62 protein-coding genes, 1 pseudogene, 2 riboswitches and 1 other annotated feature (1 of these 66 running past the window's edge) are annotated in these 55,349 nt (G+C 52.0%); of the genes and pseudogenes, 42 read left to right on the forward strand and 21 right to left on the reverse strand.

Going from position 1 to position 55,349, the window contains the following annotated elements; translation table 11 throughout:
• Window positions 1-209 precede the first annotated feature (209 nt).
• The 3 genes from NK662_RS19990 to NK662_RS20000 all read left to right on the forward strand — a co-directional run bounded on the left by NK662_RS19990 (window position 210) and on the right by NK662_RS20000 (window position 1,437).
• A complete protein-coding gene (locus NK662_RS19990; protein WP_254760730.1) occupies window positions 210-575 on the forward strand; it encodes a hypothetical protein in 366 nt (121 codons plus the stop codon).
• Between the two features lie 107 nt (window positions 576-682).
• Complete coding sequence (locus NK662_RS19995) at window positions 683-1,027, forward strand: hypothetical protein (protein ID WP_254760731.1); 345 nt, start codon at window positions 683-685, stop codon at window positions 1,025-1,027.
• Window positions 1,028-1,080: 53 nt separating this feature from the next.
• Window positions 1,081-1,437 (forward strand): hypothetical protein, encoded by a 357-nt coding sequence (locus NK662_RS20000; RefSeq protein ID WP_254760732.1) that lies wholly within the window; start codon window positions 1,081-1,083, stop codon window positions 1,435-1,437.
• A 43-nt stretch (window positions 1,438-1,480) separates the two neighbouring features.
• Here NK662_RS20000 and NK662_RS20005 read toward each other — a convergent pair whose 3' ends face one another.
• A complete protein-coding gene (locus NK662_RS20005) occupies window positions 1,481-1,729 on the reverse strand; it encodes a hypothetical protein (RefSeq protein ID WP_254760733.1) in 249 nt (82 codons plus the stop codon).
• 70 nt (window positions 1,730-1,799) lie between these two features.
• Window positions 1,800-2,258, reverse strand: coding sequence for an RNA helicase (locus NK662_RS20010; RefSeq protein ID WP_254760734.1), 459 nt, complete (start codon window positions 2,256-2,258; stop codon window positions 1,800-1,802).
• Between the two features lie 86 nt (window positions 2,259-2,344).
• Here NK662_RS20010 and NK662_RS20015 point away from each other — a divergent pair, with 86 nt between their 5' ends.
• The 5 genes from NK662_RS20015 (at window position 2,345) to NK662_RS20035 (ending at window position 7,312) form a co-directional block, all read left to right on the forward strand.
• Window positions 2,345-2,653, forward strand: coding sequence for an aminotransferase yhxA (locus NK662_RS20015; RefSeq protein ID WP_254760735.1), 309 nt, complete (start codon window positions 2,345-2,347; stop codon window positions 2,651-2,653).
• Window positions 2,650-3,840: a glutathionylspermidine synthase family protein gene (locus NK662_RS20020; RefSeq protein WP_254760736.1), complete on the forward strand. Its 1,191-nt coding sequence runs from the start codon at window positions 2,650-2,652 to the stop codon at window positions 3,838-3,840. The genes NK662_RS20015 and NK662_RS20020 overlap by 4 nt, the downstream gene beginning before the upstream one ends.
• A gap of 128 nt (window positions 3,841-3,968) precedes the next feature.
• Window positions 3,969-5,255 carry a diguanylate cyclase domain-containing protein gene (locus tag NK662_RS23805; protein ID WP_254760737.1) on the forward strand — a complete coding sequence of 429 codons (1,287 nt, stop codon included), beginning with the start codon at window positions 3,969-3,971 and terminating at the stop codon, window positions 5,253-5,255.
• 69 nt (window positions 5,256-5,324) lie between these two features.
• Entirely contained in the window at window positions 5,325-6,452 is a 1,128-nt protein-coding gene (locus tag NK662_RS20030; protein ID WP_254760738.1) for a serine hydrolase domain-containing protein, read from the forward strand.
• Complete coding sequence (locus tag NK662_RS20035) at window positions 6,449-7,312, forward strand: NAD(P)-dependent oxidoreductase (RefSeq protein ID WP_438503644.1); 864 nt, start codon at window positions 6,449-6,451, stop codon at window positions 7,310-7,312. The genes NK662_RS20030 and NK662_RS20035 overlap by 4 nt, the downstream gene beginning before the upstream one ends.
• Window positions 7,313-7,389: 77 nt before the next feature.
• On the opposite strand, the gene NK662_RS20040 is transcribed toward NK662_RS20035, so the two are convergent.
• From NK662_RS20040 to NK662_RS20065, 6 genes and pseudogenes are all read right to left on the reverse strand, one after another.
• On the reverse strand, window positions 7,390-7,650 hold the full coding sequence (locus NK662_RS20040; protein WP_254760740.1) for a hypothetical protein: 261 nt from the start codon (window positions 7,648-7,650) through the stop codon (window positions 7,390-7,392).
• A 309-nt stretch (window positions 7,651-7,959) separates the two neighbouring features.
• Window positions 7,960-8,493, reverse strand: coding sequence for a 1,2-dihydroxy-3-keto-5-methylthiopentene dioxygenase (locus NK662_RS20045; RefSeq protein WP_254760741.1), 534 nt, complete (start codon window positions 8,491-8,493; stop codon window positions 7,960-7,962).
• A pseudogene (locus tag NK662_RS20050) lies at window positions 8,453-9,125 on the reverse strand (methylthioribulose 1-phosphate dehydratase). The gene NK662_RS20045 and the pseudogene NK662_RS20050 overlap by 41 nt, the downstream one beginning before the upstream one ends.
• Window positions 9,122-9,778: a 2-hydroxy-3-keto-5-methylthiopentenyl-1-phosphate phosphatase gene (locus NK662_RS20055; RefSeq protein ID WP_254760742.1), complete on the reverse strand. Its 657-nt coding sequence runs from the start codon at window positions 9,776-9,778 to the stop codon at window positions 9,122-9,124. The pseudogene NK662_RS20050 and the gene NK662_RS20055 overlap by 4 nt, the downstream one beginning before the upstream one ends.
• On the reverse strand, window positions 9,775-11,016 hold the full coding sequence (gene mtnW / locus NK662_RS20060; RefSeq protein ID WP_254760743.1) for a 2,3-diketo-5-methylthiopentyl-1-phosphate enolase: 1,242 nt from the start codon (window positions 11,014-11,016) through the stop codon (window positions 9,775-9,777). Before mtnW ends, NK662_RS20055 begins: the two co-directional genes overlap by 4 nt.
• Window positions 11,017-11,075: 59 nt before the next feature.
• Window positions 11,076-11,178: riboswitch (SAM riboswitch) on the reverse strand.
• Between the two features lie 44 nt (window positions 11,179-11,222).
• Entirely contained in the window at window positions 11,223-12,413 is a 1,191-nt protein-coding gene (locus NK662_RS20065; protein WP_254760744.1) for a pyridoxal phosphate-dependent aminotransferase, read from the reverse strand.
• A gap of 102 nt (window positions 12,414-12,515) precedes the next feature.
• On the opposite strand from NK662_RS20065, the gene NK662_RS20070 reads away from it, so the two are divergent.
• The 9 genes from NK662_RS20070 (at window position 12,516) to NK662_RS20110 (ending at window position 20,969) form a co-directional block, all read left to right on the forward strand.
• Entirely contained in the window at window positions 12,516-13,295 is a 780-nt protein-coding gene (locus NK662_RS20070) for a carbon-nitrogen family hydrolase (protein WP_254760745.1), read from the forward strand.
• 186 nt (window positions 13,296-13,481) lie between these two features.
• Window positions 13,482-13,626: riboswitch (SAM riboswitch) on the forward strand.
• Between the two features lie 84 nt (window positions 13,627-13,710).
• Window positions 13,711-14,889: an S-methyl-5-thioribose kinase gene (gene mtnK / locus NK662_RS20075; protein WP_254760746.1), complete on the forward strand. Its 1,179-nt coding sequence runs from the start codon at window positions 13,711-13,713 to the stop codon at window positions 14,887-14,889.
• The gene (mtnA, locus tag NK662_RS20080) at window positions 14,886-15,932 is read left to right on the forward strand and encodes an S-methyl-5-thioribose-1-phosphate isomerase (RefSeq protein WP_254760747.1); all 1,047 of its coding nucleotides are present in this window, start codon (window positions 14,886-14,888) and stop codon (window positions 15,930-15,932) included. Before mtnK ends, mtnA begins: the two co-directional genes overlap by 4 nt.
• A gap of 255 nt (window positions 15,933-16,187) precedes the next feature.
• Window positions 16,188-16,403: a hypothetical protein gene (locus tag NK662_RS20085; protein ID WP_254760748.1), complete on the forward strand. Its 216-nt coding sequence runs from the start codon at window positions 16,188-16,190 to the stop codon at window positions 16,401-16,403.
• The gene (locus NK662_RS20090; RefSeq protein ID WP_254760749.1) at window positions 16,403-17,524 is read left to right on the forward strand and encodes a GerAB/ArcD/ProY family transporter; all 1,122 of its coding nucleotides are present in this window, start codon (window positions 16,403-16,405) and stop codon (window positions 17,522-17,524) included. Before NK662_RS20085 ends, NK662_RS20090 begins: the two co-directional genes overlap by 1 nt.
• On the forward strand, window positions 17,502-19,040 hold the full coding sequence (locus NK662_RS20095; protein WP_254760750.1) for a spore germination protein: 1,539 nt from the start codon (window positions 17,502-17,504) through the stop codon (window positions 19,038-19,040). The genes NK662_RS20090 and NK662_RS20095 overlap by 23 nt, the downstream gene beginning before the upstream one ends.
• Complete coding sequence (locus NK662_RS20100) at window positions 19,037-20,221, forward strand: Ger(x)C family spore germination protein (RefSeq protein ID WP_254760751.1); 1,185 nt, start codon at window positions 19,037-19,039, stop codon at window positions 20,219-20,221. Before NK662_RS20095 ends, NK662_RS20100 begins: the two co-directional genes overlap by 4 nt.
• A 57-nt stretch (window positions 20,222-20,278) precedes the next feature.
• Window positions 20,279-20,419 carry a YvrJ family protein gene (locus NK662_RS20105; protein ID WP_254760752.1) on the forward strand — a complete coding sequence of 47 codons (141 nt, stop codon included), beginning with the start codon at window positions 20,279-20,281 and terminating at the stop codon, window positions 20,417-20,419.
• A 103-nt stretch (window positions 20,420-20,522) separates the two neighbouring features.
• A complete protein-coding gene (locus NK662_RS20110) occupies window positions 20,523-20,969 on the forward strand; it encodes a DinB family protein (protein WP_254760753.1) in 447 nt (148 codons plus the stop codon).
• Between the two features lie 47 nt (window positions 20,970-21,016).
• On the opposite strand, the gene NK662_RS20115 is transcribed toward NK662_RS20110, so the two are convergent.
• On the reverse strand, window positions 21,017-21,637 hold the full coding sequence (locus NK662_RS20115) for a DUF955 domain-containing protein (protein WP_254760754.1): 621 nt from the start codon (window positions 21,635-21,637) through the stop codon (window positions 21,017-21,019).
• 276 nt (window positions 21,638-21,913) lie between these two features.
• Between NK662_RS20115 and NK662_RS20120 the strand changes: the two genes are divergently transcribed.
• Window positions 21,914-22,084: a hypothetical protein gene (locus NK662_RS20120; RefSeq protein WP_254760755.1), complete on the forward strand. Its 171-nt coding sequence runs from the start codon at window positions 21,914-21,916 to the stop codon at window positions 22,082-22,084.
• Between the two features lie 76 nt (window positions 22,085-22,160).
• Window positions 22,161-22,454, forward strand: a complete 294-nt coding sequence (locus tag NK662_RS20125; protein ID WP_254760756.1) for a DUF3928 family protein — start codon at window positions 22,161-22,163, stop codon at window positions 22,452-22,454.
• A gap of 208 nt (window positions 22,455-22,662) precedes the next feature.
• Here NK662_RS20125 and brfA read toward each other — a convergent pair whose 3' ends face one another.
• On the reverse strand, window positions 22,663-22,947 hold the full coding sequence (gene brfA, locus NK662_RS20130; RefSeq protein WP_254760757.1) for a ribosome rescue factor BrfA: 285 nt from the start codon (window positions 22,945-22,947) through the stop codon (window positions 22,663-22,665).
• 140 nt (window positions 22,948-23,087) lie between these two features.
• On the opposite strand from brfA, the gene NK662_RS20135 reads away from it, so the two are divergent.
• The 4 genes from NK662_RS20135 to NK662_RS20150 all read left to right on the forward strand — a co-directional run bounded on the left by NK662_RS20135 (window position 23,088) and on the right by NK662_RS20150 (window position 26,214).
• Window positions 23,088-23,537 (forward strand): NUDIX hydrolase, encoded by a 450-nt coding sequence (locus NK662_RS20135; RefSeq protein ID WP_254760758.1) that lies wholly within the window; start codon window positions 23,088-23,090, stop codon window positions 23,535-23,537.
• 4 nt (window positions 23,538-23,541) lie between these two features.
• The gene (coaW, locus tag NK662_RS20140; RefSeq protein ID WP_254760759.1) at window positions 23,542-24,354 is read left to right on the forward strand and encodes a type II pantothenate kinase; all 813 of its coding nucleotides are present in this window, start codon (window positions 23,542-23,544) and stop codon (window positions 24,352-24,354) included.
• Window positions 24,351-24,746 (forward strand): GNAT family N-acetyltransferase, encoded by a 396-nt coding sequence (locus tag NK662_RS20145; protein WP_254760760.1) that lies wholly within the window; start codon window positions 24,351-24,353, stop codon window positions 24,744-24,746. The genes coaW and NK662_RS20145 overlap by 4 nt, the downstream gene beginning before the upstream one ends.
• A gap of 292 nt (window positions 24,747-25,038) precedes the next feature.
• Complete coding sequence (locus tag NK662_RS20150; protein ID WP_254760761.1) at window positions 25,039-26,214, forward strand: acetyl-CoA C-acetyltransferase; 1,176 nt, start codon at window positions 25,039-25,041, stop codon at window positions 26,212-26,214.
• A gap of 44 nt (window positions 26,215-26,258) precedes the next feature.
• On the opposite strand, the gene NK662_RS20155 is transcribed toward NK662_RS20150, so the two are convergent.
• Together NK662_RS20155 and NK662_RS20160 are read right to left on the reverse strand one after the other, a co-directional pair.
• On the reverse strand, window positions 26,259-26,411 hold the full coding sequence (locus tag NK662_RS20155; RefSeq protein ID WP_254760762.1) for a hypothetical protein: 153 nt from the start codon (window positions 26,409-26,411) through the stop codon (window positions 26,259-26,261).
• A gap of 569 nt (window positions 26,412-26,980) precedes the next feature.
• Complete coding sequence (locus NK662_RS20160) at window positions 26,981-27,298, reverse strand: hypothetical protein (protein ID WP_254760763.1); 318 nt, start codon at window positions 27,296-27,298, stop codon at window positions 26,981-26,983.
• 104 nt (window positions 27,299-27,402) lie between these two features.
• Here NK662_RS20160 and NK662_RS20165 point away from each other — a divergent pair, with 104 nt between their 5' ends.
• Together NK662_RS20165 and asnA are read left to right on the forward strand one after the other, a co-directional pair.
• Window positions 27,403-27,834: an NUDIX hydrolase gene (locus tag NK662_RS20165; protein ID WP_254760764.1), complete on the forward strand. Its 432-nt coding sequence runs from the start codon at window positions 27,403-27,405 to the stop codon at window positions 27,832-27,834.
• A gap of 206 nt (window positions 27,835-28,040) precedes the next feature.
• The gene (gene asnA, locus NK662_RS20170) at window positions 28,041-29,054 is read left to right on the forward strand and encodes an aspartate--ammonia ligase (RefSeq protein WP_254760765.1); all 1,014 of its coding nucleotides are present in this window, start codon (window positions 28,041-28,043) and stop codon (window positions 29,052-29,054) included.
• Window positions 29,055-29,125: 71 nt separating this feature from the next.
• Here the strand turns inward: asnA and NK662_RS20175 are convergent, their stop codons facing one another.
• From NK662_RS20175 to NK662_RS20190, 4 genes are all read right to left on the reverse strand, one after another.
• Window positions 29,126-30,490 carry an amino acid permease gene (locus NK662_RS20175; RefSeq protein ID WP_254760766.1) on the reverse strand — a complete coding sequence of 455 codons (1,365 nt, stop codon included), beginning with the start codon at window positions 30,488-30,490 and terminating at the stop codon, window positions 29,126-29,128.
• 139 nt (window positions 30,491-30,629) lie between these two features.
• Window positions 30,630-31,265, reverse strand: a complete 636-nt coding sequence (locus tag NK662_RS20180; RefSeq protein WP_254760767.1) for an SdpI family protein — start codon at window positions 31,263-31,265, stop codon at window positions 30,630-30,632.
• Window positions 31,262-31,543: an autorepressor SdpR family transcription factor gene (locus tag NK662_RS20185; protein ID WP_254760768.1), complete on the reverse strand. Its 282-nt coding sequence runs from the start codon at window positions 31,541-31,543 to the stop codon at window positions 31,262-31,264. The genes NK662_RS20180 and NK662_RS20185 overlap by 4 nt, the downstream gene beginning before the upstream one ends.
• Before the next feature lie 356 nt (window positions 31,544-31,899).
• A complete protein-coding gene (locus NK662_RS20190) occupies window positions 31,900-33,822 on the reverse strand; it encodes a diguanylate cyclase domain-containing protein (RefSeq protein WP_254760769.1) in 1,923 nt (640 codons plus the stop codon).
• A gap of 351 nt (window positions 33,823-34,173) precedes the next feature.
• On the opposite strand from NK662_RS20190, the gene NK662_RS20195 reads away from it, so the two are divergent.
• The 7 genes from NK662_RS20195 to NK662_RS20225 all read left to right on the forward strand — a co-directional run bounded on the left by NK662_RS20195 (window position 34,174) and on the right by NK662_RS20225 (window position 43,615).
• The gene (locus tag NK662_RS20195; RefSeq protein ID WP_254760770.1) at window positions 34,174-34,500 is read left to right on the forward strand and encodes a nucleoside triphosphate pyrophosphohydrolase; all 327 of its coding nucleotides are present in this window, start codon (window positions 34,174-34,176) and stop codon (window positions 34,498-34,500) included.
• Window positions 34,493-36,913, forward strand: a complete 2,421-nt coding sequence (locus NK662_RS20200; RefSeq protein WP_254760771.1) for a DEAD/DEAH box helicase family protein — start codon at window positions 34,493-34,495, stop codon at window positions 36,911-36,913. The genes NK662_RS20195 and NK662_RS20200 overlap by 8 nt, the downstream gene beginning before the upstream one ends.
• 66 nt (window positions 36,914-36,979) lie before the next feature.
• Window positions 36,980-39,472 carry an AAA family ATPase gene (locus tag NK662_RS20205; protein WP_254760772.1) on the forward strand — a complete coding sequence of 831 codons (2,493 nt, stop codon included), beginning with the start codon at window positions 36,980-36,982 and terminating at the stop codon, window positions 39,470-39,472.
• A gap of 1 nt (window position 39,473) precedes the next feature.
• Complete coding sequence (locus NK662_RS20210) at window positions 39,474-40,502, forward strand: McrC family protein (protein ID WP_254760773.1); 1,029 nt, start codon at window positions 39,474-39,476, stop codon at window positions 40,500-40,502.
• A 151-nt stretch (window positions 40,503-40,653) separates the two neighbouring features.
• A complete protein-coding gene (locus NK662_RS20215) occupies window positions 40,654-41,109 on the forward strand; it encodes a DUF6884 domain-containing protein (protein ID WP_254760774.1) in 456 nt (151 codons plus the stop codon).
• A gap of 92 nt (window positions 41,110-41,201) precedes the next feature.
• Complete coding sequence (locus tag NK662_RS20220; RefSeq protein ID WP_254760775.1) at window positions 41,202-42,131, forward strand: tetratricopeptide repeat protein; 930 nt, start codon at window positions 41,202-41,204, stop codon at window positions 42,129-42,131.
• A 92-nt stretch (window positions 42,132-42,223) separates the two neighbouring features.
• Window positions 42,224-43,615 (forward strand): M20/M25/M40 family metallo-hydrolase, encoded by a 1,392-nt coding sequence (locus NK662_RS20225; protein ID WP_254760776.1) that lies wholly within the window; start codon window positions 42,224-42,226, stop codon window positions 43,613-43,615.
• Between the two features lie 40 nt (window positions 43,616-43,655).
• Here the strand turns inward: NK662_RS20225 and NK662_RS20230 are convergent, their stop codons facing one another.
• Window positions 43,656-44,642, reverse strand: a complete 987-nt coding sequence (locus tag NK662_RS20230; protein ID WP_254760777.1) for an aldo/keto reductase — start codon at window positions 44,640-44,642, stop codon at window positions 43,656-43,658.
• A gap of 263 nt (window positions 44,643-44,905) precedes the next feature.
• Here NK662_RS20230 and NK662_RS20235 point away from each other — a divergent pair, with 263 nt between their 5' ends.
• Complete coding sequence (locus tag NK662_RS20235) at window positions 44,906-45,463, forward strand: hypothetical protein (protein WP_254760778.1); 558 nt, start codon at window positions 44,906-44,908, stop codon at window positions 45,461-45,463.
• A gap of 413 nt (window positions 45,464-45,876) precedes the next feature.
• A complete protein-coding gene (locus NK662_RS20240) occupies window positions 45,877-46,170 on the forward strand; it encodes an ArsR/SmtB family transcription factor (protein WP_254760779.1) in 294 nt (97 codons plus the stop codon).
• Window positions 46,171-46,221: 51 nt separating this feature from the next.
• On the opposite strand, the gene NK662_RS20245 is transcribed toward NK662_RS20240, so the two are convergent.
• Both NK662_RS20245 and NK662_RS20250 read right to left on the reverse strand, forming a co-directional pair.
• Window positions 46,222-47,052: a phosphotransferase family protein gene (locus NK662_RS20245; protein ID WP_254760780.1), complete on the reverse strand. Its 831-nt coding sequence runs from the start codon at window positions 47,050-47,052 to the stop codon at window positions 46,222-46,224.
• A 5-nt stretch (window positions 47,053-47,057) separates the two neighbouring features.
• On the reverse strand, window positions 47,058-47,429 hold the full coding sequence (locus NK662_RS20250) for a DUF2251 domain-containing protein (RefSeq protein ID WP_254760781.1): 372 nt from the start codon (window positions 47,427-47,429) through the stop codon (window positions 47,058-47,060).
• A gap of 116 nt (window positions 47,430-47,545) precedes the next feature.
• Here NK662_RS20250 and NK662_RS20255 point away from each other — a divergent pair, with 116 nt between their 5' ends.
• From NK662_RS20255 to NK662_RS20275, 5 genes are all read left to right on the forward strand, one after another.
• Window positions 47,546-48,133, forward strand: coding sequence for an NUDIX hydrolase (locus NK662_RS20255; protein WP_254760782.1), 588 nt, complete (start codon window positions 47,546-47,548; stop codon window positions 48,131-48,133).
• A gap of 18 nt (window positions 48,134-48,151) precedes the next feature.
• A complete protein-coding gene (locus NK662_RS20260; protein WP_254760783.1) occupies window positions 48,152-49,126 on the forward strand; it encodes a phosphotransferase enzyme family protein in 975 nt (324 codons plus the stop codon).
• Window positions 49,127-49,343: 217 nt separating this feature from the next.
• Window positions 49,344-50,099, forward strand: a complete 756-nt coding sequence (locus NK662_RS20265) for a class I SAM-dependent methyltransferase (protein WP_254760784.1) — start codon at window positions 49,344-49,346, stop codon at window positions 50,097-50,099.
• Between the two features lie 72 nt (window positions 50,100-50,171).
• Complete coding sequence (locus tag NK662_RS20270; protein WP_254760785.1) at window positions 50,172-50,522, forward strand: hypothetical protein; 351 nt, start codon at window positions 50,172-50,174, stop codon at window positions 50,520-50,522.
• Between the two features lie 73 nt (window positions 50,523-50,595).
• On the forward strand, window positions 50,596-50,862 hold the full coding sequence (locus tag NK662_RS20275; protein ID WP_254760786.1) for a hypothetical protein: 267 nt from the start codon (window positions 50,596-50,598) through the stop codon (window positions 50,860-50,862).
• 10 nt (window positions 50,863-50,872) lie between these two features.
• On the opposite strand, the gene NK662_RS20280 is transcribed toward NK662_RS20275, so the two are convergent.
• Window positions 50,873-51,274, reverse strand: a complete 402-nt coding sequence (locus NK662_RS20280; RefSeq protein ID WP_254760787.1) for a DUF3997 domain-containing protein — start codon at window positions 51,272-51,274, stop codon at window positions 50,873-50,875.
• A 144-nt stretch (window positions 51,275-51,418) separates the two neighbouring features.
• Between NK662_RS20280 and NK662_RS20285 the strand changes: the two genes are divergently transcribed.
• From NK662_RS20285 to brnQ, 3 genes are all read left to right on the forward strand, one after another.
• Window positions 51,419-51,874 (forward strand): RDD family protein, encoded by a 456-nt coding sequence (locus NK662_RS20285; RefSeq protein WP_254760788.1) that lies wholly within the window; start codon window positions 51,419-51,421, stop codon window positions 51,872-51,874.
• 374 nt (window positions 51,875-52,248) lie between these two features.
• The gene (locus NK662_RS20290) at window positions 52,249-52,482 is read left to right on the forward strand and encodes a hypothetical protein (protein ID WP_254760789.1); all 234 of its coding nucleotides are present in this window, start codon (window positions 52,249-52,251) and stop codon (window positions 52,480-52,482) included.
• A gap of 119 nt (window positions 52,483-52,601) precedes the next feature.
• Window positions 52,602-52,835: a binding site (T-box leader), on the forward strand.
• 36 nt (window positions 52,836-52,871) lie between these two features.
• Window positions 52,872-54,197: a branched-chain amino acid transport system II carrier protein gene (brnQ, locus tag NK662_RS20295; protein WP_438503645.1), complete on the forward strand. Its 1,326-nt coding sequence runs from the start codon at window positions 52,872-52,874 to the stop codon at window positions 54,195-54,197.
• Between the two features lie 46 nt (window positions 54,198-54,243).
• On the opposite strand, the gene NK662_RS20300 is transcribed toward brnQ, so the two are convergent.
• A protein-coding gene (locus NK662_RS20300; RefSeq protein ID WP_254760791.1) for an aminotransferase A crosses the window boundary here: on the reverse strand, window positions 54,244-55,349 show its 3' portion. The gene runs 49 nt beyond the window's last position; 1,106 of the gene's 1,155 nt are visible here — the last part of the coding sequence; its start codon lies beyond the right edge, outside the window — the gene reads right to left on this strand; the stop codon is at window positions 54,244-54,246.

Genomic DNA, 55,349 nt, shown 5'->3' on the forward strand with positions numbered 1-55,349 from the left:
ATTTTTAATAAAAAACGGAGCGGCAAGCCTCTGCACTTTTCGCTGCAATTCTCTGCACTTTCTGCTTGCAAAAAACAGGTCTGGGGCTGAAGCTGCTGCAGCCGGCTTCGCTTTTCTTAATAAAATCCGCAAATGCCTTGTCCGTTGCCCTGCACCTTGTCCGGCATTCTTCATAGTATGATAGCAAGAGTACAAGGAGGTGAACAGAGATGGGTTATTATGGCAATGGCAACGGTAATGGCAACGTTGCGGGAGCTTCCGGCAATGGATACCGCCGCCAGTTCGGCTGGTGCGGATGCGGCCACCCTCAAAAACAAAATGTGGCGCCTGCAAACACTTGTGACAACAATGACAGCATTGTAAACTTCCTGAGATCCTTGAGCCCAGGCACTTGCGTGGTTCTGCAATATGACCACCAAAGACCGGCAAAAGGCATCTTCCAAGGCTTCCAAAACGGCAACTTGATTCTGTCTGATTACAACGGCTTCCCTGGATTGGTGCGAATCAATCCTTGCGAGGTGAATGCAGTGTCCCCTTTCACAGCGGGATGCAAGGACTGCTATGATTACGAGTAATCAGGAATCGGGATTGAAAAATCCACAGATGTCTGATCTTCTCAGATGCACCTTGTCCAATTGAGCAGCATAGAATACAGTGAACAAGCAGAGGAGGTGAACAACTGATGGGTTACTATGGCAATAACGGCAATGTGGCCGGCGCTAACAACTACAACTGCAACAAGAACAACGTGGCTGGTGCCAACACTTATAATTGCAACAACAATGACAACATTGTAAACTTCCTGCGTTCCTTGAGCCCAGGCACTTGTGTGGTTCTGCAATACGATCACCAAAAACCGGCGAAAGGTATTTTCCAAGGCTTCCAAAACGGAAACGTAATTCTGTCCGACTACAATGGTTTTCCTGGACTGGTGCGTTTGAATCCTTGCGAAATCAACGCGGTGTCTCCTTTCAGCAACTGCTTTAATGACCATGATGATCATCATGGACATTCCGGCCGTTACTAAACCGGACTGAGCAGCAGAGAATACACTAAACAAGCAGAGGAGGTGAACAACTGATGGGTTACTACGGCAATAACGGCAATGTGGCCGGCGCTAACAACTACAACAACAACTACAATAACAACAATGTGGCTGGTGCTAACAGCTACAACTGCAACAACAATGACAACATTGTAAACTTCCTGCGTTCCTTGAGCCCAGGCACTTGTGTAGTTCTGCAATACGATCACCAAAGACCAGCGAAAGGCATTTTCCAAGGCTTCCAAAACGGAAACGTAATCCTGTCCAACTACAATGGTTTTCCTGGACTGGTGCGCTTGAATCCTTGCGAAATCAACGCGGTGTCTCCTTTCAGCAACTGCTTTGATGATTGTGATGATCATCACGGGCATTCCGGCTCCGGCCGTTACTGAACAGACCGGAAGCAAGAGAGTTCACGCTCTCTTGCCTACATAGCTACAAAATGACAATGGCTTGAATGGCGCTGAGCCGGATGCGCGTCACCTTGCCCTTTACAAGAAAGATCGCATAGCCCCGGTTTTTCCCTTCATATTGTGCGCGCATAAAACCGGAGTTGTCGAACCAGACCGAGACCCGGGTGCCGGGCGTCAGGTCGTGCAGCAAATCCTCATCCTCCTGGAGCCGCGGTTCAAAGTCCCAGTCGGGACGGTGCCGTCCACGGCGCGGGTAGTCAAAATCCCACATGCTTGTAATCCCCCCTTAGTCCACCATATTCGGCCTGTTCAAGAAGGGTGCTCCGGCAGATGTCTAACTTTCAGCAGGAAGCTGGCTCCACATAGATGACATAGCAGCGGCGGTCTTCATCGATTTCCGCAGAATCCCGCTTGCGCAGGCCGACTGCGGGAATGTCGACGTAATCCTTAAGAAGGTAGCGGACTGCTTCCCAGTGCGGCCGCTTGTAGGGGTTGCATACAAGCGCGTACAGAAGCGGAGTTTGGGAAGGCGCCTGATATTCGCGGAATTCAATGTGCACACCATCCTTGTAAAATGGTTCTGCGTCGGTTCGGACAGCCGGACCGAGGTCCTCTACGACCAACACTTCCTCCTGCTTCTCCATCTCATTGGATACCAGCTGATACTGTCTGTCCTGAATCACAAGGTAGTCACATAGCTGCCGGGCGTATATTTCGTCCGGATCAATGCTTCCTGCTGGGTATGTATAAATAGGCTGATAGGAAGCATCCGCGCGCAGTACATAATACGTAAGTTCCATTGTTTGGAAGACCCCTTCCTTCTTTTTTGCTTTCATATTATCATATAATATATGACAGAGACAGAAGTACATGAGGGGGCTTGTTGATGAAGCGGACAACAAAGGTTATGCTGGGCGTAATGGCCGCAGTCGGTGGAGCCGGCTGCAGCAGCGACGACGCATCGCTGCCGCCCAAGCCAACTGATCCGGAGTGCGGGCGTTACGAATTCGATTATGATGACGGGGTATGGGAATGTGAGGATACAAGCTCCAGCCATTACGGCCATTCCTACCATGGCGGCAAGTATTACTCGAGCAAGAGCAAGCTGTACAGCGATTCGGGCTATCAGTCGTATCGGAACAGCGCGGCCTTTAAAAGCGGCTTTGGCTCAGGCTCCAAAAGCAGCGGCTCATGAAGCGGGAAGCCTTCTACCAAACGGTCCCTGATTTCTGGCCGGATTTGTACGGAGAGCCTTATGCACTCTACGACCTTTCTTATATAGGAAACCAGCAAAAGCAGGAGATGCGGGAGGCAACGGAGCGCGCCGGCCGCATCTTTTTCAAAATAGCGGCACTGCTGCGCCGGCTGGATGAGAACACCTTGCGGGATATGCTGTATCCACAGGAGGCAATTCCCTTTTTGCGCCTTGCCTCCCGCCTGCCGGAGAGTGTGATTGCCCGGTTTGACCTGGTGCGTGTGCAAAACACATGGAAGGTGCTGGAGTTAAATGCGGATACCCCCACCTTTATCAAAGAGTTATATACAGTAAATGGGCAGGTCTGCCGGCACTTTGGTGCGCATGATGTGAATGAGGGGGAGGAAGTGCGGCTGCGGGCTGCTGTGAGACAGGCTGTTGCTGCTGTGCTTCCTCCTGATGGATATGTAGTATTTACAGCGCATGATGACCATGTGGAGGATAAGCTGACTGTACAGTACCTGCAGTCTCTGTATCATGCGCCCTCGCGCTTTGTGCCGCTGCACCAGCTGCAAATTGTGGAGGGGCAGGGGTTGTATGACGAAGCAGGCCGGCGCATTGATGTTCTATATCGGCAAACCTTTCCAATTGAGAGTCTATTGCTCGATGGAGAAATTGGTCTGATGCTGCTGGACCTTGTCTGTAAGGAGAAGCTGCAGCTGATCAATCCGCCCGCGGCCTTTTTGCTGCAAAATAAAGCGGTGCTGGCCGTCATTTGGGGACTCCATCAAGAAGGAAGCGCCTTTTTTACAGAAGAGGAGCATGGCTGGATTGCGCAATATTTTCTGCCAACCTATTTTGAACCCGATCCATTTTTGCAAAATTCCCCCTTCGTAAAGAAGCCGGTATTCGGCCGTGAAGGAGATACGGTGGAGCTGTATGATTTTCTGGGAAATAAGGTGGAGGAAGAGAAGGAAAAATCCTACGGACAGTACGGGTTCATTTACCAGCAGTATGTGGAGCTGCCGATGATACAGGCAGCGGGGAAGGAATGGCGGCAGGTGTTTGGCAGTTTTCTGATTGCCGGCCGTCCGGGGGCAATCGGCTGCCGGGCCGGCGGCTTCATCACAAATAATTTGTCCTGCTACTTGCCGGTGGGGCTCGAAAGTGGGCCTGTCTTGAAATAAAAAACAGACCGGTGAATTCTTTTCTGGCAGCTTCTCTCTTATCAGGTGAAAAAGGGACATTGACACAAACCTTTTTTCGACAAGAGTCATATGATAGAAAGATGAAACGAGAAGCGAGTGATAGGCGTGTGGTTAAACTATTGCATTTCCTGCTGGAAAACACCGTTTTTCAAAATTTGCTGCAAGATCTTGACATAACAGTTTTATATGTCGAGGAAGAGACTGGGCAGACGGACGTGACAGAGGAGCTGCAGCCAAAATGCTTATTTGTGGCACACAGTGCGGAGGAAGGACAGCGGCTGGCGGCTGAAGTACAGCCGGATGTCATTCTTCTGAATCTCCCCGTCTCACGCGCCGAGCTTTTTATGAACCTGGTGCAGTCTGCACGTGTTATTGTGATTTGCCAGGAGGAACAGGCAGCTGTTTGGAGACTGCTGCAGAAGGGTGCCCGGCATTTCATACTGCCGCCGGTAACACCAAACCGTGTCCTGGAGGCTGTACAGGAAAGCCTGTATGACCTTTCTCTGAAGCGGGAAGTAACCCGCCAACGGGATATGGTCAGGGCTGTTTTAGAATTTCAGACTGACCTGCTGTTCATTTTAGAGGATGACCAGGTTATTGATTGCAATACCACATTTTTGCAATTTTTCGGCTATGAGGATTTGCTGTCCTTTCAAGAAGAAGTGCTGAGTGTAGCCGATTTCTTTCTGGAGGAGAAAGGATATTATTGTCCGTTGAATAAAACGATGTGGGTGGATGATTGTGCAGTGGAGCCAAAAAGAGTCAGGATGAAGAATGTGGAGGGGAAACCGCGTGTCTTCTATGTGAGAGCCTCCCAGCTCCCTGATGATGTGACGCGGTTCATTGTGCTTTGCACAGACATTACAGAATTGGAGCAGGACTATAAGGAAAATGAACGCCTTGCTGTAACAGATTCTTTAACGGGCTTGTATAACCGCTTCAAGTACCAAGCGCTGCTGGCGGAGCAATGGGAGAAGGCCTACTACGGCTACGATACCTTTTCCGTTGTACTCATGGATGTTGACCATTTTCAAAGCATCAATGATACGTACGGGCATGATTATGGAGATTTGGCACTGGTTCAGCTGAGCGATTTGCTGCGCAAGCATATGCGCCCGCAGGATACATTGGCGCGCTGGGAAGGCGGAACCTTTGCGTTGCTGCTGCCGCATGCCACAGGCAGGCAGGCTTTTCAGTTTGCTGAGTCCCTGCGCTTCTTTGTGGAAACAAAGAAGTTCACGGGCCTGCCGAAGCTGACTGTGAGCTTTGGGGCAGCCCAGCATGAAATGGGCATTGGCCGGGAGAAAGTGCTGCAGCGTGCGGAAGCGGCGCTGCAGCAGGCGAAGCGCAATGGCAGGAATCAGGGATGGCTGTTTCGAAAGGAAAAGAAATAAGAAGAAATCGCAGCAAAAAGTTGCGATTTCTTTTTATTTCCGGATAATAAAACTAGGAGGTGCGGAAGATTGCGCATAAGGAAAATGATCATATTGGCATGCTTGGTCGCCGCCGCACTTGGGGTAAAGTACTATGAGCATTTGCAGGATCCGCATGTTCCGCTTGGCACGGGACCGGGCGGGGGGATTTCCTCCGGAGGCATTCCTACAGGCAACAAGGCCGATGAGAAGCTTGCTGTCCGGTTGGATGAATATATGAGGCAGCAAGGCTTTAACGGGACCTTGCTGGTACAGCGGCAGGGCAGAACTGTGATAAGCAAGGGGTACGGCTACGCGGATGCGCATGAAAAAAGGCTGAATACGCCGGATACGAAGTTCATCATCGGTTCGATTACAAAGTCATTCATAGCGGCATCCATTCTGCAGCTGGCGGAGCAAGGGAAGCTTCATATAGATGACAACGTGCATCACTACATCCCTTCCTTCCCGGAAAGCAAAGGTATAACCCTGCGCAATCTCTTGCAGCACACCTCCGGTCTGCCCAACCGGAGGTATGAGCATGGGAGAGAAGCCGTGAACGCTGAGGACCATGCGAAGCTGGTGCAATGGATTGGCAAACAGAAGCTGCAATTTCAGCCTGGAACCGGCTGGATGTACAGCGACCGGAATTACATGGTTCTCGGCTATGTGGTGGAACGGGTATCCGGCCAACACGCAGAGGATTACGTCCGCGAGCATATGATCCGAAAGGCCGGGCTGCAGCATACGGCAATCGGCCGGCCCGCGCAGGCTGACCCGATGCTCTCGACAGGCTACAAATCCGAAAACGGAAAATGGCAAGTCGATGCAGGCTTGAATTGGCCATGGCTGTACTCCTGCGGAAATGTATACATGACAGCAGGGGACTTGGTGCGCTTTGATCAGGCGCTGATGGACGGCACCTTGGTTTCCACCGAAAGCGCCAGACTCATGCTTATACCCAGTGCTGTCAAAAACTACGGCATGAGCTTTTATCAGACAGATCTATGTGAGTTTAACCATGGGGTCATTTCCGGATGGGATGTGTACAATAATTTTAATTTGCGGGATCATACATTTGTTATTGTCATGTCCAATGCAGTTGATTATTTGCCCAAGGATTTCAATAAGACCGTGCAGAAAATGGTATGGGGTCAGGATGGAGGAGAGAATTTATGAACATTGGTTTTATCGGTACCGGAGTAATGGGAAAGAGCATGGTGCGCCATTTGCTGAAGGGCGGCCATACTGTGTACGTGTATAACCGGACAAAGGAAAAGACGGACGAGCTTGTGCAGGAAGGCGCCATTTGGGCAGAAGCACCGAAGCTTGTTGCGCATCAGGCGGACGTGGTCATGACTATGGTCGGTTATCCGTACGATGTGGAGGAAGTGTATTTTGGCAGCGAAGGGCTGTTGGAGCATGCCAAGCCGGGCACAGTCTTTATTGATTTTACGACCTCCACGCCGACGCTGGCGAAACGCATCTACGAGGCGGCAGCCGCAAAAGGGATGTCAGCGTTGGACGCGCCTGTATCCGGCGGCGATATCGGAGCGCGGGAAGCGCGTCTGGCCATTATGATGGGCGGAGATGAAGAGGCTTTCGGGCAGGTGCAGCCGCTGCTGCAGCTGTTGGGAACAAATATTGTGCTGCAAGGGCCGGCGGGAAGCGGCCAGCATACGAAGATGTGCAACCAGATTGCCATTGCTTCCAATATGATTGGGGTATGCGAGGCCATCGCTTATGCAAAAACAGCTGGCTTGGACCCGGAGCAAGTGCTGCAAAGTATCGCCACAGGAGCAGCAGGCAGCTGGTCGCTCAGCAATCTGGCGCCGCGCATGCTGCAAGGCAACTTTGAGCCTGGCTTCTATATTAAGCATTTCATTAAGGACATGAAGATTGCTTTGGATGAAGCGGAACGGATGAAGCTGGAGCTCCCGGGCCTTTCGCTGGCAAAACAGATGTACGAAGAGCTGGCTGCACGCGGTGAAGAAAGCAGCGGAACGCAGGCGCTGTATAAGCGATACATACAGGAATAACAGGGCATAATCACTGTGCTCTGTCCATGCAACAACAGCATTTGAGTTCTTACAAATGATAGCAATGAAAAAAGCCCTCACGCGCGAGGGCTTTCTTCGTCTGCCACAGTGAACGGAATCACCTGTGCCAGCACCGGCTTTTTGTATGTACGCTTGTAGATGAAGAGAATGCACAATGCCGCGACCGGAACCGTTGCATAATACGTGAAAATGATACCGCTTACAAGAGTCAGTACAAAGCTGTAAATCCCAAGCTCAAATTCTTCTTTTAAGAGGCCGACAACTGCGGGCACCAGTCCGCATACCATGGCGATCATGATCGTTTCGATTAAGTACATATCACTTCATCCCCCTATATATAGTTTGAACTCTCTCCTTGATTAGATTATAACACATCGTACACAAAATTTTCAGATTTTATTCAAAAAATGTTCAAAATTTTGTAAATTTTTGTTCACAAAGAGAAAAAAAGGAATACCTTCGGATATGGCTGCCCATAAGAGAAAGGGAGTTGAGCAGCTTCTCACAAAAAAAGAGCCGCGCAGATTATGGCCGCGCGGCTTTCAAAGGAGGATGTAAATATATGTAGAGCCGGCGGGGAAGGAAGGGTGGGGCCCCTCGTAGTCCGCCGGACATGCTACCCAGACTTAAGCTTCTTGTGCTGCCTCTTCGTAGATTGGCACCCAGCCTTCAGTTGTGATGAAGATGCGAACCGCTACAACTTTGCGGTCGGACATCAGTGTGAAGTAGTGGCGTGTGTTCTCCGGAACGGAAATCAGGTCGCCAGGGTTCAATTCTACATCGAAGAAGCCGCCATCTTGGCTCTGAATCACGAAGATGCCGTGGCCGCTTACGATGAAGCGCACCTCGTCATCTGTATGATGATGCTCGCGCTGGAAGTTTGTCAGCAGCGTATCCAGGTTTGGCGTTGTATCAGACAGGGAAATGACGTCAGCTGTCTGGTAGCCGCGGCGCTCTGAAATATCCTTAATTTCCGCAGCGAATGCCGCCAGAATTTCCTGCTTGTTCTCATCTGTCAAAGCATAGTTTTCCACCAGGTGGGCAGGCAGCTTTGTGATATCCCAATGCTCATACAGAACAGTCTGCTGCTCCAGGAATGCAGCTACCTCTTCCTGATTTTCAATGCGTACATTTGTGTCGTGAATGCGAATTTGCGCCATTATAATTGGCCTCCTTTTATAGGTTGAAGTGATAATAATGCAAGGTGAAAACGGAAGAGAAACTCATAAGCTTCCAATCTCCGTTTTGCATCAAAGGTATCCTTGCCCCACACGGTAATGCCGTGATTGCGAATGAGTACAGCTCCGGTGTCTCCCTTTACATGCGGCAGGAACGCCTCGCCCAGTGTGGGGATGTGGGCATAATTTTCAATGACCGGGATGGAGATGCTTGCGCCTTCCTCCCAAATGTCCAAAGCCTTGATAATTTCCTGGTCCTGCAGAACAACGTGGCCCTCTTGTGCGTACAGGCTGGAGATGACATTGTTCTCCACTGTATGGACGTGGAGAACACAGCCGGCACTCGTATTGTTATAGACATGGACATGCAAAATGGTCTCGGCGGACGGACGCTGATGCGTCTCCATTGCCGGGCGCCCGTCGCGGTCCACCAGCAGGAAGTCATCCGGCGTCGTTTTTGTTTTATCCTTGCCGCTGGCGGAAACAAGGAAGGTGAGCGGCTCATCGCTTACCTTAACGGAAATGTTGCCGCTTGTAGCCGGGAACCAGTCCTTGGCCGCCAGCTCCTTTTTCACATCGCTCAGCTCCTGCCAGCGTCGAAACAGCTCCTTCATCTTGCCACCTCCAGCAGCTTTGCCAGTTCTTGCTGTACATCCGCGAAGGTTTCAAACGGCGTGTAAGGAATGCCGAGTTCTTCGCATTTTGTAATCAGGAAGTCACGGGCAAACACTTTGTCTGCAAGCTTGGCTGCCTGCAAATCTGTGATGGAATCACCAATCAGAATTTTCATGGCGCCTGGTTTTCCGAGCTTGCGGATCAAGGATGGCTTGCATAAGCCGCAAGCGTTGCCGCAATGCCCATCGCACGGATGAATCCAGTCCACATGGATATGTGTGCCGGAAAAGTCGGTTGCGTTGCAGTAGACATGGTCCCGTTCCACCAAGCCATCCAGCATGGGATGGACAAAGAAGTCCATCCCGCCGGAGATTACGTAGAAATCAAGGCATTGTTCCTTGGTGAACTGGACGAATTCCGGGAAGCCCGGGCGGATGATGCCGGTTTCTTTCACGAAGTTCACGATATCCTCCTTCAGGGAAGAAGGGAGGAGGGCGAACATACGGCTGACGCCCTCACGGATGGAAATCTCCTGAGCCAGCACCTGATCTTTAATCACATTCGTTTCAGGCGGGCCGAATTGCTTCATGATGGCAATAATGTTATCGCTCTTGGTGATGGTGCCGTCAAAGTCGCAAAAAATCTGAATCATGCCTTCACCTCAGTCGGGTTGCCCCAGAGGCGAAGGGCAATTTGCAGATCTTCATCCTCATACTGGCTGAGCGGAGTGCCGGACAGCACCGCATCGATGGCAGCGCGGAACGCTTTGCCGCCGCCGGCCGCGCCATTTGGATGGCCATGCACGCCGCCGCCCGCATTGATGATGGAATCCTTGCCAAAGTCGCTGATTAACAGCGGCACCAGACCTGGGTGAATGCCGGCGCTTGGCACAGGAATGGTGCGCTTGAACGGCTCCTTTTCATCCAGGCAATCTGCCGCGATGCCCAGTGCCTGGCCGCGGTCGAGCGCCACGCTGCCGTACGGAGACGGGAAGAGCGAGAAGTCTGCGCCTGTGAGGCGAAGCAGCTTGCCGAGCAGGAGCGGATTTGCAAAGCCATAGAATTCGGATGGTGTCAGCGCGCCGCTCACAGATGGATGCGCCATGATTGGGATGTTAATTTCTTCATCCTCCGCCAGTGCCTGCAGGACGTCGAGGCCGTAGGCAAAGACGTTAAACAGCAGGACATCGGCGCCAAGCTTGGCCGCCAATTTTGCTTTCTCCTTCAGCTCGAAGGTGCGGCCGGACAGATTCACCGCGTACAGTGTACGGTGGCCGGTTTCCGCGTATACCTGCTCCAGCACCTCCTTGCCGGCTTGAATGCGCTCCGCAAACGGCGTCAGCGGGTTGTCGAACAAAATTTCATCGTCCTTTACCAAATCCACGCCGCCAAGCGCCTGCTGGCGAAGCTGATCCTTTAAGTAAGTAAGGTCGCGGCCGATGACGCCTTTGAAAATACTCATTAAGAGCGGGCGGTCATAGACACCGAGCTTTTCGCGGATGCCTTCCAAACCAAACTTCGGGCCCGGGAAGGCCTGCTTCAGGTCATCGGAGAATTCCAAATCCACCAGCTTAATTTCGCCGTCCAAGGACAGCTTGCCAAATGCTGTAACAAGAGCTGCCGGAAGGTCATGGCTGAAGTTTGCTGCCGGGTAGTGAATCTTCAATAAACCGCGTGTTACCTGTTTGCCAAGATACTCGTTTGCTTTCGGGTCTTCCGGCAGCTCTTCAATGCTGATGATGGAGCCTTTATGCTTTTTCAGCTGCTGCTGCTCCAATAGCGGCAGGTCTGTCCAAGATCCGATGGTGAGACCGAGGGCGATGCCTTCCGCTTTTTTTACTAGATTATGGGAACTATCATGTATGAGATACGTAGCTGTAATGCCGCTCATGGAAAAACCTCCTTAGTCAATAAAAAAAACCTCTCGACAAGGAGAGGTTATATACCTGATCCTTATCTATCAGCTCGCGCGCTGTGAGAATTAGCACCGTGCCCCTTAGGGTCGGTTGCCGGGCTTCGTAGGGCTCATCCCTCCACCTGCTCTTGATAAGTAGAAATGTTATGAAATTTCGCTAATTGGATTCTGACAGAAACGTATCAGGTTGTCAATGGTTTTTGGAAAATTTCCAACCTTGCGATGCGGGAAACCGCTTCGCGGATGCGTTCTTCTGTATGCAGCAGACCAACGCGGACATAGCCCTCGCCGTGCTCGCCGAAGCCGATGCCGGGCGCAACTGCAACATGGGCGTGCTCGAGCAGCAGATCGGCGAAGGTTTGGGATGTATAGCCTTCTGGAACCGGCAGCCACGCAAAGAATGAGCCTGCCGGCGCCTTCACATGCCAGCCGATTTCATGGCAGGCAGCCACAAGCGCCGCACGGCGGGATTCATACATGGCGACAAGCTCGTCCACACAATCCTGCGGCTGCAAAAGCGCTTGGCGCGCTGCTTCTTGTACCGCGCCGAACATACTGACATACATATGATCCTGCAGCAGATTGATTGCTTCAATCACACTCGGATTGCCGACAGCGAAGCCAATGCGCCAGCCAGCCATATTGTACGTTTTGGAGAAGGTATAAATTTCAATGCCAGTTTCCTTTGCGCCCTCTGCCTCCAGATAACTCACCGGCTTTTTCCCATCAAAGCCGATGGCGCCGTAGGCAAAGTCATGGACGACCAGGATGTCATGCTGATTGGCAAATGCAACTGTTTCCTCAAAGAATTCCTTCGTGGCAACAGCGCCGGTCGGGTTGTTCGGATAGTTGAGGAACATGAGCTTTGCCAGATCCGCTGTTTCCGGCGCGATGCTGCTGTAATCCGGCAGGAAGTCGTTCTCTGCCAAAAGCGGCATCATCTCCATCTTGGCCTGCGCCAGCGCCACACCGGACCAATAATCCGGATAGCCGGGATCCGGAACAAGGATGGTGTCGCCAGGATTGGTGAAGCAAATCGGCATTTCAATCAGGCCGGCTTTGCCGCCGAAAATAATGGCAACTTCTGTTTCTGGATCAATTTTCACGCCATATTCACGTTCGTAGAATACAGCCACAGCTTCTTTTAAATCAGGGCGGCCGCGGAACGGCGGATATTTATGATGGATGGGCTCTGCAGCCGCTTCCTGTAGTGCTTGTACAATATGAGAAGGAGTCGGCTGGTCTGGGTTGCCTTGTCCGAGATTGATAACGTCATGTCCGGCAGAGATGACTTTGTTTACCTTTTGCACGAGTGACGCGAAAAACTGCGTTGGCAGCTCTGTCAGCACGCGGGCCGGCTGAAATTGTTTCACGTGTTTCACCTCTTGTAAAAAATGGTTGCAATACTAGTGACCAATCATATATCGTATTGGTAAGTTTGTAAAGACCAAATTTTCAGAGAGTGAGGGTTTGCGATGAAGGTGGCTTGCCTGCAAATAGATATTGCATTTGGAGATATAGAGACGAATATAGAAACTGCTTCCCGCGCATTGGCGGAAGCCATGAAGGAGCAGCCGGATGTGGTGGTGCTGCCGGAATTATGGACAACAGGGTATGATCTGACACGGCTGGACGTGCTGGCAGATGAGAACGGTGAGAAATCCCGCGCGCTGCTGAGCGGCTGGGCGAAGGGATATGCGGTGAACCTTGTCGGCGGGTCCATCGCCAAGCGTACCGAAACAGGCGTGACGAATACGATGTACGTATATAACAGAGCAGGGGAGCTCGTAAGCGAGTACAGCAAAGCTCACTTGTTCCAATTGATGGATGAGCATAAGTATTTGGAGGCAGGCAGCAGCGAGCACAGCTTTGAGCTGGAGAATGTTCCATGCGCCGGCTTCATCTGCTATGATATCCGTTTTCCGGAATGGCTGCGTGCGCATACCTCCAAGGGGGCGCAAGTATTGTTCGTAGTGGCGGAATGGCCGCAGCCGCGCCTGGCGCATTGGCGTACCCTGCTGCAGGCCCGGGCAATTGAAAATCAGTGCTTCGTGGTGGCGTGCAACCGTGCCGGCAATGACCCGGCAAATGTATTCGCCGGACATTCCCTTGTCCTTGATCCGTGGGGCGAGGTGGTGGCAGAGGCGGGCGAAGCGCCGGAGCTTCTGGTGGCGGAACTGGACTTTGCCAAGGTTCCGGAGGTGCGGCGCGGCATTCCGGTCTTTGCGGACCGCCGCCCGGATTTGTATCAGTAATTGAGATGCGGACAGCTGATGGGCTGTCCGCATTTGTATATCGGTCGATTTGGCCGCCGTTTCAGCAAAAACAGGGAATTTCACAGAAAGCCGCCGTTTTTGCTGTAAAAAAGTTGTTGACATTGCGATTTCGCAACTGTATAGTCTTGTTCAGAAACTCGAAACTTTCTGAACAACCACATAATTCTCTTATCAAGAGCAGGCGGAGGGATTTGGCCCGATGAAGCCCAGCAACCGGCCGTAATACCATTGTGAAATGGGGCGCGCGTCATGCGCCTAGTAAGGCACGGTGCTAATTCCAGCAGAAAGTATACTTTCTGGCAGATAAGAGGGGAGAAGACTACTTCAAACCTCTTTCGTCATGGAAAGGGGTTTTTCTTATGAAGAGCCCCAATAATTACTAGGGGGAAAAGACATGGCATATCAACCACTTACAGAAGAAACAGCCATTGCGCTGGCAAAAGAGATTGGCTATTTTTCACAGGAAGCAGCAGTAACGTGCAGCGAAATCGGCGATGGAAACCTGAATCTTGTCTTCCATATCCGTTCCGGCGAAAAAGGAATCATCATTAAGCAGGCGCTGCCGTACGCGAAGGTTGTCGGCGAAAGCTGGCCGCTGTCCCTGCGCCGCGCGACCATTGAAAGCAACGCACTGACAACCTTTGCGAAATATGTGCCGGAGCTTGTGCCGGAAGTATATTACCATAATGAGGAGTTAGCGGTCACCGTGATGGAAGACCTATCACACATGACCATTTCCCGCAAAGGCTTAATTGAGGGCGAGGATTATCCGCTCCTGTCACAGCATATCGGCACATTCTCGGCAAAAACGTTGTTCTATACTTCCGACTTCGGCTTAGAAGCACAAGAAAAACGCAAATTAGACGGAACATTCGTGAATCCCGACCTTTGTAAAATTACTGAAGATTTGGTATTTACAGATCCGTTTGGCAATTATGAAACGAACAGTTATGAGCCGGAGCTGCAGGAAGCGGTAGAAGAGCTTTGGAGCGACGAAGCCTTGAAGCTGCGTGCGGCGCAGTTCAAATATAAGTTCCTGACGCGAAAGGAAGCACTGATGCATGGCGACCTGCATACAGGCAGCATCTTTGCGACACCAACAGAAACGAAGGTCATTGATCCGGAGTTTGCGACATTTGGCCCAATTGGCTTTGACCTTGGCCATTTTCTTGCCAACTTGGCGATGAATGCCATTGCCCGCCCGGCAGATAAGCGTGAAATTCTATTCTATCATATTGAAAACACCTGGAAGGTATTTGCTGAGACCTTCACCACATTGTGGGAAACAGCAGAGACAGAAGCATATACGAAGCAGACTGGCTGGCTGCCGCTTGTGCTGGAGGATATTTTCGCGGATATTGTGGGCTTTGCCGGCTGTGAAATCATCCGCCGCACCATCGGCTTGGCGCATGTGGCTGACTTGGATGGCATCGCTGATACAGAGGCGAAGCTGGCAGCGAAACGCCATGCGCTGCGGTTGGGCCGCGCCCTGCTGCTGGCACGCGGCGCTGACATCAGCATCTTCCGCAAGGAGTTTGCGGCAACACAGGAAAGAAAGGAAGTACAAGCGTGAGCACACTCGTAAACGTACCGCGTTCCGTCATTTGGAACGGCAACTCTATTACTCTATTAAATCAAACAAAGCTGCCGACTGAGGTAGAATATAAAGAATTGACAACCATTGAAAGTGTATGGGACAGCATCGTCGCGCTGGAGGTGCGCGGCGCCCCGGCGATCGGCATTACGGCAGCCTTCGGTTTGGCGCAGGCGGCAAGACGCTATGAAACTGCCGATATCACGAAATTTTTGGCGCAGCTGAAGCGCGACCGCGACTACCTCGCAAGCTCCCGCCCAACGGCAGTCAACCTGTTCTGGGCACTGGACCGGGTTGTCCGCAGTGTGGACGATTCGCTGACAGTGGAGGAAGCGAAGGAGCGCCTGGAGCGCGAAGCTTTGGACATCCAGCAAGAGGATGAAGAGGTGTGCCGCACGATTGGCGAAAACGCGCTGACATTGTTCCGGGATGGGGACAAGGTGCTGACCATCTGCAACGCCGGCAGTATCGCAACGGCCCGCTACGGCACAGCATTGGCGCCGTTCTACCTGGCAAAGGAGCAGGGCATCAGCCTGCAGGTGTTCGCCAGTGAAACACGTCCTGTCCTGCAGGGGGCTCGCTTGACCGCTTGGGAGCTGCAGCAGGCCGGCGTGGATGTTACGCTGATTACGGACAATATGGCGGCCAACACCATTGCCGCAAAAGGCATTTCCGCCATTATTGTAGGAGCGGACCGCATCGTGGCAAACGGCGATACAGCCAACAAGATCGGAACATTTAACCTCGCTGTATTGGCAAAATACTTCAATATCCCATTCTACGTGGCCGCGCCGCTGTCCACATTCGACCCGGCGCTGGAAACAGGCGCGGAAATTGTAATTGAAGAGCGCAAAGACGAAGAGGTGACGCATGTGTTCGGCACACGTGTGGCGCCGGAGGGTGTGGCGGTATACAACCCGGCTTTTGATGTGACGCCGAACGAGCTTATCACAGGCATCGTCACAGAAAAGGGCATTCTGCGCGGGAACTATAAGGAAGCAATTGCAAAGCTATTTCTATAAGAAAAGCCAGCTCCCGGGGGGCTGGCTTTTCTTGCATTAAAAAAAGAGAAGCGAACCGCTCAAACGCAGGAGGCGGCTGCTTCTGTCCATAGGGTCACTGTGCTGTAGAAGCTATGTAATAGCTTTGTTTCATTATAGTTATATATTGCGATTTTTTCAAGACTTTTCAGGAAGAAAGAGGCATGTCTGGAAGATCTCACATACATTCCCCTGGAATCATCCATAATAAGGAAGACATAGAAAGGGGAGATTGCGATGACAGTGCTTGTGTTCGGGTTATATGCAGCTGTGCTTGTTGCAGTCATGGCGATATTTGATGCTATTTTGTTCCAGCAGCCCTATCTGACTTCCCTGCAGCACCTTGTTTTTTGCCGGGAGAATCGAATGACCGTCTACTTTACGCTGGCAGTCGGCGGCTTGTGGAGTGCTGTCAGCATGTACAGCAGCAAAAAGCGGGCGGGGCAAGTGTGATGAAGGAGAGAGAAAATATCACAATCTGGCAGTTTCTGATTCTGATGCTCAACTTTGAAATTGGCAGTGCTGTTGTTGTCGGCATCGGCACAGAGGCGAAGCAGGATGCCTGGATTGCCTGCTTGGCGGCAACAGGCTTGGGCATGCTTCTCATCAGTCTGTATTACAAGCTTTCCCAGTTGTCAGACAGGAAGCATCTCTATGGTATTTTCGGGCTGGCTTTTGGAAAATGGGCCGGGCTGGCGCTTTCTTTTTTGTACACTGTCTATTTCATATATATTGCAGCAAGGGTAACGCGTGATTTCAGTGAACTCATCAACACGGCCATTTTGCCCTATACACCTATGGAGGTAATCATCTTTACGCTGACCTTTCTGGTGGCTTACATGGTGTATAAAGGGATTGAGGTGACAGGCCGGACAGCAGAGGTGTTTTCACCGACAGTCTTCATCTTCATTTTTGCCATTATTATGATGCTCTGGGCCAGTAAGGGCATCCACTTCAACAGCTTCCGCCCAGTGCTTGGCGATGGCCCCATGCCGGTTCTGCGGGCTGTCTTTCCGGGTCTCCTTACCTTTCCATTCGGCGAGCTAGTCACATTTTCGATGGTGCTGCCGCTCGTGTCGGATGTAAAACAGATCAAGAAATACAGTCTGATTGGAGTGGGAATCAGCGGCATGCTGGTGACGCTGGCCGTAGCGGTACAAATTGCCGCGCTTGGCTCCGAAACGCGGGGACGGGCAAGCTTTCCGCTGTTGGGGACCGCCAAGAATATTTCCATTGGCGAGTTCGTGGAGCGGGTGGACGCGCTGATTGTGTTTGTGATGATGCTGGGCATTATCGTGAAATCGGGTATTTTTCTATTTTGCGCCTTACAGGGAATTGAGCACTTGACAAGCAGGCCGTACCGGCAATTTGTATTTCCTGTCTCGATGATTGTCGGCATGAGTGCTGTGCTCGTATCCTACAACTATGCCGAGCATTTGCAGGAGGGTGTGGAATTTGTCACCCGGTACGTCCATGTGCCGCTGCAGATCGGCATTCCGGGCCTTGCCTTGCTCGTGCTGTGGATCAAGCAGCGAAAGGAGGGGGGCGGCCGTGCCGCAGCAAGCAAAACCTAAGGGCAGTACGCCGCTTGCACCACATGCAACGGCAAACCAAAAGAGGATTACGGAAGAGTTCGGCCAGACGGATGATTTTAAGAAAATCCCCGTCAGCATAGCGGGAACGGAGGGTGTGCTGCTGTACTTCAGCACGCTGGTGGACAGCAAAGAAGTGAGCAAGCAGGTTGCGGAGGCCTTGACGCAAACCGATTTGTCCGGACAGCCACACTTGAGAGGAACGGAGCAACTGGAGGCTTTGCGCCGGACATTTTTAAACGGTGTGCCCTACCAATACATTCAAGACCTGGAACAGGCGGTGCAGGCTCTGCTGCGCGGAAATGTTCTGCTGCTTGTGGAGGGGCTGACAACTGCGCTGGGCCTGCAGATGTCTGCTGTGCAAAAGCGGTCAGTCGTGGAAGCCAGCACGCAAACCGTGGTGCGCGGACCGAAGGACAGCTTTGTTGAGGCGCTTGCCGTCAATAAGGCCTTGGTGCGGCAGCGGCTGCGCAATCCCAAGCTTAGGTTTGAATCCTCCAACATCGGAGACGACACGAAGACGCGGGTCAGCATCGCTTATATAGAAGGCAAGGTGCCTGAGCATATCGTGAAAGAAGTCCGGCACCGCATCGGGCAAATCTACGGTGATGCCATTTTGGATTCAGGACAAGTGGAGGAATTTATTACAGATAAGGCATTTACCTTGTTTCCAACCACTTATAGTACAGAACGGCCTGACACAGCCTGCCTCCATCTCATACAGGGAAAGGTGGCTGTTTTGGTGGACGGCAGTCCGTTTGTGCTGACCGTTCCCACCGTTTTTAATGATTTCTTTCAGGTATCAGAGGACTATTATCAGCCGTTTCTTATGTCCTCCTTCCTGCGGATCATCCGTTATTTGGCTTACTTCATCTCCCTCTTGCTGCCCGGCTTGTATGTGGCGTTGACAACCTACCATTATGAACTGGTGCCGACGCCGCTGCTTGTCAGCATTATCAGCCAACGGGAGAATGTTCCGTTTCCGGCAGTGGTGGAGCTGTTCATCATGGAAATCACGTTTGAAATTCTCCGGGAAGCCGGCGTCAGGATGCCGCGGGCTGTCGGCCAGACTGTTTCAATTGTCGGGGCTCTTGTCATTGGCCAAGCTGCAGTGGAAGCCGGGGTTGTTTCGACAGTCATGGTAATTGTGGTTTCCTTAACTGCCATTGCCAGCTTTGTGTCGCCCATCTACAGCTTTTCCAGCTCATCCCGGTTGCTTCGGTTTCTTGTGGCCCTTGGAGCGGGTGTGCTCGGGCTGTACGGCATCCTGCTTGTGACAGCTGCCATGATTATTCACCTCGTATCGCTGCGCTCCTTCGGGGTGCCGTACTTTGCCCCGATTGCCCCGCTGATTGAACAAGACCAAAAGGATGTATTTCTCCGTATGCCGGCGTGGGCGCTGACAAAGGGCTATCGGACATTCCGGCTCCCCTTTCATGTCAATCGCAGCCACACCTCCACGCCAATCTCGGACCATCAGCCGGAGGAGGAGTCATGAGGAAGCTGCTGCCGTTGTTTCTGTTGTTGTGCTGTCTTACGGGCTGCTGGGACCAAGCGGAGCTGAACCAGATTTCGCTTGTGACCGGAATGGGACTGGACGCCGGGAAGAAGCACCGTTATCGGCTGAGTGTGGAAGCGCTGAATGCCACTGAATATTCCAAGGGGCAAAGTGAAGGCGGCTCTTCTCAATCTGTCGTTGTTTCCATTGAAGGAAACTCCATGCATGAGATTTTGGAACGCATTCATACGAAAATTGCCCGTGAGCTTGTCTTTTCGCATATGCAGCTGTTTGCGGTCAGTGAGGAGGTGGCCCGGCGGGGGTTTGTGGATGTGCTCGACTGGCTCGAACGCAGCCGGCAGGCCCGAAACCGGCTGCAGCTTGTGGTTGCCAAGGATGCCACCGCACAGGAACTGCTGCGCACGACATATCCGATTCAAAAGGTCAGTACCTTTAAGCTCCGCAAGCAAATTCATTCCGCCAGCCTCAATTGGGCCATCAGTCCAGAAACCCATCTGCGGGAATTCGTGCAAATGCTTGTGGAACCGGGCAAGGAAGGGGTGCTGCCGGCTTTGACGTTGAAGGGAGATAGAACCAAAACAGGCCGGATGGAACAGGAAACACTGCCTGAACCAGTGGTGACCATTTCTAACTTGGCTGTATTTAACAAAGAAAAGCTGGTTGGATTTCTGGAACTGCAGGATACGAAAAGCTACATGTGGGTCACGAATCAGATGAACCGGGATCAGGTATCTGTCTTGTGTAAGCCGGGGAGCAAAAGGTCCGTGATGGCCCGGCTGTATGACACTCATGCGGAAGTAAAGGCCTCCTACCGGAATGGCCGGCCGTATTTCCATATCTATATTACCCAGGAAGGGCGCATCGATAATACGGAATGCCTGCAGCCGCTCGCGGAACAGAAATCCTATGCGTATTTCAACAAGCTGCTGTCCAGGCATGTGGAACAGCAGATCCTGTCCACGATTTCGCTTGTCCAGCGGACATATAAGAGTGACATTTTTGGATTTGGCGAGCATATGTACCGGCAGCAGTATAAGCAATTTAAGGAAATTAAGGATTGGGATGAAGCGTTTGCCCGGGCAAAAGTGACGGTGCAGGTGGATACGAATCTAGTCCGGTCCGGCATCCGTACGAACACATTTATTCAGGATATCGAGTAAATTTGCCGCTTTTTTGCCCTCAGCTTTATATATAGGGCAGAAGGGAGGGGAGAGTACATGGAAGAATGGGTTTCAAACATCGGCAACGTCGGATTTCCCATTGTTGTAACGCTGTACCTGCTGCACCGTGTGGAAAGCAAGCTCGAAGGCGTTATTTTGGCAATTGAGAAGCTGCCGCAGCAGATGCGGGAATCATAATGGGAAAGAAGGGGCCCGAGGCTCCTTCTTCTTTTACATTTGTGCCGGCATCGCTTATAGTAGTGCATGAGCGTCATATTTTACATAAAAGGAGCGGGTTCTAATGTCCAAGCAATTTGATTTGGTGCGCGGAGGACTGCTGAAGTTTCTCGGTGAGGTGACGGAGGAGACGGCAAACAAGCAGCCGCAAGGGTTCAACAACAATATTCTGTGGCATGCCGGCCACGTGCTGGTCGCAGGTGAAAAGTTCATGTTCGGCTATCCGGAGAAAACACAGCATCTGCCGTTGGAATATGGCAAGCTGTTCAGCCCTGGCACAAAGCCAGCCGATTGGAGCGGGGATGTGCCGGCTTTATCCGAGCTGAAGGCACAGCTGGAAGCGCAGGCTGCGCGTATTCGGGAGCTGCCGGAGGACTTGTTTGCACAAAAGCTGCCATTCCAATTTCCGTTCGGCAATCTGGAGACATTTGGCGACTTGTACGGTCTGATGATTGTTCATGAGGCAGACCACGCCGGCCAAATGAAGGCCATGAAACGCATTCTTGGTTAAAGCCAAAGGGTAATCTGCTGTGTTGCAGATTACCCTTTTTTTGTATATTACAGTCGGGGAGGGTTCGGACGCAGAATGGGACTGTCGTAAGCAGTCCGCCGCTGCGAGGCTGTGAGGAGATCCGCTGCGCGCCGGAAACGACGCGGGACAGGCAGCACCTCATGCATCAGGTTGCGCGGGTTTGGATGATGGACAAGTCCGTCCGGCGAATCAGGATCGGCATTGGTGAGGCGCCCCTGCTCAGAACGGGTAAGCAATACATGGCCGATTTCATGTGCGAGCGTATACATATTTGCCGGATGGGCAGCCCCATTTGCCATGAGAATGAAGCCCTTCAGCTTGCCGTGGATCAGGCGGGAGTGGGCGCAGGCAATAACGCCTGTCTCGTAAAAGTAGTAGCCGCCGACATAGCATACATATATATCGGCATCGGGCGCAAGCGATAAACAATGCATCAGCAGCTTGTGCACCTTTTCCTGCTGATGAAAGGGCGTCCGGTAGCTGATTTCTTGATCTGCAAATGTGTAGGAGGCGCCAAGCTTCACCATCTTGGCAGCTTGAAAGGAGATAGGATGCCAAATATGCCGGGCAGCCGCAAAATCACGGGCAATACGGCCATTGCCGGTTTCGGCGCCTGGCGCGATGCAAACACAAACATTGACATACACGTGCAACACCTCGAATGTGTGATACAACAGTGTATGCGGCCCCGCCCGTCTCCGCTTGTACCCTTGCCCAAGTGCGTCATTCCTGCATGTTGTACGGTACAAACATATTCATGAATAGACGAAAATCGACATATATACATGCCCTCCTGCCGGTGAGGACAGGAAAGCAGTGCGAAGACTATCGAAAAATGAAGGACGAAACCACGGGGGGGATTTTCTTTTTGTGATATAATAAAACCACATGTACGTGTGTTGAAATACAGGAGGATGGTGCAGATGAAGGAACGGGGAAAAGCAGGTCTATTTTGCGGGCTCGCGGCAGTCTGCTTCAGCGGCGCGGTCGCGTTGTATGATGTGGCGGATAATGCAGCTACAATTGGAGCGTCTCTGGGAACAGTCAGTATTTTGGCTGCAGCCTTTTTTACCGGAAGAAAGGAAGCTAAGTAAAATTCAGGAAATATCCATATCTGTTTGCCGGATGGCCTTATCTTCTTGTGTATCATAAGGATAAGGGGGGAGAGAGATGTATACGTTTAAGATCATCTCAGGACGGGAAGCTGTATATCAATTTGCGAGTTATATCCGTTGCATACCGGGGGTGGAGGATGTACGGGTAGAGGATGCTCACACATCCTATGAACGCGGTTGGAAGAAATTTTTTGTCCGGATTGCCCTGCAGGCGGCAGGTGAGGAGAAAGAGGCATTGCGGGAAATTGCCCGCTTGCTGGAGCTCAGCCGATTTACCTACGTCCATTATAATGATGCTGCAATCGAGCAGGCGTTTGAAGATGTCAAATATGAGAGCTTTGCCCATTAGACGGAGAAGAAATTCTTCGTCTTTTTATGTTTGTTTAACAGGAATGCTGCCGATGGTTGGCGAAACAAGGGGAGAGGGGGGAGAAAGATGCACCTTGGCTGGATTTTGGCATGCACCGCCCCAATTACAGCATTCATTGTATTCCATCTGTGCATCGCCACGATGCGGCAGTATAAACAGGAAGAGGCAGTTGAGACAAGCGGTGTATTCATATTGTTTTCATTTTTATATATAATTGGCGCCGTAGCGCTTCTCTTTCACGGCAATACATAAAAAAGCCGTCATCCGCGCGGGCGGATGTACGGCCCTTCCATTGCTTCTGCAGCTGGAGCAGTTCTTGCTTGTGCCGGTGCGTTTTGCGCTCAGCGGCGGTTTTTGTCCTGCGTTCATGCAGGGATAAGGCGGTATGCTGTCCGCCTCTGGCAGCGGTGCAATCCGGCCGGCCTTCCCGCAGCCGTTTTTCCCGCAGCTTGCGTGCAGTTGACTTTGCCATATGCCACACTCCTTTTCATACAGGAATTTCCTGTTTCTGCTATTATAGTAGAAGCAGAGGATTTGTCAACAAGAAAGTGGAAATGCTGGAAGCGGACATGCATACATAACAATAGGGTGAATGAGAGGGGCGGAGAGCAAATGGCTTATATGGAAGAGATACGGGAGCTGGTGGGGACAAGGCCGCTGATTATGGTCGGTTCCGCAGTTCTGGTGACAAACGAACAGCATGAGATTTTATTGCAGCTGCGAAGCGATACAGGTGATTGGGGTGTGCCCGGCGGAGCAATGGAGCCGGGGGAGACAATCGAAGAGACGGCGGCTAGAGAGCTGTTGGAGGAGACGGGGCTGTCCAGCCGGAATCTGCGGTTTTTGGGCGTGCTGTCCGGCAAAGAGTTCTATTACCGTTATCCGCATGGAGATGAGGTATACAATGTCATTCACGTATTTCAGACAGACCGGGTGCAGGGAGAGCTGCAGACGGACGATGAGGGAATTGCACTGAAGTATTTTCCCATTGACAGGCTGCCGAAGCTGAATATGACAGCCGAGAATATTTTGCGCAGCTTCTTTGTCACGCTGACGGAGTAAAGAGATGAGAACAAGAGCAGGCATTGATGCTGGCGGCACGTTAATTAAAATCGCCTATGTAGACCGGCAGAAGCTTCTGTATAAGCTCTTTCCGGCATCACAGCCCGCAGCGGCGGCGGATTGGGTGCAACGGCATCTGCCGCACGCACAGGTGTGTGTGACCGGCGGAAAGGCAGCGCTTCTGCGGCCGTATTTTGCAGACAGCCTGGCAATGGGGGAATTTGCGGCTGCAGCCCGGGGCGCCCGTTATCTGGCGGAACAGGAGGGGCTGCCTGCAGGAGAAGCATTCATTCTGGCGCAGGTCGGGACGGGTACATCGCTGCATTTGGCCGGAAAGGACGGCAGCCGCCGCCTCACCGGAACAGGGGTGGGAGGCGGCACGATTCTGGGCCTTGGCAGCCTGCTGACGGGAAAGACATCATTTCGGGACATCGTGGCCTTGGCAGAGCAGGGCCGGCGTGAGGCTGTGGACTTACGGGTCTGCGATATTTATGAGGAGGCGCCGCCGCTTGCGGGAGATCTGACGGCTGCAAATTTCAGCCATCCCGGCCTGCGGCAGGCGGAACCGGAGCACCTGGCTGCCGCCTTAATCGGCATGGTTGGCGAGGTGGTGACCGGCATGAGCCTGCAGGCGGCGGAGCAATACGGTGTTACGCATATTGTCTTTGCCGGATCTGCCTTTCTCCGCAACCGGCCGCTGCGGGAAACAGCCGAGCGGTATGTGCGTCTGCAGGGAAGGGTGCCGCTGGTGCTTCAGAACGGCAGCTGCTGCGGGGCAATTGGCGCGTTATTTTCACTCTGGGAGGAGCATGCATGACAGAACTGGAAATACGTTCGTACAAGGAATCTGATTTTATGGAAATCCGGCAGCTCACGGCTGCGGAAGGCTGGCACAATTTGGCCGCCCGGTCCGAAGAATGGCAAGCCGCATGGCGAAGCTCCCAGATTGCTTTGGTGGCGCTGGCAGAGGGAGAATTGGCAGGGTATGTGCGAGGGCTGACGGATGGAGTGGTGACGCTCTATATATGTGAGCTGCTCGTGCGGCCGGCCTGCCGCGGGCTCGGGGCGGGCAAGGCGCTGCTCCAGCGCGCACATGCCTTATACCCAGAGACGCGGATGGAAATGCTGGCATCCAGCACCTCTCATACATACTACGAGGCGCGTGGCTTCCGGCCATTTTACGGCTTCCGTAAAACGATGAATGAGTAGATAAAAAGAAGGGACGCTGCTTTGCGGGCTGTGTATGCCTGCAAAAACGGGTCCCTTTCCAGCATAAACCTATGGGGAAAATCCTGGTGTTGCATTCTCGTTTCATTCATATGCGTCCCGCAGGGGAGGCAGAACGTCCCGCTGATGAAATAATTCGCCATCATTTGACAAAACTTGCATTTTATTTAAAATATTTTGATTTTTCATGCAGAATCATTGTATGATAGATATGCAGACAACAAGGTTTCTCTATCATGAAGGCATATACATACAATTGAGAGGAGACAATGCAATGCGAAATGTAGTCATCACATCAGCAGTTCGTTCCCCGATCGGAACATTTGGCGGCGCCTTCAAAAACCTGAGCCCGCTTGACCTGGCAGTACCGGTTTTGCAGGAAGCAGTAAAACGGGGCGGCGTAGAGCCTCATGAAGTGAACGAAGTCATTCTCGGCCATTGTATTCAAAGAACGGACATGCCAAACACGGCAAGAACAGCAGCTCTGGCGGCAGGCTTCCCTGACACGGTCACGGGCTATACCATTCAGCGCCAGTGTGCGTCCGGTATGCAGGCCATCATTTCTGCGGCGATGCAGATTCAGCTTGGCGTCAGCGACGTTGTTGTGGCGGGCGGTGTGGAAGCGATGAGCTCCAGCCCGTATGTCATGAAGCAGCATCGTTGGGGCGCGCGCCTGCAGCACAGCGAGGTCCGTGACACGGTGTGGGAAGTTCTTGAAGATCCACTCTTGCACATTATGATGGGTGAAACAGCGGAAAACGTAGTTGAAAAATACGAGATTACAAGAGAAGAGCAGGACGAAGTGGCATTGCAAAGCCATCAGCGCGCCCTGAACGCAATTGAAAATGGGTACTTTGAATCGCAAATCGTACCAATTACAGTGAAGGAGCGCCGCAAGGAAACAGTTGTATCCCGTGACGAGCATGTCCGCGCTGACCTGACACTGGAGAAGCTCGCTGGCTTGAAGCCTGCATTCCGTAAGGGCGGTTCCGTAACAGCGGGCAACGCTTCCGGCATCAATGACGGTGCAGCCGCACTGGTGCTGATGAGCGAAGAGCTGGCCAAGGAGAAGGGCCTGCAGCCGTTGGCGCGCATTGTCGGCTATTCTGTTGCCGGTGTAGATCCAAGCATCATGGGAATCGGTCCGGTTCCTGCCGTGCAAAAGGGTCTGCAAAATGTAGGCTGGAGCATTGAGGATGCTGATCTGGTGGAAATCAACGAAGCATTTGCCGGCCAGTACCTGGCAGTAGAAAAGAACCTTGGCCTGGACCGCGAGAAGACAAATGTGAACGGAAGCGGCGTCGGCCTTGGCCATCCAATCGGCGCAACTGGCGCCCGCATCACAGTCAGCTTGATTCATGAGCTGAAGCGCCGCGGTTTGGAGAAGGGCATCTCTTCCCTCTGCGTCGGCGGCGGCATCGGTGTTGCCCTGTTCGTGGAAGCACTGTAAGAGAACACGAGAAATCCCGCCAGTACGGCGGGATTTTTTTCGTGCTAATCCTCCATGAACAGCCGGGCACAGTACATGGATTCCTCATCCAAATCCTGCTTCTTCTGCAGCTCCTTCAAATCCTCCGCGCGGGATTCACTAGGGTCATGGGCCGTCTGGAAGGTGCCTGATACGTTTGGTGTTTTGTCTTTTTTCATTTTGCAAGCCTCCTCTAGTGACAGTATGTCTCCGTCCTCTATGGGATATGTGCCGAAGCGTACTGATTCTGTTTGCCTGTGACAGGCGCATGAATACCAGAAAAACTATTGTGGGCGAATGCAACATCTGTGGCCGGATCAGGTTCCTTCTTTCGTACTGACGTGCAACAATAGAGACTGTAATGGAACAAAACTAGAATAGGTGAAACAAAACGGAGCTGTCTCCCCGGTTGGATGGCAAGCAACGAAACAAAAAAATCAAAAAGTGGAGCAATCTTCTTCAAAAAATGAAACAAAAAAATCAAAAAATGAAACAATCTCTTCTCAAAATGAAACAATTCCTGTTTGAGCCTCGGCCGCCCTTGTCATTTTGATACTAAAACGCAGGGATTGTCCAAATTTTTTCAGACCGGCAGGGAGCAGCGTGATGGAACCCAAAATCATATGCAACTGAAATACAAATAAACCATAACTGGAACCCTTCCTAATGCAAGGTTTGCAGTTATGGCCTATTGCTTGGTTGCTTTAGGTGGGAACCGTATTGCACGTTTCGGTCTGCCCCTTCCGCTCTAGTATTGTATATGAAATCTGTTCTGTTTTTCATATTGATAGGCATCAGCAAGAATGACAACAGCAGTGACAATGTGCAGCAGCATGCCGACAAATGGAATCCAGCCGAGGCAGGAGGCAATGATGCCCAGAATATTGCCGCGCGCCGGCAGATGATGCTGGCGGGTGATGAGAACAGCAGCGATGTGCAGAACGAGCATTACGAGAAGCGGTGCCCAACCCAGTGAGATGATTAACAGCCCTCCAAGAAACGGTATTCCCAAAACAGCCTCCAGTAGCCCAGTTCCCCATTTCCACAACCGAACTGTGTTGCTCATGATAAGTCATCCCCTATTTCAAAAATTTTCCTCTACTAGTATAATAGCAATCATGCAGACATTTGTCTGTGTCGGAAAACGCAAACTCGATGGGATGTGAATATGTGGGTCTATTTATTGTGAATGTGGAAGCGGCCTTGTACCGGGATGGCAGATGGCTCATCATTCAGCGCGGACTGCAGGAAAAGCATGCGCCCGGTGCCCTGGCACTGGTTGGCGGCAAGGCTGATTATCATGGCAGCGAACCGGATATTTTGGAGAAAACAGTCAGACGTGAAGTGGGAGAAGAGGTGGGCTTGGAAGCCGGGCAAGTGCACTATGTGCATAGCTCGTCTTTTCAAACAGACTATGGTGTGCATGTTATGAACATCGTATTTCTTTGTGAGAACCCGAGGGGAGAAGCATATGCAAAAAGTCCGGAGGAAGTGGGGCAGCTGTTATGGATGACATATGAAGAAACTATGGAGCATCCGGATATGCCGCCGCGGACAAAGGAAAGCCTGCGACGGGCTGAGCAGGTCCGATCCTCGCTGTAAAAACGAGCGGCAGTACAGGGAAAGTCTCTGTTTTTTTTATGGCTGCGCGGGCAGGCATGCATAAATTTTCAGTTTTCATGCGCAGCACCAAGCTCTCCCTTCATACACTGTACGGGAGCAGAGGAGACGATGTCAGGTCTTGTTACATACTTGATGAAAGCACGTTAGCCCAAAGCTTCCAGTACAGCGTTGGAGGATGATGAGAAGTGACAAAAACAACCCTAGTACCGGCCGGCTATCGGTCGAAGCTGAATTTGCTGGAGACAGAACGAGCCATTAAGCAGGTGAAGGACTATTTCGAAAAACGCCTGTCTGAGACATTGAACCTGATGCGCGTGTCGGCGCCGCTGATTGTGCAATCCGGACATGGCGTGAACGATAACCTGAATGGCGTGGAACGGATGGTCTCCTTCGATGCACTCGACGCGCAGGAAGCACCGATTGAGATTGTGCAGTCGCTCGCGAAATGGAAGCGGATGGCGCTGGCGAAGTATGGATTCGGGTTGGGCCAAGGGCTGTACACAGATATGAATGCCATCCGTCGGGATGAGGAGCTTGACAATCTGCACTCGATGTACGTGGATCAATGGGACTGGGAAAAAGTCATCGCCAAGGGGCAGCGCAGCGTTCTGACGCTCCAGGAAGAGGTGCGGAAGATCTATCGTGTCCTGAAGCAGACCGAGCGCTACGTACACCAGCAATACCCGTCTCTGCGGCCGTCCCTGCCGGATGAAATCGTGTTCATCACCTCACAGGAGCTGGAGGATTTGTACCCGGACCTGACACCGAAGCAGCGGGAGGATGAAGCCGCGAAGGAGCACGGCGCCATCTTCGTGATGCAGATCGGCGGCGCGCTGCGCTCCGGCATGAAGCATGATGGCCGCTCCCCGGATTATGATGACTGGACGCTGAATGGGGATATTGTGCTGTGGAATCCCGCGCTTGAAATGGCGTTTGAAGTGTCTTCCATGGGAATCCGCGTCGACGAGGCAGCCCTGCTGCGGCAGCTGCGGCTGACGGGGGATGAGGAACGCAAAGAACTGGAGTATCATCAGGCTGTTTTAAATGGCAAGGTGCCATACACAATCGGCGGCGGCATCGGGCAATCCCGCTTGTGCATGTTCTTCCTGCAGAAGGCACATATCGGCGAAGTGCAGGTATCTGTCTGGAACGACCGGATTATGCAGGAGTGCCGCGAAGGCAATATTCCTTTGCTGTAAGGAATCAATATGTAAATGGAAAGGGGGATGCTTGAAGACCGCTTGCGCGCGCTTCAGGGCATCCCCCTTGTTTACTGAACTGCTGCCTTCTTCCAAATGCGCGTCATAATGAAAGTAACAACCCCGATGACGGCGACAAACGCCAGGCTGATGAAGAAGCCGAGCCGGATGCTTTTTTCAAACAGTGTACCGGTGACAGCGGCGGCAAGCAGCAACAGGCCAACCACGCAGAACAGCTTATCGCGTCCGGATAGCTTCAATACCTTGAAGGCCGACAAAATGATAAAGGCCCAGTTATACATCTGCAAAATCCCGGCGGCTGTGGTGATATATGCGTAGATTTTGCCGGGCAGCAGCAGGGCGGTAACAACGGATGCCGACAGACCGATGGCTGCCAGAATGAGGGAAGGCAGCGGCACCTTTTTGCCCTTCAGCATGGTTTTCTCCTTTTGGAAGAGAGCCGGCGCATCCTTGGACTTTGCCAGTGTCACCAGCAGGTTTGTCACGGTAAATAAGGAGGCAGTCATGGTCGAAAAGCCTGCTGTAATGATAGCGGCATTGAACACATGCGGAAAGAAGGCAAGATGATACTTGTCCAGAGCTGTGACGAAGGGACTTTCTTTTTCATCAATGCCATGATCGAATACCATCATAACAACCAGCCCGATGGAAATGACATAAATAATTGTCAGGACGATGAGCATGACCTGACCTGATTTTGGCGCCTCCTCCTGATTTTTCAGCTGCATGGACAGCAGCCCGATGGCTTCAATCCCGCCGTAGGCATAAAAGGCATAGAGAAGTGAAGCCCAAAAGCCGCGGTAGCCCCGGGGGAATACCTCCTGCAGCGAATCCGGAAAGCCGGGATGGTTCACGTCGCCGTGGATCCAGCCGACCAGCGCCGCAATGGCCAGCACGATGAACATGAGAATCGCCGCTGTTTTCGTGACGGCAAGAATATTCTCAACCTTGTCGAAGCCCTTTGTGCCAAGCAGCACGACGAAGATGGCCAGTATGGCATAGCCCGCCGCGAACATCCAAAGCGGCATCTTCGGAAACCAGAATCGGGATAAAATCGACAGGGCGGTCAGCTGGCTGCCGATAATGAGAATTTTGGAGGTCCAATAATTCCAGCCGCAGCTGAAGGCGCTCCACCTGCCGTAAGCTTTGCCGGCATAATAGCAGAACGAGCCCTCCTGCGGATCCTCCGCCGTCATTTGCGCGAGAAAGTGAAAGACGACATATGTGCCGAGAGCGGCAAGCAGAAAGGAAAAGACAATAGCAGGCCCGGTAATGCGGACGCCGATGCCGGAGCCAAGAAAATAACCGGTTCCGATCGTGCAGCCCACCCCAATGAGCGACAGCTGCCACCACTTTAAATCACCCTTTTTTCCCTTTGCCTTATTTTCAGCTGAGGTACAGGTTGTTTGTGCCATAAGAAGCCTCCTTCAGGTCTTCTTATTGTTCGGCAGGAGGCGTTAAATATGCAAACTTGCATTCCATACAAAAATGTATAAAGCTGTGCTGTTTTGCTGCATATACAAATATGCCCCGGGTTCACCGGGGCAGAAGCGCTCAGCGTGAGAGCTTTCTGAAATAGAGATAAGAAGCGGCAACGGGAACGACAGCCGCCAGGACCACGGCTCCAATAAACAGGCTGACCTTCCAGGAAGCCGGCACGAAGGCAGCGGCAATCAGGACAACGCCCGCTATAACAAACGTGCGCGCCCCAACCCGGTTCGTATAGCGCCACACCTCATCGTTATGCAGCGCCCATGGCGTGCGCACCCCAATGAAGTAGTTGGATTTCAACCGCTGCATGTAATTGCCCAGAATGATAAACAGCAGGCCGACCAAAACCGGCATGATCGTATTCACATCAATCTCGTAGCCGGCCCCGTTCAGAATGACGATGCCGTACATGATGACGAAGAATGTGAACAGCGTATTCATGATCACAGCGTAGCTGCCTTTAAACTTTTCGTAGTTTTCCTTCCGCGGATCCAGCTTCGGCGTTGCCACCCGCATGACGTACAGGACCACCGCAATAATCGGGAAACCGAAAATCACGCTGTACTTGCTGCCGTAGCCGTCCACCTCACCCTGCCAGTTCCAATGGATCGGCAGCGTGTCAGGCAGGTGGAAGTGTCCCCAAACTCCAATTCCGATTGTGATAAGCGCCAGCACCGACATATATATCCGGCTCTTCATCCCTGCTTCTCTCCCTTTTCCCCTTGGTATGATACTTCGAGCAGCCATTTCATGACATCCTGCAGCACTGTTGTGTTGAGCGAATAGTAGATGAACTGCCCTTTCCGTTCATCCTGCACAAGCCCGGCATTCTTCAGGATGCTCAAATGGTGCGACAGACTTGGCTTGGTAATCTGAAAATACTCGGCCAATTCCCCGGCGGTATGATCCTTATCCTTCAGGAAATCAAGAATTTGCCTTCGGGTCGGATCTGAAAGAGCCTTGAATGTTTCATTCATCATTCGCACCTTCTTAGATATTTAGATAATTCTCTAACTATCTAAATTATATGCCACATGCAGCAGAAAGTCTACTGCATGTTTTCCTATGTAGCCGCTCCGGCGAAAGCATGGGGGGCCTGCTGAAACGGCTCTTCGCCGCTGAGAAATTCCTGGTCCAAGTGCGCGATGCACATCGGCTCTGTTCCCTTGCCGCCGATAAGCACCTCAAAGCTGCCTCACTCTGTTTCAATATATTCCCGCTTCATACCCTGTCCCCCTGACTAGTATATAACCAACTCTATATTTCCATATTTTTACTTTCATAAGGGGATTACAGGTGTGATTACAATGAAGAATAAAACGGATATACGCTTTCAGGAAGACAGCGCATATCCGTTTCGTCCATTTTCTTTGACCTGGTACAGTACCTCATCCGCCTTCCGCAGCAGCTCCGCACTCGTCTGCCCGTCGAGGGGAAAGCAGGCAATGCCGATGGAGACCGTTGTCCGAATGATGTGCTCCTGATAGCAGAAGGGCTGCTGAAACGTATGCAAAATTCGTTTGGCGACAGAAGCCGCCTCCGCAGCTGCCGCAGACGGCAGCACAACGACAAACTCATCGCCCCCGAGCCGGGCCAGACAGTCCTCTTGGCGCAGCACGGCGGAAATGCGGACGGCCACCTCCTGCAGGAACGCGTCTCCTGCTTCGTGGGAATAGAGATCATTGATTTGCTTGAAGCCGTCAAAGTCCATGTACAACAGAGCGAATGGCTGCGGAGCTTGCAGGATGCGCTGAATATACTTCTCGAAGAAGCGCCGGTTGCCGGCTCCGGTCAGCGGGTCATAGTAGGCCATGCGTTCCAGCTGCTCCTCATATTGCTTCCGGGCGCGAATGTCCTTTGTCGCCAGTACAATATAATCAATCCGGCCATCCACCAGCATGGGTGTCGAGAACGTCTCCACCCAGACCCATGAGCCGTCCGCGTGCCTGCGGCGGTATTCCAGGCTCCCGCCCCGCTTGTATGTATAAGTGCTGTTCAAATGCCCGAGCACAACGGCGCGGTCATCAGGATGGACACAGCTGCTGACATCCTGCAGCACATCGTATTCCGCATCCATACCAAACATGCTGTGGTAAGAGGGGGAGACATACTGCAGCTTCCGGTCAGCCGACAGCACCTTGATGTAATCCGACATATGCTCCGCAATGATGCGGTGCAGCCTTTCGCTCTCCTTCAGCTGCCGCTCCATCTCCTTTTGCTGCGTCAAATCCATGAACAGCCAGAAGATGCCGTGCGCCTGTGCCTCTGAGTGGACCCGCACCTGCTTCAGCAGCACGGGGCAGGCTGAGCCGTCCTTTCTCCGCAGGCTTGTCTCGTCTATGCTGCCTTCCGGGTGCCCCTTTGCCAGGAGGCAGCTGACGGGCATCCCTTTCAGCTCATCCTCCTGATAGCCGAGCAATCCCGCAGCCGCGGCATTGCTTTCGCGTATGCGTCCGTCAGCGGCAAGCAGCAGCACGCCTTCCACATTTTCAGAGAACAGGGAATGGTACTGCAGGCCCGACAGAAGCGCCAGTTCCTTGGCCCGCTGATTCTCGAAGACAATATAAACAAAGCTTCCGAGAAACAATAGGCCCGTTGCCGCCACAAGATATAGGAAGAACCCTGTAATCTGCAAGGGCGGGGCAGCCGTCCTGTGCAAGAAGTAATGCCACGATATGCCTGTATCCGTGAACAGGGCAAAGATATGAAACGAAACGATGGAAAGGCCGATCAGCACGGCCCGCTGAAGCGTCTGCGGGTGGGACAGATTCTCCGAAAAATGCTCCCGGCGCACCCATGAGAAATGCAGGACGCTCAACAAGAGCGCCAAGGCAATGGACGCGGCAAGCATAGGCTTGCTGAAGGTGTGCTGGTGCGTATGCAAGGCTGTCATGCCGGTGAAATGCACAACTGCCAAAGCGGCGCCCATCAGCACCGCCGCCCCGTACACGCGGACGGCCTGCTGGTGCCGATACAGCAGGGCGGACGGCACGGAACAGAGCGCCGTCAGCACAAGCGTCAGCAGCATCCGGTCAATCCGATATTGCACAGTCGCCCCGTGAAACGGAAGGAGGGCGACATAATGGGTCGTCCATCCGCCGATGGCAATTATGACGCCGGCGAAGACACGCCAGCAGACGGCCTGCAGCCGTGGCGCGAAGAAGCTCTTTTGAATGCCAATCAATGTCAAATACGCTCCGCTGACTGCAATCAGCAAAGCCAATAAGCTGGTAATGGCTGCGTAGCCTGTAATCATCAAAGCACATCCTCTTCTTTCGTCTGGCGATGTATACGATCGGTCGAAGCTATCAGCTGCGCGGGTGAGGCATTGGAATTCAAAGTAATATAAATATCTATCTATAAATATTATCCTATATATGTAAAATTATCAAATAGTTTAATTGTGATTGCGGCTGAAGGGGCTTTCTTCTCCAGAAAGAAGCGAATGGGTGCTGTCTTTATAACAAAACACGGCAGCTTGTTTTGAAGAAAGGAGATATCCTGCGAAATGTTTTATGTAAAATTCATCTTGGGTCTTGCAACCATAGAAAAGGAAATTTTGGTATCATAGAACATAATAACCAATTTGGAAAAGGAGCAAGCCATCATGCCGATTTACAACAAGCTCGTACGTGACCATATTCCGCAGGTAATTGCAAAGGATGGAAAAACCTGCACCACACGCATTCTCGGAGACAAGGAATACATACAGGAATTAAAAAAGAAAAGCCAGGAGGAGCTGACAGAATATCTGCAGGCAGCTGATGACAGCAGCGCGCTTGAGGAGCTGGCGGACCTATTGGAAATCCTGCATGCGCTGGCCAAGTGCCATGGTGCGGATGTGGAGGAAGTGGAACGGATTCGGCAGCGGAAGGCAGAGGAGCGCGGCGGATTTGCTGAAAAGATTTTTCTGATTGAGGTGAAGGATGCGTAAGGTTGAACTCTATACAGGACATCTTGGGTCTGAAATCACCAGCCGCATAGAGCGTTCTTCCACCATCTTTATCTTAACCTCCTTTATTATGAAGTCTGGTGTCCGCTTGCTGCGTGAAGCGCTGAGACAGGCTGCTGACAGAGATGCTGATATCAAAATCTGTACGGGGGATTATCTGTATATCACACAGCCCGATGCCTTGGAGGAGCTTATTCACATCCACCCGAAAATTGAAGTGCGTATGTTCCGAAGCGGCGGCGAATCCTTTCATCCGAAGGCCTATATTTTTGAGGACGGGGACGGAGGAATGCTGTTCGTCGGCTCTTCCAACCTATCAAAGTCAGCCTTAAGAAATGGTGTGGAATGGAATCTGGGGATGCAGAAGGAAACAGAAATAGACACATTTGAGCAAGCCATCAATGAATTTATGAAACTGCACAATCATGAACAGACCATCTCTGTAAATACTGAAACCTTGAAGCTGTACAGGGGAAATTACGATGGCTATCATCAGAAGCATCCGAACCTTGTGCGGAACTGGACGGAAGCAGAGGAGCAGAATCTGATGCTGCCGCAGGGCAAAAGCAAGACATTGCCGGACAAGGTAGCTGACTCATCAGTTTCGTATGGTGAAATTCAGCCGCGCTTTGCACAAGTAGGGGCTTTGGAAGAATTGGAGAAAACAGTAGAAGAAGGCTTTGATAAATCACTGATCATTATGGCAACCGGACTCGGAAAAACGTATTTGGCTGCCTTCTTTGCCCGGAGGTTCCGGCGGGTTCTCTTTGTGGCGCATCGTGAGGAGATTCTGTATCAGGCACAGAAGTCTTTTCGGAATGTGCATCCAAGCAAGAAGACCGGGATCTACAACGGGAAAGTGAAGGAGCGGGACGTTGACTTCCTGTTTGCTTCTATTTATACACTGAATCAAAAACGCCATTTACAGCAGTTCTCCCCAAACCAGTTTGATTTGATTGTGATAGATGAGTTTCACCATGCGGCTGCCAACTCTTATAGAAATGTGCTGTCCTATTTCCAACCGCAGTTTTTACTTGGTATTACTGCGACACCGGATCGGAATGACAACCGGGACATCTATGCCCTATGCAACAATAGGGTCGCATACCGGATTGATTTTCTGGAGGCAATCCAGCATCAATGGCTGTCTCCCTTCCATTATTACGGAGTGTATGATGACACAGACTACTCCCAAATCCGCTGGTTGGGAACACAGTATGACGAAGAACAGCTTACTGCCGTGCAACTGAGGGATGAATTATTTGAAAAAACTCTGCAGGCATGGCGGGAGCATAAGCAGACGCGGACACTGGTGTTTTGTTCCTCCATCAGACAAGCAAGAGCTTTGAGTGAATTTTTTAATCTGAATGGACACAGGACGGTTGCCCTGCATTCAGGTCCTGAAGCACTTCCACGATCCCAAGCCATCCGGCAGCTGCGGGATGGTGAAATGGAAGCCATTTTTACTGTGGATTTGTTCAATGAAGGCGTGGATATCCCATCCGTAGATACACTCCTGTTTGTAAGACCGACAGAATCCCTGACAGTCTTCACACAGCAGGTTGGCCGCGGGCTTCGCCTGCATGACGGGAAGGAATACTGCGTCATTATCGATTTAATTGGAAACTACCGTAATGCGGATGTGAAGATGTCACTGTTTCAGGTTCAGGGTGACCAAGCAGCTGCAAAAAGAAGTGTGAACAAACCGATTGTTCCAGAAGGGTGTATGGTCGACTTTGAATTAGCGGCTGTAAATCTGTTAGATGAGATGGCGCGCAAGAGAGCACCGCGTAGGGAGCAATTGCTTGATAACTATTTTACTGTAAAGCAGGATTTGGGAAGAAGGCCTGCCTATGTGGAAGTATATCAAAATGGAAAACTGGATCAGTATGGTATGTACCGCCAAGAGTTTAAATCATATGTTGGTTTCCTGCACTGGGCCGGCGAATTGAGTGAAAGGGAACAGGAGGCTTTTAAGCTGTATGAGAACTGGCTTCTCGAAGTGGAAGGTACGACTATGACAAGAAGCTACAAAATGGTTGTGCTGCAGGCAATGTTGGAGAGAGGAGCGGACAAATGGTTTCTGCCCATTACCCCGCAGGAGGCCGCACCGTATTTCCATCAGTATTATGTGGAAAAGAAATACCGACGGGATAAGGACTTCTCAAGTAAGAATACAAAGGCCATGTGGGAGTATAACGAGAGGAAAGTAAGTGCGTTGATTGCGGAGATGCCCATGTCGAAGCTGAGCGGCAGCTCCAAGGGATTGGTTGTCTTCGAAGACAATATGCTCCGCCTTGGATTTGATGTGCTCCCTGAGTATCGGGAGATTGTATGGGAGTGGACCAAGGAAATTTGTGAGTATCGGCTGCAGTATTATTTCTTTTGGAGATGATGAGGGAAGCAGCTTTATGTTCTGTAATCAAGGAAGAAAACTGCTGTAAAGAAAAGAGGATAAAACATGGAACAGCTAACACAAGACACCTACCTCGATATCGCATTTAACAGGTATGTGTCATACAGGGAACGTACAGGACAAAACAACCTACCTGTGCTCGGTACACTGTCCGACCTAAACAGCTTTCTGAAAGGGCAAGACCTTAATGAGTTTACTGTACTTGATATCTTGAAGAAGCTGCAGAAGGATATCAACAACTCTGCCTCGGCAATCAGCTTGATGGAGTTAATCCGTTATGCGGATGAAACGCCCGTTGAAGCGGCAGCCCAACTGCAAAGGCTTGTATATGACAATGCTCCAATACAAGATCGAGTAAATGGATTTTGGGAGGAATTGAAAGGTTCCTTCCGTACGGGGGATACGGAGTTGTACAGCTGTTTACTTGCTGCATTTGATGTGCAGGAATATCCCTTATATGTACAGGGGGTGCAGATAGAGTTAAAACGAATATATAACACAGAAAGCGGGCAAACACCAGGTGAACAGTATGAGTTGTATGTAACATCTTGTAAATCTGTACTCAATCAGCTGCAAGTATCGCATCCGGGTGTAACAATGACAGAGGTACTGGATTTTCTGTTCTGTCTGATGCAGTATACGGAAATCCGGGTGGAGAGTGCTGTAGAGTACCTGCATGATTTGGCAATGGAATTGGCAGCTTTTAAGAAAAATCCAGAGCTCATGCTAAAAGCGGTTGCCCAGCTCTCTAGAGATACACTGCAATCCTTGCGGAATCAATATCGTCAGCACGAGAAAATTAACCAAATTCGGTTCCGGGTGGTGGACCGTATTCTAGAATCGGGTTCTATCAGCATGGAAGAGCTGGAGATGATTAAGAACGAAGTCAAGGTGAAATACACGACTAACATCCTGCACTCCTGGAACAATTTTACCATTTTGTTTCAGTTGTATTATGCCGACAAGAAGAAACGGGTGCAGGAGGAGCAGCGGAAAATTCATGAGGCCATCCGGCAGATGAAGGAATTCCGGGAGCTGGATTTTGTGGAGAACCGGGTGCTGAATGGCTTTGATTGGAACCAGACTTTTGGCTGTTCGGAATGCTGGTTGGCAGTGTATGAAAAGCAATACGGAGGTCACCGTGAAGCGCCACAATTTTTTGTATCCATTGATGAAGAGGGTGTACGATACGGGCTGCTGTATGGCGACCAGCATGAAAAGCGGGGGCAGGAGGACTTGGCATTTGCTGCAGATGTGGCTTCCTTCCGATATGATGTGTTCCGCGGACATATGGTCGCCGTGCTGGAGCAGTTCCGCAGCGGGCAAGAGCTTCAGGCGGAGCCGGTCAGCGTTGAGACTTGGGCCGCGTTATTTGAGGATGATGAAGTCTTTAAGGAAACAGACCGGCAATTCCTGCGCAAGATGTACGAGTTGGGTGGAGAGGCAACGGCTACGCAACTGAGCCAAGAGCTGGATAAGCATCCATCAGCTTTCAATGCCTGGACTGTGAATCTTGCTAAACGTGTGGCTGCTGCTGCCGGCATTGAGCCAGAGAAACGAAAGGATGGAAGCAGCATCTACTGGAATGTGCTGTTTGATGGTGAGGACAGGGAGCAGCACTTTATTTGGAGGCTGAAGCCGAACCTGAAGACAGCAATTGGGCTTGTTACACCTCCCGAGGCGGAAGAACTAGAAGCATATGGAACGGAGGATTTCTTCCGTGAGGTCTTCATTGGCAAAGAGCAGTACCAGACAATTACGGGGTTACTGCGGTACAAGAGGAACATAATCCTGCAGGGGCCTCCGGGTGTCGGCAAAACATTTTTGGCGAAGCGCTTGGCATATTCTCTGATGGGAGCAAAGGATGAGGAACGGGTGGAGCTTGTGCAATTCCACCAAAACTATGCTTATGAGGACTTTGTTATGGGCTATCGTCCGAGCGAGAGTGGGTTTCGTCTGCAGGAAGGTATTTTTTATGAGTTCTGCAGGAAGGCGCAGGAAAATCCGGAGTTGGATTATTACTTTATTATTGATGAGATTAATCGGGGCAACCTCTCAAAGATTTTCGGTGAGCTATTCATGCTGATTGAGCATGACAAACGCGATGAGCATGTGCTTTTGAGCTATTCAAAGGAGCGGTTTGCGGTGCCGGGAAATGTGTACCTGATTGGAACGATGAACACGGCTGACCGGTCGTTGGCACAGTTGGAAGTGGCGTTGCGCCGCCGCTTTGCGTTCGTGACACTGAAGCCAGCCTTTAATGAAAAGTGGAGAGACACGTTGCGGGCATCCGGAGTATCAAATCGAATGGCAGGGCGTATTGAGGCGGCTGTCCAACGATGGAATGAAGAAATCACCAAGGATTTTCAACTTGGCAGCGGCTATGAGATTGGCCATTCCTTCTTCTCAATCAAACCGGAATACTTGGATGAGGAGACTTGGTTTACGAATATCGTGCAGTTTGAAATCTTGCCGCTTCTGGAGGAGTATTTTTATGACCAGCCAGAAACGGTACGCTCGTTAATTGAGGAAGCGTAGGATGGAGCCGGTATGTAAGGTTCCCATCCGTAATCTGTTTTGCCTGCTGAGCTATGCGAATGAAATGCCTGAACTGGTGGAAAGTCTGAATGAGGTAAATGAAGACTTAATCACCTATGATTTCTTGGCAAAGCAATTTTTACGTGAAGTGAACGTACTGAAGCAACGTGGAATCATAAGAAATTACGTGGCTGTGACAGAAGAAACAAATCGGGTGGGCGGACGCATTTTAATGGGGGAGTCTATTCCACATATTATGGCACGGCGGGCTTCGCTTGTTTGCGAGAAGGATGAGTATTCGGAGGACATCCTGTTAAACCAGATTATGAAGACCATACTGCAGGGAATCGTGCAGAATCGTTACGTTAAAGCGGAGACCAGACAACAGAGCTTTCTGCGTTTGGAGGCGCTGCAGGGTGTGTCAGAGGTGCCGCTGACAACTGGAATGTTTACAAGGCTCCGGCTTGACCGGCAGAACATCCGATATCAGCGCATGGTGCATATGGCCCGTCTGCTGCATGAGTTGCGGCTCTTGTCCCATCAGCAAGGAAATTGGAGTCTGTTTTCAGCCAAGGTGACAGAACGTGCCTTGCACCAGATTTTCGAGAAATTTTTGTTCCACTTTTATCGGCTTGAGCAAAGCGTTTATAAGGTTTCTTCAGAAGTGATGCGTTGGAATTTGGATGGGGAAACAAAGTGGCTGCCGACAATGCGTACAGACATATCCATGACAAACAGGAACGGGCAAGACAAGATTATCATGGATGCCAAATTTTATCGTAATATGTTTCAAGAGAATTACGGTAAGGCTTCATTCCACAGTCATAATCTGTATCAGTTATACACGTACTTGATGCATCAGTCCAGGGAAATGAGGCTGAGAGGAATCCTGGTCTATCCCTTTAATGGAGTAGAAGTAAATGAAGTATTTCGAGCGGGTGAACGGATGACAATGGAGGTTATGACTTTAAATCTTGATGCGCCTTGGCAGGAGATTCATAACCGGCTAATCATGGTGGTACAAGCGTGAAGGCAGACATATGATTTAAAGTGAAATAGTAAGTGGTGTTTTTGTGCGGTATTTGTCGTATTAAAGCACCACTTTTTTACTTCAGCTTGCACGCGTCCATTTGTACAGGTATGGAAGGGAAAAGATGGATAATAGACAGGAGAGAGCATACATGAAACAGCTATGCATCATCCCTTGCGGAGCAAAGAAAATCTGGGATCAAGATGAAAACGCGGGAAAAAAAGAGGCGAAGCATGTATACATGAGCACCTTCCACAAGGCATGCCAAAGCTATGCAGAAACCTTCTTTGAGAACTGGACAATTCTTTCAGCCAAGCACGGCTTTCTGCTGCCGACTGATATAGTGGAAGAAAACTATGATGTGGCCTTTGGCTCCAAGAGCCCGGAGATTATCAGCACTGAAGCGCTGCAGCGGCAAATTGCTGATAAAGGCTTGGGAGAGTTTCGGTCTATTGTTGTGCTGGGCGGGAAGAAATATCGCAAGGTGGTGGAGCAGGCCTTTGGGGACAGCTGCTCCTTCCACTATCCTTTGGCTGATTGCCGGGGAATCGGCTATATGGTGCAGCGTTTACAAGCAGCGGTGGCGCGGGGAGAGAGTATGGAATAGGGGGAGAAGCTATGCGGTTGTGAAATAAGACGGATGAGGAATTGTATGATTTGAAAGCGGAGCTGTGGGATTCGGATGATGAATACAGATATATGAGTCTCGTAGAAGTATACCAGGAGCTCTACAACAGGCTGAGAAAGCGCCCGGATGATGGAAGGGAGCTACAGTCGATCCGCTCCCTGCTGGTGAGTACGCTGGTGGAGCATGGTACATATTTGAAGACGGTCTACCGCAGGAATGACCGGTGGGCAAAGGAAAGTTTGCAGAAGGCATTGCGGTATGAACCAGACAATTCCATTGCCCACTATCGGCTTGGGTTTCTGGCGTACAAAGAGAAGGAATATGCCGAGGCACAGGTGCATTTTCAGCAAGCGCTGAAGCTACAGGATAGATGCGGGGAGAAGCAGTATAGACTGAACGAGCAGCAGTTGTACTATGCGAATATGTACTTGGCCAACAGCTCGCTGCATATGGCGGCACAGGCTTATGAACGGCTCGGAAAGCTGCCGGCGGCCGCTGAGCGGGAAGGTGTGGCCGGGACGGAACTGTCGCCGCTGTATGAGCTGCTCGGACGGAATGAAGCCTTTCTGGAGCAGCATGCCTTTTGTCAGATTACGAGAGATGGAAGGGCGACGTGCTCGAAGGAGGAGTGCGAGGATGCCTTGGCAGACCGCTCCGGCACGATTATGCTGTATTTCGGTAATCGGGAAACATCCTTGTCCTATGAGGGTAGAGAGGTGGCACTTACCCAGAATCAGGGGTATGCGATGCGGCACTTCCTGCTGCAAGCGGCTGATCGGCCCATCACCGCAAATGATGGTGGCCTGGTGTTTTACCGGGACGCCCATCACGAAATGAAGAGCAGTACGTTTCGTAAAAATATCGAGCGCCTGCGAAATCAACTGGCTGAGCTTGCATTGGATTCCCATCTTGTTACCCTGCAGACGGCAAGAGGGATGGTGTATGATTTCCGGTATGCTCCCTTTTGTATCATGCACCGGGTGGATGATTTCTGCGACTGAGGTGTGACAGTGGTGTCACAGCCTTTATGGCATACTGGACATGTAAACCGCAGGAAGCGGTACAAATGCAGAAGCTATAGGGGGACGAAAAGATGAAGACGTGGAATCAATTATTTGTCCGGCAGGGTTTTCGTGTGTGCGAGAAGGAGCAGGGGGCGTTTGACGGCCGTGGGGAGACAGAGGAGAACATGGTGTTTTTGCTGGAGTGCCTGCAGCGCGCCGGGGTCCCGGTACATGGAGATGCATGTCTGTTCCAGATTGAAGCTGCGCCTATTGCTGAAGCGGAGTGGCTGGCAGCAGTGGAGTTTCAGAGCCGGGGGATCGGCGAGGGGCTGTGGTTCCGGCCGGGGCAGGAGGAGCCGAAGGTGCGCGAGCTGGATACGTATATCAGCGGTGTGGTGCGCGAGTTGAATCGGCTCGGCTTGTTCACCATCCTGAGCTGTGACGGACATGGACGCAGGCTGCCGTTTGTAGAGCTGGCATCAGAGAAGGACACAGAACTAGCCGAAGTGCTGCTGCTGGCGGCAGGGGTGAAGCGGGTACAGGTGCGGCGCGGCCGGACTTTAGCGATGCTCACAGAGCGGGAGGAACTGTTGGATGTGGCGGAAAAGCTGCACTGTGTCCAGCCGGAGTGGCTGCAGGAGGGTGCTGAGTATGTGCGACGGCAATTCTTTTATCTGCAGGTGGAAGAGCTGTTGTCTGTTTCCGGTGTGAGCGGGAGTGAGGGCGAAATCCGGCAGCTTGTCTATCACAAGCTGGAGCCGTTTGTGGATCATATGATGGTAGATTCCTATGGAAATCTTGTCGCGCAGAAGAAATGCCGGCGCGGCAATGGGCCGACCATCCTGCTGAATGCTCATTTAGATACAGTGGAGGAGCTTGTGCCAGGGCGCCGGATTGAAAAGAACGAAAGCATCTGGTCAAGCAGCGCCGGCATTCTTGGGGCGGATGACCGCGCGGGTGTGGCGGTGCTGCTGGAAACAGCCCGTTGCTTGGATGCTTCCGGTTTCAGCGGGACCGTGAAGTTCCTGTTTACCGTGGAAGAGGAGGTCGGCCTGTGCGGGGCAAGAGAGGTGGCAGAGCATTTTCTCTGGGACGTGGATGCGGCGATTGTCGTAGACCGGCGTGGAACAGGCGATATCGTAACATCCTGCGGCGGCTGGGAGTTTTTTTGCCAGGAAGCATATGGTGAATTGTTTGAGGATATGGCGGTGCTGGAGGGGCTGTCCGGCTGGAAGTGCACAGCCGGCGGCAGCAGCGATACCCGCATTTGGGCACAGCAGGGCATTCAGAGCGTCAATTTGTCTGCCGGCTATCAGCATGAGCATACGGATCATGAGACATTGGATGTGGGGGCTTGCTACGGAACGCTGCAGCTGGTAAAGGGTGTGTTCCGTCATGCGGATTTGCTTCGGGGTGTGTTGCGGGAGATTCGGAGAGACGCACGCGAGGGAGCTGCCGGGGACCGGAGAGTTCGTATGTGAGAAAAAACGGGTGAAGCAATCAGGCTCCACCCGTTTTTCTTTACAGATTTACGCCGCGCATGCTGGCCTCCGGATAACGGGAGCCGGCTGCGATGCCCTGCGGCGCCGCCTCGTCAATCCGGCGCAGGTCTTCCACTGTCAGCTCAATGTCCAGCGCCTTTACGTTTTCTTCGAGATACTTTCTCCGCTTTGTGCCCGGGATCGGGACGATGTCCTCACCTTGTGCCAGCAGCCATGCCAATGCGAGCTGGGATGGTTGGCAATCCTTTTCGGCTGCAATTTCCTGAATCCGGGCGACAAGCTCCAGGTTCTTCTTGAAGTTTTCGCCTTGGAAGCGCGGGGAGAAGCGGCGGTAATCGTCTTCTGCCAAGTCTTCAAAGCGCTGGATCTGCCCGGTCAAAAAGCCGCGGCCAAGCGGGCTGTACGGCACAAAGCCGATGCCGAGCTCGCGGCACAGCGGGATAATTTCATCCTCCACGTCACGGCTCCACAGGGAGTATTCGGTTTGCAGCGCCGTAATTGGATGAACAGCATAGGCGCGGCGGATGGTATCCGGTGCCGCTTCTGACATGCCGAGATAGCGCACTTTGCCGGCCTTCACCAAATCCGCCATGGCACCAATGGTTTCTTCAATCGGCGTGTTCGGGTCCACGCGGTGCTGATAATAGAGGTCGATGTAATCGACGCCGAGGCGCCGCAGGCTCGCATCGCAGGCCTCCTTCACATATGCAGGCCGGCCGTTGACGCCGAGAAAAGCCCCGTCCGCGCTGCGTACATTGCCAAATTTGGTCGCGATGATGAATTCGCCACGGCGCCCTCTAATGGCGCGCCCCACCAGTTCCTCGTTCCGGCCCACTCCATACATGTCGGCTGTGTCGAGGAAGTTCACGCCCAATTCCTTGGCGCGATGGATGGTTTGGATGGATTCCTCATCGTTTTGGCCGCTGTAAAAGTCAGACATGCCCATGCAGCCAAGTCCCAGCGCTGATACTTTCAAATCGCTTTTGCCCAAGTGTCTTGTTTTCATGTAAATGCCTCCTTAATAGATTTCCCTTCTCTATCATGCCCGTATTGTTTTGACTGAACCGGCTGTACTCTCACTGTAGCAAATATAGGCACGTTGTACATAATAGGCGGCTCAACATTCGTAAAATACATAATATATGGCACGGTGCTGGTTGGCAGACAGTCTTGTGAAGCGGCGCCACTTCAGATTTTGATGGTATGTTCCCCATCCTATTAGTATAATTTACAATACCATGTCGAAACAACAGCGAAGGGGGAGCATTCATGGAGAACCGTTCGGAACGGAGAGCGAGGAAGCAGGCGCAAAAAGGCGCATTCAGAGGCAAGCGGCTGCTGCGCTGGGGCGCGATAGGGGCGGCAGCGGTCGGAGGTGCTGTCGCTGTCTTTCAGCTGCACGTGCTCGGGCCACAGGAGCAAGCAGCGCCAAAGCAGGTGGAGGCAAAGCCGGCAGCCAAGTCTGAGGGCCAAGCCGTGCACCTGACAGAAGCAATGGTGCGCACGCGGCTGCAAGAGTATGCGGCGGCTTATGTGGAAGCGCTGAATGCGAAGGATATACATAAGCTGGATAATTTCTTGGTGAAGGACAGCACATTTTATAATGAGGTGAACGATGGTATCTACCGGCTCAATATGGCCTCTGACCACGGCTCATTCCGCCATTTCAACCTCCCGTTTGCCAGCTTTGAAAATGGTGTGCTGAAAACCGGCCCGTGCACGCTGGAACGCACCATTAACAATGGGCAGAAGGACGTCATGCCGATCAGCCCGAAGACGTATCAAGTGACGCATGATGGCAAGCAAATCAAGTTCAACGTGAATTAATACATACTGGGAGGGATGCGGCGGCATCTCTCTTTTTTGCGGGATAGGTGGATAGGATGCCTGTTTTTTCGTCCTTTTGCCGGAGGAATCCGGAAAAACCCGTCAGGTTCTGAGAAAGATCGGTCAAGCTTTAAAAATAACCCGACAAGCCGGTAAGAAGAGGCAGTCACATGCCGGCAACTTCCCGCTTTTCCGGCATAAGCCCCGGCAAAGCCGGCATGTCAAAGAGAGTCGGATAGGAGCAGCTCACTTTTTTAATTTCATTTACCATAAGTGAGAGAAAAGATATCCAGAGAGCTAGACCTTATGGAACTCCCCTTTGTCCATATAATCTGTGCAGCGGACCGGATTTCCTTCATAGCGGGACAACTGCAGGGGAAGGATAAAGAAAAAAGAGGAACGGAGGCGCTGGAATGGGACGCGATTCAACCTGGGGGGAAGATAAGTGGACAGTGGCAGCCGAGAAGCTGGCGCTGCTGTCGGAGCCGGTTCCGCTCGAGGTCGTGCACATTTTAACGGAGCGGTCCAGCGTGGGCTTGAGCGAGCTGTGCCGCACGCTTCATCTCCCGAAGGAGTATGCGCTGCATCATTTGGCCGAGCTGGAGCAGGCGGGCATTGTCCAGCAGTGCGGGGAGGATGGGAAGCCCTGTTATGCCATTGCAGATGAAAAGATTAAGAAGGTCGTGGATATTTTGTTTGGCAACTGAGTCCTTTTCCGAAACATGTACATAAAAAAATACCGGTGCATGACCGGTATTTTAACATGGCGCAATGCGTGTGTCCAACGTCCAGCGCAGCCGGCGCACCCATTCTGCCTGGGCCTGCGGCGCGTGCTGTATCTTATGGAGCACCTGCCATACTTTGTATACACAGCAGCTTTGCAGCTGTTCGCTGCTGAAAGGCAGCGGCCGCACATGAAGGTAAGCGTTCAGAAAGCGGCGGTTCCACTCATCTGCCTGCTCCGGGTAGTGGAGCTTCGTAAACCAGCAGGTCCAGGCGAGGTCAAACAGCGGATGGTTCCACTCCGCCCACTCCCAGTCCAGAACTGTCAACCCTTCTGGTGTGTACAGTACATTGTGCGGGCCGTAGTCCCCGTGGGTAAGCGCAGTGAGCCCGCGGGGGAGACGCTTCAGCCATTCCTCTGATTGCACCGCGAGATCCTCCGGGACAAATGGCAGGTCTGTCTGCGGCAGTGTGCCTGTCCGAATCTCGGATTCCGGCCTGTAATCGTGCCGGTGCACGTGGGCAGCGAGTGTGCGGCCGAGAGACTCATACAGGGCAGACACATCGGGGCTGCCGCTGTCAAGCAGCGATTGGCCGTTTTGCCCTTGCCGGTAGTCCATAATGGCCGCCAGTTGATCCTCTTCCTCCCATACTGCGTACAGCTTCGGTACAGGAGCATCCTGCAGCTGCTGCAGACAGCGGACTTCATTCCGGGCGTCCTTGCTTCCTGCTCCTGAGATTTTGGCAACAAGAGGCGGATCTGTCCCTTCCAAGTAAAACATATCATTTGTATATCCGCCGCTTAGGCGCACAGGAGTGAATCCACCGTAATGTGCCTGAAGAAGCTGCTGCCATCCGGTTTGCATATGGCTCACTCCTTTGGAACCTCCAGTGACAGCGGCATGCCAAACTCCTGCGGCATGCCGGATTCCCAGTATGTAAATGGAATCTCGCCGTGCAGATTTGCGGTTGCTTTCCGGCCGGCCGCCAGGTCCATCATCCCCAGGCAATGGCCATTTATGATAAAAGCGACGCGGGAGCTGTCTTCCGTCCAGGCAAGCAGCACCTGTTCGTAGGCGGAAATCGGCGGTTCGATTTGATTATACATCCAGAGAGAATCGGTAATGCCCAGAATCTCGCCATTCGCAATGCGGGCGAGGTAGAGATAGGCTGTTTCTCCATTATCCTCAAAAAAGGCAGCAAATTCCTCAGAAGGTGCGATATTTTCAATAACATGGCTCATAGGAAATCCTCCGTATGCTAAATATGAAAGCACTTTCTATTATACTCGCTCTTCCGAAAATTTCCTACTGCCTGCAGGGGAACTGCGATATAATGAGGCGAAGGGGGGCTGAGGGAATGAAGGAATGGCTGACAGTGGTCAACGAACAGCGGGAGCCGCTCGGGCCGAAGCTGCGGGATGAGGTGCACCGGGACGGCGACTGGCATGAAACCTTTCACTGCTGGTTCGTTGAAAAAAGCGATGATACATATTTGTACTTCCAGCAACGTGCTTTCAACAAAAAGGATTTTCCCGGCTTGTATGATATTACAGCCGCGGGCCATATTGCGCACGGAGAAGAGCGGGAAGCGGCGGGGCTGCGGGAATTGGAAGAGGAACTCGGCATTCGGCTGGAGCTTAAAGAACTGACATACGCAGGCTATTATAAAGGAGTCTATGAGAGTCCGGGCTTTATAGACCGGGAGTTTTTCCATGTCTATTTCCATATGGTGAATGAACAGCCGTCCTTTGCGCCGGGTGAAGAGGTGGAGCGGATGATGAAAATGCCGCTGTCCTCGCTGGAAAGCCTGCTTCGCGGGGCCCAAGCCGTGCCGGTGCTGCTGGGTGAGGCGGGAGCTGTTTCTGCTGTCGTCGGAGCAGAGGAGTTTTGCCCGCATGAGCAAGCGTACTATCGATTTGTGCTGCAGCAAGCGCGGCAATTATAAGGGGGATAGGATGGAACAGTGGAAGCATTTATCTATGAACTATGGGAGCAGGATCAGCTGAAGCAGGCCGCAGCGCTGTTTCAAGCAAGCAGCCTGGAGCTGATCAGCACGTCTGAAAGCTTTGTGTACAGCGGAAGAAGAGAAGAACAAAATTTGATTTTGCGGGTGACGCACAGCTCGCACCGCAGTGAAGCGCAAATACAGGGGGAAATGGACTGGATTCAGCACCTTGGAGCCGCCGGCGTTCCTGTGTCGGCGCCGTTGGTTTCCATCCACGGACAGACAGTGGAACAGCTGGGGGCTTTCCTGATTACAGCGTTTGAACGGGCGCCGGGCCAGCACCCACAGCTGCATGAATGGGGAGAAGAGCTGTTTCGGGAATGGGGCCGGACCATTGGAGCGATGCACCGTGCTGCTGCTCTGTACGAGTTTGACAGCCGCCGCCCGCATTGGACAGAAGAGTACAACGTGGCAGCCATTCATGAGGTGCTGGCGCATGATCCGGAGCTGATTGCCTGTCAGCGGCAGCTGCTGGAGGAGCTTCACGCCTTGCCGCAGAACCGCAGCTCCTTCGGTATGGTCCACTCTGATTTTGAGGACGGCAATTTCTTTTTGTATGAGGGAAGGATTCACCCGTTTGATTTCGATGAGTGCCAGTATCATTGGTTTGCCTATGATATCGGCAACTCAATCCGGGCCGCTTCGTGGATTCTGCCGCTCGCAGCGCCGTCTTATACCTTGGAGCAGTTTGCCGGGCATTTTCTGGATGGCTACCGGCAGGAGCATGTCTTGGAGGCATTCTGGGTTCGGCAGCTGCCGCTGTTCATCCGCTTGCGGGAGCTGTGCATCTACGTATATTTGCACGGCAAGCGGGATGTGCAGAAGATGAGTGAAGAGGAGCAGGCATATTTGCGGCAGATGCGCAGCAATATTGTATGCGGCGTCTCGTGTGTATCCATGAATTTTGCCGAATGGGCACATCTGTATGTGTAAAACAAAAGGGCATCCGTATGGGTGCTCTTTCATTTTGATATCACAAGCACGCTCCTGAAGCATGATTCTTTTTACAGTGTCGATTTTGCAAAAAAGGAGTGGGCGGCACTTGTCCGTAGGCTGCGGAGCCGCTTCTTTTTTTGCCGCAAGCAGCAGACATGGTGGTAAAATGGAAGAAACAGGCATAGGTTGTGCCGGGGGAAATGGAGGAATGGGTATGAAGGGAGATACGTGGTTTCAGCATCTGCTGAAGCAGGCCGATGCCTCATTTGGCGGCTGGGATTTTTCTTATATCGCGGATACGGGCCGGATGGCAACAGAGCCGCTGCCATGGTCGTATGCGGTACAGGCCATGAGGGAAATGAAGAGGTCCAAAGCCATGCTGGATATGGGGACGGGCGGCGGCGAATTTCTGTCGCGGCTGGCGCCATTGCCGCTCTATACAGCCGCAACCGAAGCATATCCGCCGAATGTGGAGGTGGCCCGCCGCCGGCTTGAGCCGCTGGGTGTAGTGGTGCAGCAGATTGAGAATGACTATGAGCTGCCCTTCTTTGACAGCGAGTTCGACCTTGTAATCAACCGGCATGAGGCATATGCGGTTTCTGAACTGAAACGGATTCTGCAGCCGGGAGGCCGGTTCATCACCCAGCAGGTGGGCGGTCTTCACTTGGCGGATTTGAATGAACTGCTATGGGCGGGAAGCGGCCCGTACACACATTGGGACTTGGCCCATGCGGCGGCAGAGCTGGCCGAAGCCGGGTTCCGCATCCTGGAGCAGCAGGAGGCGTTTCCCTATCAGCGCTTTTATGATGTCGGCGCGCTTGTATATTATCTAAAAGCAATTCCATGGCAGGTGCCGGATTTCACGATTGAAGCATATGAAGCGGCGCTGTATGAGCTGCATCAGCTTATAGAGCAGAAAGGATACATTGAGGTGCGGATGCACCGCTTCTTTCTAAAATCCGAGCGGTAGAGGGCTGGCGCATTCAACTTTCCGAAGCTTGTCGCATATAGTAGTACAGGCAATTGGAAAGGAGGAGGCTGCGTGAAAGTGCTCGCAGCCGTCTGTGGAGCCGTCAGCGTTCTGACGTTGAACGCATTTTGGACCCTTGTGTTATCCGTGGCAGCCGGGGGAGCGGAGCTGCTCGTGCCCTGGCTCTATGTGGCAAGTTTGTTCGGTTTCGGGATGTATCTGGGCTATCGTCTGCCCGGCAGGGGGTGGCTGGTATGCATCGGTGTCCTCGCAGCAGCCTTCTGTTGGCAGCTGTGGGAGCTGGGCGGGGAATGGCAGCCGCCCGCTGTATATGCAATGCTTGGCAAGGATGCGCTGCTGATTGCCGGCTGTGTCTATTTCGGCAGCTTCATGTATACAGTTTTGTTTCCGCCGCCAACCTGATGCTTCCTGTAATTGGGAGAAGGCTGGCGCGGCAAAAGCGGGATACTAACAGAAAAAGAGGAGGGCCCGGGTCATGTTTGGCGTGCTTGTGCTGCTGATTCTCTGTACGTCGTGTCTCGTCAGCTATATGCTGTGGAAGGTGTTTCCGGGCAACCCCATTTTGCCCTACGTGCCTTCCATTCTGTATGCGTTCGGAGGAGCCTACTGTTTTGTGCTCGGTGCTGCCATAGGAGGACAATTGCGCGATGATGCAAAAGACTGGGCCATCGTGCTGCTGGCCACCGCTTTTGCAAGCTTTGGTATACCGGCCTGGATGCAATCCCGGAATGAAAAAAGCTGAAACACGCGTTTCAGCTTTTTGTGTATGTGCTGATGCTTTGGAGCTGCAGAGCCTCCGTAATGTTAAACTCTTTCTTTTGTTCTTCAAACTGCTTTTCATTATAGGGGCCATACCGTTTGTCGTGGCGGATATCTATAATCCAGTATTGCTCACGCTTGGCTTTGTTGAGAGAAGCATCCGGATTGGCAGAGTTTTCATCCGCCAACTGCTGCTTTGCCAAAATATAATTGTCATCCCAGGCCACTTCCGTAACAGTGGAAGGAATGAGCTGGGAGGCATGCAATGCGTCCATCTGCGGCACAATGGATGCCTGGCGCAGCATATAGTCGCTCCCAAGTTTGTATTCGGATATAGCTGAGGAACAGCCTGTTAAAAGCACAAGCAATACCGGCAGCATGAGTCGTTTTAACATGACAAGAACCTCCTTTTACGCATCTTTTTCTATTATGCCATAGTTTTCTTAATCTATCCTTTACTTTGCATCACAGGTTGCTGCAAAAGGCAGCCGCATGATACTATGGGGAGCGAGGCTTGAATAGAAAGGATGTACCCCATTATGAAGATTATACTCCATCATCCCTTGGCTGTCCTCAATCGTACCGGTGCGGCAGTTATGGATTTGTTTCTGATTTCGGTTGCATACGGCTTGATCGTTGGGGCAGTGACCGGGAATTATACTGCTATGTTAAACCGCTTCAATGTCAGCACAGGAAGTTCATTGTATGATATCCTGCTTGTGCTTGGCTTGATGGCACTGTATTTCATCGGGTTGCCGCTGCTTTGGGAAGGGGCTACAGTCGGCAAGCGCCTGACCCGGACAAGACTGGTGACCGTGGACGGCAAGCCGCCGGGACTTGGAACCCTTGTGCTGCGTTTTTTGGTGTTGGTGGTGCCCAATGTGCTCCTGCTCGGCATCCCTGCCATTGCAGCCATTTATATGATGCTGTTTCGCCGTGACAATCGGGGCTACCACGATCTCTTGGCCCGGACAAAGGTTGCGGGCTTGGGATAATATTATGTGTGCCCAAGGTGAATTTTCGTGGCATTTCGACCATGTTTTACAAAAGTGTGGTTGTTTTTGATTGGAATTGAAAGAAAATGAATAAAAAAATTTTTGGAAACTTCGAATTTTTACAAAATTCGATAAAGAAAATTGTTATAATGGGAGTTATATAGGACTGGCATCTCCTATATGAGTACCCTCCATTGATAGGCACGCAGCACTCGCGTGTCTCTTTTTTTGTTTTTCATTATGCTGTATCATGCGAGGTATTGTGGAAGAGGGGCAAGCCTCCCCGCCCATTTTGCAAAAAGGGACTAACAACGCAGCTGTCAAGTGCATACAATGCTAGTGAAAGCAGAACACCTCAAAGGGAGGTGAATTGAATGGACAATACAATGAAACTGTTTTTTGCAGTGCTGACAGGCTTCCTCTGGACAATGGTGGCTGGTACGCTTGATGCATCTCTTACAGCACTTTTCCATTATTTCTCCTTTGACGCGCTGGATGGATTCATCCATTTCTTGAAGTACGCCATCACGCTTATCGGTGGCTTTGCCGTTGCCTACTTTGGCTTCTTCCTGCTGCGCAGTGCATGGAAATCCCGCGGCAAGTTCTAAATCAAACTGTAAGCGGTTACAAAATGAAAGGGCAGGAAATTCCTGTCCTTTTTTTATTTTTCTGGCATATATGGTTGACACCTGAATACTATCTTGCTATTCTTAATTTCATAATTTTAAAAAAGTTGATGACGAGAAGAGTACAGGATGGAACTGGTTCCACAGAGAGTCGGCGTTTGCTGAGAGCCGATGAAGCAGCCATACTGGAAGATCATCTCCGAGACGTGCAGCCGAAGAGAGTAAGCTGTGCCGGATTGTCCGCCGTTAGCCGGACCGCGTATGATTGTACGTAAGTCGAGAGCCGCACGCTTGTGCGGAAGTAGGGTGGTATCGCGAGCAAGCTCGTCCCTAACCATAGGGGCGGGCTTTTTTATATTTACATAGGGGTGATGAAAGTGAAGAAGAAAGATACGCTGCTTGTAGGTTTGATGTTGTTTTCCATGTTTTTTGGAGCTGGAAACCTGATTTTCCCTCCGTTTCTCGGGATGCAGGCAGGACATGCCTTTTGGCCTGCCATCACCGGGTTCATTCTGACAGGGGTTGGTCTGCCGCTCCTGGTGCTCGCTGCGGCTGCCGCGGCGCGTGATGGGGCCCAGTCTCTTGGAAACCGGGTTCATCCAATATTCGGCTTGGTGTTCACCATTGTTGTGTATGTGTCCATCGGCCCGTTCTTTGGTATTCCGCGGAATGCGAATGTGGCGTTTGAAATGGGGCTGAAGCCGCTGCTCGGCTCCGGGGCCGCGGGGAGCCCATGGCCGCTGCTGCTGTTTACAGTTGTCTTTTTTGCGCTGGTGCTCTTTGTCAGCCTCAACCCGGTTAAGATGGTGGATTATATGGGGAAATGGATTACACCGGCACTGCTGCTGGCTATTGTGGTGCTCTGTGCTTTTGGTGCACTGCAGGACCAGAACAGCTTGCAGGAGCCGGCAGATGCATACGCCGCTGCCCCGCTCCTGCGAGGCTTCATTGATGGGTATTCTACGATGGATGCTTTGGCTGCCTTGGCATTTGGCATTGTCATCTTAACGACGTTATCACAAAAGGGCGTGCAAGGGCGCCGCGAGCTGACAAAGTTCACCCTGCAGGCCGGCCTTGTTGCGGGGGCTGCTCTTGCCGCCGTATACATCGGCATTGGCTGGCTTGGCGCGCACACTGTGCTGCAGGCGCCTGCTGAGAATGGGACAGCGCTGTTGGCCGGCGCGGCGTCTCACTTGTTCGGAAGGAACGGGACGGTGCTGCTTGGCTTCATCTTCACGCTGGCTTGCTTTACCACATGTGTTGGACTGACGATTGCCTGCAGCCAATACTTTGTAAAACTGACGGGGAAAGTGAGCTACCGGACGATGGCATACAGCCTGACTCTGCTGAGCTTCCTGGTTGCGAACCTTGGACTGAATCAAATCATTTCCATTTCTGTGCCGTTCCTGGTCATGGCATATCCGTTAACCATTGTGCTGGTGCTGCTTTCCTTCCTGCCTGTATCACGGATGGTGTACGGCAGCGCCATGCTGCTGACAGGGCTTTCCGCCCTGTATGATGGGCTTGGCATGCTCGGCCTGCACCTGCCTGTTTTACAGAAGGCGGCCAGTCTGCTGCCGTTTGCCGCATATGGATTGGGATGGGTAACGCCTGCCGCCGCAGGCGCCCTGCTCGGATTGGTGTGCGAGAAAGCTTTTGGAGGAAAAAGGGAAGAGCCGCAGCGCAAGGCAGCATAATAAATAGTAGAAAAGCGTACATCAGCCGGATGTACGCTTTTCTTTCTTACAGGCTATTTAAGAATGACTCCAGGCGGTCGCAGCCTTCCTTCAGCATTTCAAGGCTGTAGGCATAAGAGAGGCGGACATAGCCTTCCCCGTATTCGGAAAATGCAGTGCCCGGCACGAGAGCAAGTCCCGCTTCCTCGACGAGCTTCATGGCAAAGTCAAAGGAGGACATGCCGAACTGGCCGATGTAGGGGAAGAGGTAGAACGCGCCGGATGGCTGTTCTACTGTCAGCCCCATGCTGGTCAGGCGGTGATAGACATAGTCCCGGCGCTTTTTATACTGATGCCGCATCATACGAGGTGCTTCCTTCGCATTCGTAAGCGCCTCAATGCCGGCGTACTGCGAGATGGAAGTGGCGCAGGTGACGTTGTACTGGTGCACCTTCAGCATTTCCTTTGTGATAAAGCCCGGAGCAAACAAGAAGCCGATTCGCCAGCCTGTCATGGAATGGGATTTCGATAAGCCGTTAATCACAATGGTTTTATCGCGCATCCCCGGAAATGTGGAGATGGAACGGTGGGCGCCATCGTACACAAGCTCGCTGTAAATTTCATCTGACAGGACGAAGATGTCTCGATCAGCCAGCACAGCCGCAATATCTGCCAGTTCTTCGGCGCTTAACGTGACGCCGGTCGGGTTGGACGGATAGGGCAGCACGACACACCGTGTCTTATCTGTAATATGCTGCTGCAGCGCTTCGGCTGTGAGACGGAAGCCGGTTTCCCGGACATCGACAAAGACAGGCACCGCTCCGCAAAGCCGGATGATGGGCTCATAGCCCGGATACACCGGGGCGGGCAGAATGACTTCGCAGCCTTCCTCGAGAATGGTCCGGAACGCAACATCAATGGCTTCGCTGGCACCGGATGTGACAATGATTTCGCTTGCCGCATCGTATGCCATCCCGTAACGCTCCTGTACAAACGCAACAGCAGCCTGGCGCAGCTCGAGCAGTCCGGCGTTGTGGGTGTAGCCTGTCATATTTTCCGAAATCGCCCGCTTTCCGGCCTCCTTCACGAAGGAGGGAGTCGGAAAATCGGGCTGGCCGATGGTAAGAGAGACAAGATTGTCATATTGCTGAATGAGGTTGAAGAATTGGCGGA

The sequence above is a fragment of the Ectobacillus ponti genome, from assembly GCF_024294785.1.
GTDB lineage: Bacteria > Bacillota > Bacilli > Bacillales > Bacillaceae_G > Ectobacillus > Ectobacillus ponti.

Coding starts and splice junctions, on each gene's coding strand:
- NK662_RS19990 (WP_254760730.1), top strand. CDS start 210: ATGGGTTATTATGGCAATGGCAACGGTAATGGCAACGTTGCGGGAGCT.
- NK662_RS19995 (WP_254760731.1), top strand. CDS start 683: ATGGGTTACTATGGCAATAACGGCAATGTGGCCGGCGCTAACAACTAC.
- NK662_RS20000 (WP_254760732.1), top strand. CDS start 1,081: ATGGGTTACTACGGCAATAACGGCAATGTGGCCGGCGCTAACAACTAC.
- NK662_RS20005 (WP_254760733.1), bottom strand. CDS start 1,729: ATGTGGGATTTTGACTACCCGCGCCGTGGACGGCACCGTCCCGACTGG.
- NK662_RS20010 (WP_254760734.1), bottom strand. CDS start 2,258: ATGGAACTTACGTATTATGTACTGCGCGCGGATGCTTCCTATCAGCCT.
- NK662_RS20015 (WP_254760735.1), top strand. CDS start 2,345: ATGAAGCGGACAACAAAGGTTATGCTGGGCGTAATGGCCGCAGTCGGT.
- NK662_RS20020 (WP_254760736.1), top strand. CDS start 2,650: ATGAAGCGGGAAGCCTTCTACCAAACGGTCCCTGATTTCTGGCCGGAT.
- NK662_RS20035 (WP_438503644.1), top strand. CDS start 6,449: ATGAACATTGGTTTTATCGGTACCGGAGTAATGGGAAAGAGCATGGTG.
- NK662_RS20040 (WP_254760740.1), bottom strand. CDS start 7,650: ATGTACTTAATCGAAACGATCATGATCGCCATGGTATGCGGACTGGTG.
- NK662_RS20045 (WP_254760741.1), bottom strand. CDS start 8,493: ATGGCGCAAATTCGCATTCACGACACAAATGTACGCATTGAAAATCAG.
- NK662_RS20055 (WP_254760742.1), bottom strand. CDS start 9,778: ATGATTCAGATTTTTTGCGACTTTGACGGCACCATCACCAAGAGCGAT.
- mtnW (WP_254760743.1), bottom strand. CDS start 11,016: ATGAGCGGCATTACAGCTACGTATCTCATACATGATAGTTCCCATAAT.
- NK662_RS20070 (WP_254760745.1), top strand. CDS start 12,516: ATGAAGGTGGCTTGCCTGCAAATAGATATTGCATTTGGAGATATAGAG.
- mtnK (WP_254760746.1), top strand. CDS start 13,711: ATGGCATATCAACCACTTACAGAAGAAACAGCCATTGCGCTGGCAAAA.
- NK662_RS20085 (WP_254760748.1), top strand. CDS start 16,188: ATGACAGTGCTTGTGTTCGGGTTATATGCAGCTGTGCTTGTTGCAGTC.
- NK662_RS20090 (WP_254760749.1), top strand. CDS start 16,403: ATGAAGGAGAGAGAAAATATCACAATCTGGCAGTTTCTGATTCTGATG.
- NK662_RS20100 (WP_254760751.1), top strand. CDS start 19,037: ATGAGGAAGCTGCTGCCGTTGTTTCTGTTGTTGTGCTGTCTTACGGGC.
- NK662_RS20105 (WP_254760752.1), top strand. CDS start 20,279: ATGGAAGAATGGGTTTCAAACATCGGCAACGTCGGATTTCCCATTGTT.
- NK662_RS20110 (WP_254760753.1), top strand. CDS start 20,523: ATGTCCAAGCAATTTGATTTGGTGCGCGGAGGACTGCTGAAGTTTCTC.
- NK662_RS20120 (WP_254760755.1), top strand. CDS start 21,914: ATGAAGGAACGGGGAAAAGCAGGTCTATTTTGCGGGCTCGCGGCAGTC.
- NK662_RS20125 (WP_254760756.1), top strand. CDS start 22,161: ATGTATACGTTTAAGATCATCTCAGGACGGGAAGCTGTATATCAATTT.
- brfA (WP_254760757.1), bottom strand. CDS start 22,947: ATGGCAAAGTCAACTGCACGCAAGCTGCGGGAAAAACGGCTGCGGGAA.
- NK662_RS20135 (WP_254760758.1), top strand. CDS start 23,088: ATGGCTTATATGGAAGAGATACGGGAGCTGGTGGGGACAAGGCCGCTG.
- coaW (WP_254760759.1), top strand. CDS start 23,542: ATGAGAACAAGAGCAGGCATTGATGCTGGCGGCACGTTAATTAAAATC.
- NK662_RS20145 (WP_254760760.1), top strand. CDS start 24,351: ATGACAGAACTGGAAATACGTTCGTACAAGGAATCTGATTTTATGGAA.
- NK662_RS20150 (WP_254760761.1), top strand. CDS start 25,039: ATGCGAAATGTAGTCATCACATCAGCAGTTCGTTCCCCGATCGGAACA.
- NK662_RS20155 (WP_254760762.1), bottom strand. CDS start 26,411: ATGAAAAAAGACAAAACACCAAACGTATCAGGCACCTTCCAGACGGCC.
- NK662_RS20160 (WP_254760763.1), bottom strand. CDS start 27,298: ATGAGCAACACAGTTCGGTTGTGGAAATGGGGAACTGGGCTACTGGAG.
- NK662_RS20175 (WP_254760766.1), bottom strand. CDS start 30,490: ATGGCACAAACAACCTGTACCTCAGCTGAAAATAAGGCAAAGGGAAAA.
- NK662_RS20180 (WP_254760767.1), bottom strand. CDS start 31,265: ATGAAGAGCCGGATATATATGTCGGTGCTGGCGCTTATCACAATCGGA.
- NK662_RS20185 (WP_254760768.1), bottom strand. CDS start 31,543: ATGAATGAAACATTCAAGGCTCTTTCAGATCCGACCCGAAGGCAAATT.
- NK662_RS20190 (WP_254760769.1), bottom strand. CDS start 33,822: ATGATTACAGGCTACGCAGCCATTACCAGCTTATTGGCTTTGCTGATT.
- NK662_RS20195 (WP_254760770.1), top strand. CDS start 34,174: ATGCCGATTTACAACAAGCTCGTACGTGACCATATTCCGCAGGTAATT.
- NK662_RS20200 (WP_254760771.1), top strand. CDS start 34,493: ATGCGTAAGGTTGAACTCTATACAGGACATCTTGGGTCTGAAATCACC.
- NK662_RS20205 (WP_254760772.1), top strand. CDS start 36,980: ATGGAACAGCTAACACAAGACACCTACCTCGATATCGCATTTAACAGG.
- NK662_RS20210 (WP_254760773.1), top strand. CDS start 39,474: ATGGAGCCGGTATGTAAGGTTCCCATCCGTAATCTGTTTTGCCTGCTG.
- NK662_RS20215 (WP_254760774.1), top strand. CDS start 40,654: ATGAAACAGCTATGCATCATCCCTTGCGGAGCAAAGAAAATCTGGGAT.
- NK662_RS20220 (WP_254760775.1), top strand. CDS start 41,202: ATGAGTCTCGTAGAAGTATACCAGGAGCTCTACAACAGGCTGAGAAAG.
- NK662_RS20225 (WP_254760776.1), top strand. CDS start 42,224: ATGAAGACGTGGAATCAATTATTTGTCCGGCAGGGTTTTCGTGTGTGC.
- NK662_RS20230 (WP_254760777.1), bottom strand. CDS start 44,642: ATGAAAACAAGACACTTGGGCAAAAGCGATTTGAAAGTATCAGCGCTG.
- NK662_RS20235 (WP_254760778.1), top strand. CDS start 44,906: ATGGAGAACCGTTCGGAACGGAGAGCGAGGAAGCAGGCGCAAAAAGGC.
- NK662_RS20240 (WP_254760779.1), top strand. CDS start 45,877: ATGGGACGCGATTCAACCTGGGGGGAAGATAAGTGGACAGTGGCAGCC.
- NK662_RS20245 (WP_254760780.1), bottom strand. CDS start 47,052: ATGCAAACCGGATGGCAGCAGCTTCTTCAGGCACATTACGGTGGATTC.
- NK662_RS20250 (WP_254760781.1), bottom strand. CDS start 47,429: ATGAGCCATGTTATTGAAAATATCGCACCTTCTGAGGAATTTGCTGCC.
- NK662_RS20255 (WP_254760782.1), top strand. CDS start 47,546: ATGAAGGAATGGCTGACAGTGGTCAACGAACAGCGGGAGCCGCTCGGG.
- NK662_RS20265 (WP_254760784.1), top strand. CDS start 49,344: ATGAAGGGAGATACGTGGTTTCAGCATCTGCTGAAGCAGGCCGATGCC.
- NK662_RS20275 (WP_254760786.1), top strand. CDS start 50,596: ATGTTTGGCGTGCTTGTGCTGCTGATTCTCTGTACGTCGTGTCTCGTC.
- NK662_RS20280 (WP_254760787.1), bottom strand. CDS start 51,274: ATGTTAAAACGACTCATGCTGCCGGTATTGCTTGTGCTTTTAACAGGC.
- NK662_RS20285 (WP_254760788.1), top strand. CDS start 51,419: ATGAAGATTATACTCCATCATCCCTTGGCTGTCCTCAATCGTACCGGT.
- NK662_RS20290 (WP_254760789.1), top strand. CDS start 52,249: ATGGACAATACAATGAAACTGTTTTTTGCAGTGCTGACAGGCTTCCTC.
- brnQ (WP_438503645.1), top strand. CDS start 52,872: ATGAAAGTGAAGAAGAAAGATACGCTGCTTGTAGGTTTGATGTTGTTT.